General features: G+C 72.9%; 50 protein-coding genes and 1 riboswitch. Of the genes, 28 read left to right on the plus strand and 22 right to left on the minus strand.

Going from position 1 to position 55,450, the window contains the following annotated elements:
- The first annotated feature begins 316 nt into the window (after positions 1–316).
- A complete protein-coding gene (locus ACZ52J_RS17300; RefSeq protein WP_465619681.1) occupies positions 317–1,090 on the plus strand; it encodes an SDR family NAD(P)-dependent oxidoreductase in 774 nt (257 codons plus the stop codon).
- A gap of 188 nt (positions 1,091–1,278) precedes the next feature.
- Positions 1,279–3,114, plus strand: coding sequence for an ABC transporter ATP-binding protein (locus ACZ52J_RS17305; protein WP_465619683.1), 1,836 nt, complete (start codon positions 1,279–1,281; stop codon positions 3,112–3,114).
- A 142-nt stretch (positions 3,115–3,256) separates the two neighbouring features.
- Here the strand turns inward: ACZ52J_RS17305 and ACZ52J_RS17310 are convergent, their stop codons facing one another.
- Entirely contained in the window at positions 3,257–3,925 is a 669-nt protein-coding gene (locus tag ACZ52J_RS17310) for a lysophospholipid acyltransferase family protein (protein ID WP_360490092.1), read from the minus strand.
- Between the two features lie 173 nt (positions 3,926–4,098).
- Between ACZ52J_RS17310 and ACZ52J_RS17315 the strand changes: the two genes are divergently transcribed.
- Positions 4,099–4,311, plus strand: a complete 213-nt coding sequence (locus ACZ52J_RS17315; protein WP_360490091.1) for an EF-hand domain-containing protein — start codon at positions 4,099–4,101, stop codon at positions 4,309–4,311.
- Positions 4,312–4,456: 145 nt separating this feature from the next.
- On the opposite strand, the gene ACZ52J_RS17320 is transcribed toward ACZ52J_RS17315, so the two are convergent.
- Complete coding sequence (locus ACZ52J_RS17320; protein WP_465619686.1) at positions 4,457–6,658, minus strand: bifunctional glycosyltransferase/CDP-glycerol:glycerophosphate glycerophosphotransferase; 2,202 nt, start codon at positions 6,656–6,658, stop codon at positions 4,457–4,459.
- An 874-nt stretch (positions 6,659–7,532) separates the two neighbouring features.
- On the opposite strand from ACZ52J_RS17320, the gene ACZ52J_RS17325 reads away from it, so the two are divergent.
- Positions 7,533–7,799, plus strand: a complete 267-nt coding sequence (locus tag ACZ52J_RS17325) for a hypothetical protein (protein ID WP_360490087.1) — start codon at positions 7,533–7,535, stop codon at positions 7,797–7,799.
- 284 nt (positions 7,800–8,083) lie between these two features.
- A complete protein-coding gene (locus tag ACZ52J_RS17330; RefSeq protein ID WP_465619688.1) occupies positions 8,084–8,530 on the plus strand; it encodes a YjbQ family protein in 447 nt (148 codons plus the stop codon).
- A gap of 51 nt (positions 8,531–8,581) precedes the next feature.
- Here ACZ52J_RS17330 and ACZ52J_RS17335 read toward each other — a convergent pair whose 3' ends face one another.
- The 3 genes from ACZ52J_RS17335 to ACZ52J_RS17345 all read right to left on the minus strand — a co-directional run bounded on the left by ACZ52J_RS17335 (position 8,582) and on the right by ACZ52J_RS17345 (position 10,482).
- A complete protein-coding gene (locus tag ACZ52J_RS17335; protein WP_360490083.1) occupies positions 8,582–9,133 on the minus strand; it encodes a DUF1990 family protein in 552 nt (183 codons plus the stop codon).
- Between the two features lie 234 nt (positions 9,134–9,367).
- Complete coding sequence (locus tag ACZ52J_RS17340; RefSeq protein ID WP_465619690.1) at positions 9,368–10,114, minus strand: FAD-dependent monooxygenase; 747 nt, start codon at positions 10,112–10,114, stop codon at positions 9,368–9,370.
- Positions 10,096–10,482, minus strand: coding sequence for an FAD-dependent monooxygenase (locus tag ACZ52J_RS17345; protein ID WP_465619692.1), 387 nt, complete (start codon positions 10,480–10,482; stop codon positions 10,096–10,098). Before ACZ52J_RS17345 ends, ACZ52J_RS17340 begins: the two co-directional genes overlap by 19 nt.
- 222 nt (positions 10,483–10,704) lie before the next feature.
- Here ACZ52J_RS17345 and ACZ52J_RS17350 point away from each other — a divergent pair, with 222 nt between their 5' ends.
- Both ACZ52J_RS17350 and ACZ52J_RS17355 read left to right on the plus strand, forming a co-directional pair.
- A complete protein-coding gene (locus tag ACZ52J_RS17350) occupies positions 10,705–11,895 on the plus strand; it encodes a TetR/AcrR family transcriptional regulator C-terminal domain-containing protein (RefSeq protein ID WP_465619694.1) in 1,191 nt (396 codons plus the stop codon).
- 9 nt (positions 11,896–11,904) lie between these two features.
- The gene (locus ACZ52J_RS17355) at positions 11,905–12,123 is read left to right on the plus strand and encodes a hypothetical protein (RefSeq protein ID WP_465619696.1); all 219 of its coding nucleotides are present in this window, start codon (positions 11,905–11,907) and stop codon (positions 12,121–12,123) included.
- Between the two features lie 27 nt (positions 12,124–12,150).
- Here the strand turns inward: ACZ52J_RS17355 and ACZ52J_RS17360 are convergent, their stop codons facing one another.
- On the minus strand, positions 12,151–15,201 hold the full coding sequence (locus ACZ52J_RS17360) for an AAA family ATPase (protein ID WP_465619698.1): 3,051 nt from the start codon (positions 15,199–15,201) through the stop codon (positions 12,151–12,153).
- Positions 15,198–16,367, minus strand: coding sequence for an exonuclease SbcCD subunit D (locus ACZ52J_RS17365; RefSeq protein ID WP_465619700.1), 1,170 nt, complete (start codon positions 16,365–16,367; stop codon positions 15,198–15,200). Before ACZ52J_RS17365 ends, ACZ52J_RS17360 begins: the two co-directional genes overlap by 4 nt.
- 298 nt (positions 16,368–16,665) lie before the next feature.
- Here ACZ52J_RS17365 and ACZ52J_RS17370 point away from each other — a divergent pair, with 298 nt between their 5' ends.
- The 3 genes from ACZ52J_RS17370 to ACZ52J_RS17380 all read left to right on the plus strand — a co-directional run bounded on the left by ACZ52J_RS17370 (position 16,666) and on the right by ACZ52J_RS17380 (position 20,195).
- Entirely contained in the window at positions 16,666–17,844 is a 1,179-nt protein-coding gene (locus ACZ52J_RS17370) for a hypothetical protein (RefSeq protein WP_465619702.1), read from the plus strand.
- Between the two features lie 339 nt (positions 17,845–18,183).
- A complete protein-coding gene (locus tag ACZ52J_RS17375; protein WP_465619704.1) occupies positions 18,184–18,825 on the plus strand; it encodes a hypothetical protein in 642 nt (213 codons plus the stop codon).
- A 566-nt stretch (positions 18,826–19,391) separates the two neighbouring features.
- Positions 19,392–20,195: an SGNH/GDSL hydrolase family protein gene (locus tag ACZ52J_RS17380; protein WP_465619706.1), complete on the plus strand. Its 804-nt coding sequence runs from the start codon at positions 19,392–19,394 to the stop codon at positions 20,193–20,195.
- A gap of 177 nt (positions 20,196–20,372) precedes the next feature.
- On the opposite strand, the gene ACZ52J_RS17385 is transcribed toward ACZ52J_RS17380, so the two are convergent.
- From ACZ52J_RS17385 to ACZ52J_RS17395, 3 genes are all read right to left on the minus strand, one after another.
- The gene (locus ACZ52J_RS17385) at positions 20,373–21,275 is read right to left on the minus strand and encodes a nitroreductase/quinone reductase family protein (protein ID WP_465619709.1); all 903 of its coding nucleotides are present in this window, start codon (positions 21,273–21,275) and stop codon (positions 20,373–20,375) included.
- A gap of 415 nt (positions 21,276–21,690) precedes the next feature.
- Positions 21,691–22,845, minus strand: coding sequence for a polysaccharide deacetylase family protein (locus ACZ52J_RS17390; RefSeq protein WP_465620005.1), 1,155 nt, complete (start codon positions 22,843–22,845; stop codon positions 21,691–21,693).
- Positions 22,846–23,052: 207 nt separating this feature from the next.
- The gene (locus ACZ52J_RS17395) at positions 23,053–24,879 is read right to left on the minus strand and encodes an AMP-dependent synthetase/ligase (protein ID WP_465619711.1); all 1,827 of its coding nucleotides are present in this window, start codon (positions 24,877–24,879) and stop codon (positions 23,053–23,055) included.
- Positions 24,880–25,398: 519 nt separating this feature from the next.
- Between ACZ52J_RS17395 and ACZ52J_RS17400 the strand changes: the two genes are divergently transcribed.
- The 6 genes from ACZ52J_RS17400 to ACZ52J_RS17425 all read left to right on the plus strand — a co-directional run bounded on the left by ACZ52J_RS17400 (position 25,399) and on the right by ACZ52J_RS17425 (position 32,077).
- Complete coding sequence (locus tag ACZ52J_RS17400; protein ID WP_465619713.1) at positions 25,399–28,536, plus strand: sensor histidine kinase; 3,138 nt, start codon at positions 25,399–25,401, stop codon at positions 28,534–28,536.
- Positions 28,533–28,952 carry a roadblock/LC7 domain-containing protein gene (locus ACZ52J_RS17405; protein ID WP_360490059.1) on the plus strand — a complete coding sequence of 140 codons (420 nt, stop codon included), beginning with the start codon at positions 28,533–28,535 and terminating at the stop codon, positions 28,950–28,952. Before ACZ52J_RS17400 ends, ACZ52J_RS17405 begins: the two co-directional genes overlap by 4 nt.
- A 203-nt stretch (positions 28,953–29,155) precedes the next feature.
- Positions 29,156–29,587 carry a DUF742 domain-containing protein gene (locus ACZ52J_RS17410; RefSeq protein ID WP_396287675.1) on the plus strand — a complete coding sequence of 144 codons (432 nt, stop codon included), beginning with the start codon at positions 29,156–29,158 and terminating at the stop codon, positions 29,585–29,587.
- Entirely contained in the window at positions 29,568–30,218 is a 651-nt protein-coding gene (locus tag ACZ52J_RS17415; protein WP_396287654.1) for a GTP-binding protein, read from the plus strand. The genes ACZ52J_RS17410 and ACZ52J_RS17415 overlap by 20 nt, the downstream gene beginning before the upstream one ends.
- Positions 30,219–30,503: 285 nt before the next feature.
- Positions 30,504–30,650: a hypothetical protein gene (locus ACZ52J_RS17420; protein WP_465619716.1), complete on the plus strand. Its 147-nt coding sequence runs from the start codon at positions 30,504–30,506 to the stop codon at positions 30,648–30,650.
- A gap of 707 nt (positions 30,651–31,357) precedes the next feature.
- Positions 31,358–32,077, plus strand: coding sequence for a winged helix-turn-helix domain-containing protein (locus ACZ52J_RS17425; protein ID WP_465619718.1), 720 nt, complete (start codon positions 31,358–31,360; stop codon positions 32,075–32,077).
- A gap of 255 nt (positions 32,078–32,332) precedes the next feature.
- On the opposite strand, the gene ACZ52J_RS17430 is transcribed toward ACZ52J_RS17425, so the two are convergent.
- Positions 32,333–33,325 (minus strand): aldo/keto reductase, encoded by a 993-nt coding sequence (locus tag ACZ52J_RS17430; protein ID WP_465619720.1) that lies wholly within the window; start codon positions 33,323–33,325, stop codon positions 32,333–32,335.
- A 345-nt stretch (positions 33,326–33,670) separates the two neighbouring features.
- On the opposite strand from ACZ52J_RS17430, the gene ACZ52J_RS17435 reads away from it, so the two are divergent.
- From ACZ52J_RS17435 to ACZ52J_RS17455, 5 genes are all read left to right on the plus strand, one after another.
- Positions 33,671–34,237 (plus strand): TetR/AcrR family transcriptional regulator, encoded by a 567-nt coding sequence (locus ACZ52J_RS17435; RefSeq protein WP_360490053.1) that lies wholly within the window; start codon positions 33,671–33,673, stop codon positions 34,235–34,237.
- Between the two features lie 140 nt (positions 34,238–34,377).
- Positions 34,378–34,965, plus strand: coding sequence for a DUF4865 family protein (locus tag ACZ52J_RS17440; RefSeq protein WP_465619721.1), 588 nt, complete (start codon positions 34,378–34,380; stop codon positions 34,963–34,965).
- Positions 34,966–34,981: 16 nt separating this feature from the next.
- Positions 34,982–35,509: a carboxymuconolactone decarboxylase family protein gene (locus ACZ52J_RS17445; RefSeq protein WP_465619723.1), complete on the plus strand. Its 528-nt coding sequence runs from the start codon at positions 34,982–34,984 to the stop codon at positions 35,507–35,509.
- Entirely contained in the window at positions 35,506–36,414 is a 909-nt protein-coding gene (locus ACZ52J_RS17450; protein ID WP_465619725.1) for a phosphotriesterase family protein, read from the plus strand. Before ACZ52J_RS17445 ends, ACZ52J_RS17450 begins: the two co-directional genes overlap by 4 nt.
- Positions 36,415–36,577: 163 nt before the next feature.
- Positions 36,578–37,285 carry a Pr6Pr family membrane protein gene (locus tag ACZ52J_RS17455; RefSeq protein ID WP_465619727.1) on the plus strand — a complete coding sequence of 236 codons (708 nt, stop codon included), beginning with the start codon at positions 36,578–36,580 and terminating at the stop codon, positions 37,283–37,285.
- A 168-nt stretch (positions 37,286–37,453) separates the two neighbouring features.
- Here the strand turns inward: ACZ52J_RS17455 and ACZ52J_RS17460 are convergent, their stop codons facing one another.
- Complete coding sequence (locus ACZ52J_RS17460; protein WP_465619729.1) at positions 37,454–38,218, minus strand: SDR family NAD(P)-dependent oxidoreductase; 765 nt, start codon at positions 38,216–38,218, stop codon at positions 37,454–37,456.
- A 137-nt stretch (positions 38,219–38,355) separates the two neighbouring features.
- On the opposite strand from ACZ52J_RS17460, the gene ACZ52J_RS17465 reads away from it, so the two are divergent.
- Both ACZ52J_RS17465 and ACZ52J_RS17470 read left to right on the plus strand, forming a co-directional pair.
- Positions 38,356–38,976 (plus strand): TetR family transcriptional regulator, encoded by a 621-nt coding sequence (locus tag ACZ52J_RS17465; RefSeq protein ID WP_465619731.1) that lies wholly within the window; start codon positions 38,356–38,358, stop codon positions 38,974–38,976.
- Positions 38,977–39,274: 298 nt separating this feature from the next.
- Entirely contained in the window at positions 39,275–40,417 is a 1,143-nt protein-coding gene (locus ACZ52J_RS17470; RefSeq protein WP_465619733.1) for an alpha/beta hydrolase, read from the plus strand.
- Positions 40,418–40,484: 67 nt separating this feature from the next.
- Here ACZ52J_RS17470 and ACZ52J_RS17475 read toward each other — a convergent pair whose 3' ends face one another.
- Positions 40,485–40,814 carry a phenolic acid decarboxylase gene (locus ACZ52J_RS17475; protein ID WP_360490037.1) on the minus strand — a complete coding sequence of 110 codons (330 nt, stop codon included), beginning with the start codon at positions 40,812–40,814 and terminating at the stop codon, positions 40,485–40,487.
- A 606-nt stretch (positions 40,815–41,420) separates the two neighbouring features.
- A riboswitch (cyclic di-AMP (ydaO/yuaA leader) is annotated at positions 41,421–41,586 on the plus strand.
- 1 nt (position 41,587) lies between these two features.
- On the opposite strand from ACZ52J_RS17475, the gene ACZ52J_RS17480 reads away from it, so the two are divergent.
- Positions 41,588–42,862 (plus strand): glycoside hydrolase family 16 protein, encoded by a 1,275-nt coding sequence (locus ACZ52J_RS17480; RefSeq protein ID WP_465619735.1) that lies wholly within the window; start codon positions 41,588–41,590, stop codon positions 42,860–42,862.
- A 76-nt stretch (positions 42,863–42,938) separates the two neighbouring features.
- Here the strand turns inward: ACZ52J_RS17480 and ACZ52J_RS17485 are convergent, their stop codons facing one another.
- The gene (locus ACZ52J_RS17485) at positions 42,939–43,517 is read right to left on the minus strand and encodes a hypothetical protein (protein ID WP_465619737.1); all 579 of its coding nucleotides are present in this window, start codon (positions 43,515–43,517) and stop codon (positions 42,939–42,941) included.
- Positions 43,518–43,834: 317 nt separating this feature from the next.
- Positions 43,835–44,632: an IclR family transcriptional regulator gene (locus ACZ52J_RS17490; RefSeq protein WP_465619739.1), complete on the minus strand. Its 798-nt coding sequence runs from the start codon at positions 44,630–44,632 to the stop codon at positions 43,835–43,837.
- Between the two features lie 201 nt (positions 44,633–44,833).
- On the opposite strand from ACZ52J_RS17490, the gene aceB reads away from it, so the two are divergent.
- Positions 44,834–46,486, plus strand: coding sequence for a malate synthase A (aceB, locus tag ACZ52J_RS17495; protein ID WP_465619741.1), 1,653 nt, complete (start codon positions 44,834–44,836; stop codon positions 46,484–46,486).
- Between the two features lie 145 nt (positions 46,487–46,631).
- Positions 46,632–47,033 carry an allophanate hydrolase-related protein gene (locus ACZ52J_RS17500; RefSeq protein WP_360490025.1) on the plus strand — a complete coding sequence of 134 codons (402 nt, stop codon included), beginning with the start codon at positions 46,632–46,634 and terminating at the stop codon, positions 47,031–47,033.
- A gap of 277 nt (positions 47,034–47,310) precedes the next feature.
- Here ACZ52J_RS17500 and ACZ52J_RS17505 read toward each other — a convergent pair whose 3' ends face one another.
- The 7 genes from ACZ52J_RS17505 to ACZ52J_RS17535 form a co-directional block, all read right to left on the minus strand.
- On the minus strand, positions 47,311–48,696 hold the full coding sequence (locus ACZ52J_RS17505; protein ID WP_360490023.1) for an 8-oxoguanine deaminase: 1,386 nt from the start codon (positions 48,694–48,696) through the stop codon (positions 47,311–47,313).
- Between the two features lie 68 nt (positions 48,697–48,764).
- On the minus strand, positions 48,765–50,222 hold the full coding sequence (locus ACZ52J_RS17510; protein WP_360490021.1) for a nucleobase:cation symporter-2 family protein: 1,458 nt from the start codon (positions 50,220–50,222) through the stop codon (positions 48,765–48,767).
- Positions 50,223–50,530: 308 nt separating this feature from the next.
- Positions 50,531–51,451, minus strand: coding sequence for a factor-independent urate hydroxylase (pucL, locus tag ACZ52J_RS17515; protein ID WP_465619744.1), 921 nt, complete (start codon positions 51,449–51,451; stop codon positions 50,531–50,533).
- A gap of 32 nt (positions 51,452–51,483) precedes the next feature.
- Positions 51,484–51,819, minus strand: coding sequence for a hydroxyisourate hydrolase (uraH, locus tag ACZ52J_RS17520; protein ID WP_360490017.1), 336 nt, complete (start codon positions 51,817–51,819; stop codon positions 51,484–51,486).
- A gap of 109 nt (positions 51,820–51,928) precedes the next feature.
- Positions 51,929–52,432, minus strand: coding sequence for a 2-oxo-4-hydroxy-4-carboxy-5-ureidoimidazoline decarboxylase (gene uraD / locus ACZ52J_RS17525; RefSeq protein ID WP_465619747.1), 504 nt, complete (start codon positions 52,430–52,432; stop codon positions 51,929–51,931).
- Between the two features lie 208 nt (positions 52,433–52,640).
- The gene (locus tag ACZ52J_RS17530; protein WP_465619749.1) at positions 52,641–53,021 is read right to left on the minus strand and encodes a helix-turn-helix domain-containing protein; all 381 of its coding nucleotides are present in this window, start codon (positions 53,019–53,021) and stop codon (positions 52,641–52,643) included.
- Positions 53,018–53,263 (minus strand): thiamine-binding protein, encoded by a 246-nt coding sequence (locus ACZ52J_RS17535; RefSeq protein WP_465620007.1) that lies wholly within the window; start codon positions 53,261–53,263, stop codon positions 53,018–53,020. The genes ACZ52J_RS17530 and ACZ52J_RS17535 overlap by 4 nt, the downstream gene beginning before the upstream one ends.
- A 215-nt stretch (positions 53,264–53,478) precedes the next feature.
- Between ACZ52J_RS17535 and ACZ52J_RS17540 the strand changes: the two genes are divergently transcribed.
- Positions 53,479–54,324, plus strand: a complete 846-nt coding sequence (locus ACZ52J_RS17540; protein WP_465619751.1) for a TIM barrel protein — start codon at positions 53,479–53,481, stop codon at positions 54,322–54,324.
- 63 nt (positions 54,325–54,387) lie between these two features.
- Complete coding sequence (locus ACZ52J_RS17545) at positions 54,388–55,275, plus strand: 2-hydroxy-3-oxopropionate reductase (protein WP_465619753.1); 888 nt, start codon at positions 54,388–54,390, stop codon at positions 55,273–55,275.
- Positions 55,276–55,450: the final 175 nt, after the last annotated feature.

Here is a 55,450-nt window from a genome sequence, read left to right on the forward strand (position 1 = left end):
CAACCGCTCACCCGCACACGACTTGACCTGCCCCACCCTCGCCACACCACAACCAACGACACACAGACCACAAAGTCACCGGCATTGGGCCTAGGACTGGCGGGGCCGTACGGCCAGGCCTTGCGGCCGGGAGTCACGGCCGGGAGTTACGGTCAGGCCTTACGGCAGGGACTGGCGACAGGCGGTCCGCAGCACCTCGAACCCGACCTGGATGAACCGTCCGAGCACGATCGATCGTCTGCATCCGCACCCCCCCTGAGCAGGGGCGTTGCGCTCGGTGTGGGCTCGGTTGCGGCGAGTCGGTACGGTCGGGGGTATGACCACAGCCATGATCACCGGCGCGACCGCCGGCATCGGAGCCGCGTTCGCCCGCCGGCTCGCCCGTAGCGGCTACCAGCTCGTCCTGGTGGCGCGGGACACCGAGCGCCTGGAGCGCGCCGCCGCCGACCTGCACGGCACGTACGGCGTCGAGGCGGAGGTGCTGACCGCCGACCTCGCGACCGACGCGGGCATCGGCGCCGTCGAGGCCCGGCTCGCCGACTCCGCCCGCCCGGTGGACCTTCTGATCAACAACGCCGGCTTCGGCAACAAGGGCGCGTTCGGGGCCGTCCCGCTGCAGGACGAGCTGGACATGCTGAAGGTGCACATCGAGGCGATCCTGCGGCTGACCACGGCGGCGCTGCCCGGCATGCGTGAGCGCCGGCGGGGCGCGATCGTCAACGTCGCCTCGGTGGCGGCCTTCCTGCCGCGCGGCACGTACGGGGCGAGCAAGGCCTGGGTGGTCAGCTTCACCCAGGGCGTGCTGCGTGACCTGGGCGGCACGGGCGTGCGGATGATGGCGCTGTGCCCGGGCTTCACCCGGACGGAGTTCCACGAGCGGGCCGGCATGGGCACCGGCAACATCCCGTCCTGGTCCTGGCTCTCCGCCGAGCGGGTGGTGGACGAGGCGATGCGCGACCTGGCCCGCGGCCGGTCGTTGTCCGTGCCGGGCAAGCGGTACAAGGTCGCGGTGGCGATCGCCCGGGTGCTGCCGTCCGGCGGGCTCGGCGGCCTCTCCTCGAAGGCGGCGCGCACCTACCGCACCGACTGACGGCCGCAGCTGTCCGAGGAGTCGGTCGGTCGGGGCGAGCGGGGCGGTCGGGCGGGGCGGTCGGCTGCCAAGACTGCCAGAGCGGTCGGGCGGGGAATAGAGCGAATCTCACTATTAGCTTGTCTAACTATGAGCTATCCTCCCTATATTGATCCCCGTCCGACCCGCCGACCCAGGGAGGCCCGCCCTTGAGGCCAGCCACCATCCGATGGACCCCGCCCGAGCGCGCCGAGGGCGAGCCCCGCCCGCCGGCCCAGTGGCGGCGCATCCTCGCGCTCTTCCGCCCGTACCGAGGTCGCCTGACCACCGTCGGGCTGCTGGTCGCCGCATCCGCCGTGGTCTCGGTGGTCTCGCCGTTCCTGCTGAAGGCCGTCCTGGACACCGCCATCCCGCAGGGCCGCACCGGGCTGCTCAGCCTGCTCGCGCTCGGGATGATCCTCACCGCCGTGGTGAACAGCATCTTCAACGTCCTGCAGACGCTGATCTCCACCACCGTCGGCCAGCGCGTCATGCACGACCTGCGCACCGCCGTCTACGGGCACCTGCAGCGGCAGTCGCTGGCCTTCTTCACCCGCACCCGCACCGGCGAGGTGCAGTCCCGGATCGCCAACGACATCGGCGGCATGCAGTCAACGGTGACCTCCACCGCGACCAGTCTGGTCTCCAACCTCACCGCGGTGGTCGCCTCCGTCGTGGCCATGGTCGCCCTCGACTGGCGGCTCACCGTCGTCTCCCTGGTCCTGCTCCCGCTGTTCGTCTGGATCAGCCGCCGGGTCGGCCAGGAACGCAAGAAGATCACCACCGAGCGGCAGAAGCAGCTGGCCGCGATGAGCTCGGCGGTCCAGGAGTCGCTCTCGGTCAGCGGCATCCTGCTCGGCCGCACGATGGGCCGCTCCGACTCGCTCGCCCGCGAGTTCACCGGGCAGTCCGACCAGCTCGCCGACCTGGAGGTCCGGGCCAGCATGGCCGGGCGCTGGCGGATGAACACCATCCAGATCGTGATGGCCGCGATGCCCGCGCTGATCTACTGGGCGGCCGGGCTGACCTCCGCCGCCGGCGCGCCGATCGTCTCGGTCGGCACCCTGATCGCCTTCGTCACCCTCCAGCAGGGCCTCTTCCGCCCCACCGTGAGCCTGCTGTCCACCGGCGTGGACGTACAGACCTCGCTCGCGCTCTTCCAGCGCATCTTCGAGTACCTCGACCTGCCGGTGGAGATCGCCGAACCGGCCGACCCGGTCACGCTGCCCGAGCTCCGCGGCGAGGTCCGCTTCGAGCACGTCGACTTCCGCTACGACCCCGCGCAGGAGCGCCCGACCCTCGCCGGCCTCGACCTCAAGGTCCCCGCCGGGAGTTCACTGGCCGTGGTCGGCGAGACCGGCTCCGGCAAGACCACCCTCAGCTACCTCGTCCCGCGGCTGTACGACGTCACCGGCGGCCGGGTCACCCTGGACGGCGTCGACGTGCGCGAACTCTCCTTCGACACCCTGGCCCGCGCGGTCGGCGTCGTCTCCCAGGAGACCTACCTCTTCCACGCCTCCGTCGCCGAGAACCTGCGCTTCGCCAAGCCCGACGCCACCGACGCCGAACTGGTCGAGGCCGCCCGGGCCGCACAGGTCCACGACACCATCGCCGCCCTGCCGGACGGCTACGACACCCTGGTCGGCGAGCGCGGCTACCGCTTCTCCGGCGGCGAGAAGCAGCGCCTCGCGCTCGCCCGGACGATCCTGCGCAACCCGCCGGTGCTCATCCTCGACGAGGCCACCAGCGCGCTCGACAACCGGACCGAGCGCGCCGTCCAGCAGGCCGTCGACACCCTGGCCGCCGGCCGCACCACCATCACCATCGCACACCGGCTCTCCACCGTCCGCGCCGCCGACCAGATCGCCGTCCTGGACCACGGCCAGGTGGTCGAACTCGGCACCCACGACCAGCTGGTGGAGCTGGATGGCCGGTACGCGGCCCTGCTGCGCCGGGAAGCGCCGGAGGCGGCCGCCCTGCCGGAACCCGTTCTCGGTCACGCCTGAACCCGCCGGTCGGACCCGGGGGTTGGGCCTGCCCGTTCGGACCCGCAAGTCGGACCCGAAGTCGGACCCGAAGTCGTAGCCGGGAGTCGGGCCCGGGAGTCGGACCCGCCGCTCGGAGCCTGGGGGGCGAACCCGTCGGCGGTCAGGCGGCCTTCGGTACCTCGTTGTAGCTCTCTGCGACCTCCTGGCCGGAGAGCCGCTGGATCGCCGCCATCACCTCGTCGGTCACCTGCCGACGGGCCTTCAGCGAGCGGGCCTGCCCGTGCAGCTCGTCGAAGTGCAGCGGCTCGCCGAAGCGGACCGTCACCTTCTTGAGCCGCGGCACGCGCTTGCCCACCGGCAGGATCTCCTCCGGCCCCTCCAGCGCCACCGGCACCACCGGCACGCCCGCGGTCAGCGCGAGCCAGGCGACGCCCGTCTTGCCCCGGTAGAGGCGGCCGTCCAGCGAGCGGGTGCCCTCGGGGTAGATGCCGAAGGCCTTGCCGTCCTCCAGGATCTCCAGCGCCGACTCCAGTGAGGCCTGAGCGGAACGGTAGGTGCCGCGCTCGACCGGCACCGCGCCGATCGCCTCGAAGAAGCCCTTGGAGAGCTTGCCCTTGAGTCCGGGCGCGGTCCAGTACTCGGCCTTGGCGAGGAAGTGCACCCGGCGCGGGGCGGTCAGCGGGATCACCACGCTGTCGATGAACGACAGGTGGTTGCTGGCCAGGATCACCCCGCCCTTGCGCGGCACGTTCTCGGCACCCTCGATGACCGGCCGCCAGATACCCCGCGAAACGGGTTTCAGCACCAGCCTGGTGGCGAGATCGAGCATGTTCCCTCCCTGGACGAACGACCGCCCGGGAGGTCCCGGGCCTGCATCAGATCCGCAGACTACGACACCCACCCCCGCGCCCGTCCACTCCCGGCCGCCGTGGCGAACACCACGGCCGGGTAGGGTACGGCCGTCCGTACCGAGCACGACCCCGCAGTACCCAGGAGGGCACGATGGAGACCACCGAGGCGATCAAGGCCTTTTTCGACCGCTTCGACCAGGATGGCGACGGCAAGATCACTCCGGCCGAGTACGCCCTGGCCGCGAACGAGATGGGCGACCACGACGTCACCATCTCGATGGCCGAGGCGCTGATCCACAGCATGGACACCAACCACGACGGCGTCCTGACCTTCGAGGAGTTCCTGGCTGCCCGCCGGCGCTGAGCCCGCGCCGACGGGGCCGGTCGCCGTACCGGCGGCGCCGGCCCCGTCAGGAGGTCCCGTCCGGAGGCTCGTCCGGAGGCTTCGTCCGGAGACTCCACCGCTTGTGCTCCGGGCCCAACCGCCCCCGCGCTCCGGGGTCCTGGTCCTACCGCTTGTCCACCGGGAACACCCGGCGCACCACCCGTTCCGCCGCCCCGCCGTCGTCCCAGACGCAGAACTTCGCGCGGAACCGCGCCCGCGCCCCCGGCGCCGGATCGCCCGCCAGCAGCGCCCACGTCAGCTCGTCCGCGGTCTCCGTGACCGCGCCCGGCGGCTCCGCGAACAGGTCGAAGTAGACGCCGCGCTCCCGCTGGTACTCCTCCCAGTCCGGGGCGAAGATCACCACCGGCCGGTCCAGCACCGCATAGTCGAACATCATCGACGAGTAGTCCGTCACCAGCACGTCCGCCGCGAGGTAGAGGTCCTCGACGACCGGGTGCGCCGAGACGTCCACGATCTCCGCCGCTTTCCCCTCGGCCGTCAGGTCGCCCGGCCCGCCGGTGTGGAAGTAGTGCGTGCGCACCAGCAGCGTGAAGTCCGGGCCCAACCGCCGGGCCAGCTCGGCCACGTCCAGCAGCGGCAGGTAGCCGCCCTTGCCGCCGCGGTGGGTCGGCGCGTACAGCACGGCCCGGGTGCCCGGCCGCAGCCCCAGCCGCTCGCGCACCGCGCGCACCTCGTCCGGGTCGGCGTCGGTCAGCCGGTCGTTGCGCGGGTAGCCGGTGTCCAGCATCTCGTACCGGCCGGGGAAGGCGCGGGCGAAGTGCTCGCTGGTGTGCGGGTTGGGGGAGACCAGGAAGTCCCAGCGGTCGATGGCCTCCTGGAGCAGGTCGAAGTCCATCCCCTCCGCTGCGGAGGGGCGGTCGCGCAGGTCCATGCCCATGGCCTTGAGCGGGGTGCCGTGCTGGGTCTGCACGTGCACCGAGCCCGGCCGCTTGACCATCGTGCGCGGGAAGTTGACGTTGTTGACGAAGTACTTGGCGGTCGCCATCACCTTGAGGTAGGCGGGGGTGTTGACGATCACGTACGGCACCCCGGGCGGCAGCGTGGCGGCCTGCCGGCGGTTCTGCACCACCCACACGCCCCGGATCCGCGGCGCGAGCTCCTTCGCCTTCTCGTAGATCGCCGCCGGACTGCACGCGTAACCCCGGTGCCAGTACGCGGCGTAGACCGCCAGGTTCTCGTCCAGCGGCAGCCGGCGGAAGGCGTTGTACGCGGTGAACCGGGCGCCGCTGCGCACCCCCTTCTTCACCGCGGGCGCCATCGCCCGCGCCCCGCGCTTGAGTTCGCGCGGCAGCCGGCCGGTGCGGCGCAGCTCGGCGTACGCGATCCGGGCGCCGCGCGAGGCCAGCCGGTACTGCACGCCGCGCACCCCGCCGGGGAAGCGGTAGCCCGTCGGGCGGTGGCGGTCGAAGTGCCGGGCGATCCGCTGGAAGAACGTTTTGCGCAGGTCGACGGGGACCAGCCCGGGGGTGTCGTAGACGTTGAGCGCCTGGCGGACGGTCCGGTCGAAGACCAGGGTGCGCAGCGAGTCCGGGACGGTTGGGCCGGGGCGGTCCGCGCGGTCCAGGAAGGCGAAGATCGCGTCGTACTGGGCGAAGACGTCGGCGTGCTTGGGGGAGGCGGTGGCGGTGATCGCGCCGTCCCGGCCGCGCCGGTAGTTGTAGCAGGGGCGGTCGAGGTAGCGCAGCCGCTCGGCGGCCAGCAGCGCGGGGTAGGTGACCGAGATGTCCTCGTAGTAGCCGCGGCCGAAGGAGACGCCGAGGCCGTCCAGGAACTCGCGCCGGAACACCTTGTTCCACACCGACATCACGGTCTGGAACAGCGCCGGGTGCTCGGCCAGGGTGCAGCCCTCGACCAGCGGGGAGCCGGTCAGCACGTGGCGCCAGGGGTTGGACTCCGTCCCGCCGTCCGGGTAGACGTGGGTGAAGTCGGTGATCAGCACGTCGGCCGGGGTCTCGCGGCGGCGCTCCTGCGTCAGCTCGTCGAGGATCACGCTGACGGTCCGCTCGGGCACCCAGTCGTCGCTGTCCAGGAACCAGACGTACTCGCCGCGCGCGTGCGGCAGGGCGGCGGTGCGGGCCCCGCCGAGGCCCTGGTTCTCGGTGAGGTGCAGCACCCGCAGCCGGGGGTCGCGGGCCGCGTAGGCGTCCAGGATCGCGCCGGAGCCGTCGGGGGAGAGGTCGTCGACCGCGATGACCTCGAAGCGGGACTCCAGGGCGGGGGTGTCGCCGAGGATCGAATCGAGGCAGCGCGGCAGGTACCGCTCCACGCCGTGGACCGGGAGCACGATGCTGAGGAGGAGGGACACGGTGGCCGAGTCTACCGATCCACCGGGCGCGACCTGCGTGGACGTCCGGTGCGGAGGTCCTGCCGGGGATCCGCGGGTTTTGCCGGTGGCAGCTGGTGGCAGCCGTGGCGGCCGGTCGGTGGGATCCGCGGGGGGTGACCCGGAACCGCCGGTGCCGGGCCCCTCACGGGGCGGCACCGGCAGTCAGGTGGCGGCCCGGCCGACCCTCTACGGCCGACCGCCGGTCCGGGCACCGCGCGAGCCTGGCCACCGCAGCGTCGAGGCGGCCGGGCAGTGGCTCGCGGGAGCCGGAGTTCTTCATCACTCGAACACGCACCTGGGTGCGGTGCGGGCACCGGCGCGTGCATCAGATATTGCTTGGAGGTTCGGCGGGAGTCAATCCCTCGAATGTGTTCACTTCATGAATTCGGGCGGAGCCGGGAGCGGGTGGGAGCTGGCGGGCGGCGGAGACGGGCGGAGACGGGTAGTGGCGGGCGGTGGCGGACGACGGTGGGCAACGGTGAGTGATGACCCCGAAGATCACTTTGTCGATCTGGCGGCTGTCCCCTATATGCGGTGTCCACATGTGGAGTCCCCGCGGGTGTGCGCGGGCGCCCCACCCGGTGCCGAGTCGCGTCCCGCCACAGCGCCCCCGTGCGCCGGGCGCGTACCGCGCACACGGGCGCCGGGCCCGCACCTCCTGGCCCTGCTGACGGATGGCCGGTCGTGCACCATCATTGATGCCTAGTCGTGATCGGCCGGGTGGCCCCTGGTGCACCGTCAGTTGACGCCACACGATACGGTGGCACAACACCAAGGACGGTTGCGCGAAGGCCGTCTGTCACGGATAGTCTTCGCCTCACGGCCCTGGCGCCTCGTAGGGGTGGGAAAACTGATGGAACACATGCAAGTGCGGACTCGGCCCCGTGTGCCGGCGATCCAGTGCGGTGTCGGCACGACCGGCCGCCGGATCGAACGGCACCTGGCCGTGCTCGGCGCGCCCGCGCTCCCGGCGGTGGACACCGCCGAGGCGCTCGGGTTGATAAGGGAGCTGACGCCGCGCGGCGGCGAAGCCCCGGCGACCCGGCGTCGCCACACCAGGATCTCGCTGCTGACACCGCTGCGTCGGCTGCGGCGGAGCCTCTTCGGCGGGCGCGGCTAGGGGTTCGTCCCCGGTCGGCGTCAGTCGTTGTCCCGTCCTGGTCGGGAGCAGGCCCGGTGGACCATCCGGTCCGCCGGGTCATTGGCGTATCCGGGCAGCTGCCGTCGGGGAGCCGGGCGGGCGGCCGCTGTCCCGAGCCGGGCGGGGGCTGTCCCGAGCCGGGCGGGGCTGGTCGAGGCCCGGGCTGTGGTCTGAACCTTTCACCCTATGCGAGTTTGCCTCCCTGGCAAGCCGAGTCGGCGAGGCAGTACGCCGAGCCCCCTGACCTGGGTCAGGATGGCGCCATGGCGGACAACAAGAACTCCACCCCGGCCGGTCTGTTCCAGACCACCACCTTCGAGATCACCACGGGCAGCCGCGAGGTCGCCCTCGACATCACCGACCGCTGCGCCGCGTTCCTCGACGAGCGGGCCGCCGGGCGCGACGGCCTGCTCAACGTCTTCGTCCCGCATGCCACCGCCGGGATCGCCGTCCTGGAAACCGGCTCCGGCAGCGACTACGACTTCCTCGCCACCCTGCGCGCACTGCTCCCGGCCGACGACCGCTGGAGCCACCGGCACGGCAGCCCCGGCCACGGCCGGGACCACGTGGTGCCCGGACTGGTCGCCCCGCACGCCACCCTGCCCGTGCTCGGCGGCCAACTCGCGCTCGGCGTCTGGCAGTCGGTGGTGCTGGTCGACACCAACGGGGACAATCCGCGCCGTACCGTCCGGCTGTCCTTCCTGGGCTGACTCCCGTCGGGCCGGCCGGCCCCCCATCAGGCCGATTGCCATGTCCGGTGGCTACCGGCCGACGTGCGCGGCCACGGCCGTGAGGTAGCGCTCGATCGCCAGGTGCTGGCAGAGCAGCGCGACCGGGCGGCCGAGGCGCGCGTACCAGGCGGAGAGCCGGGAGAACGCGGTGACCTCGAACCACACCTCGCCGTCGGCGTCCATGGACACCAGGAAGGCCTCCTCGCCGCACTCCGGGTGCCCGGGGAGCGTCCCGTACGCGAACCCGACCCGGTCCGGCTCGTCCACGGTCCACACCACCCGGCAGGGGATCACCAGACGCGGCCACCGACTCCCCGGCAGGCTCAGCCGCAGCAGGACCGTGTCCCCGTCGCGGGCCGGCCCGCCGGGGTGGACCGCGAAGCCGGTGCCCAACTGGGTGCCCCAGCCGAGGACGTACCGCCCGGCCCGCTGCAGTACCTCCGGCCCGTGCCCGAGGTGCACCCGCCGCCGCAGGTGTGCGTAGCCGTCCGGCAGCCGCCCGCCCCGGGTGGCCCCCACCTCGGCGTACGACGGGGCGGTGGCGCGGGCGGCGAGCAGGCGCTGATGGAGATCGGTAGCCATGCCGGTCACGGTAGCCGTCGGCCAGGCCCGCCCGGTCGGCGGGCCGACGGCTGCCGACTGCCGGCGGACGGGCCATGGCGGACGGGCGGGCTGCGAACGGGCTGCGGCGGACGGCGTTCGGCGAACAGCTTTCAGGCAACAGATATCAGCGAACGTTTTCTGAAATCTGTTCGCTGTCATCTGTCTGCTGTCATCTGTTCCCTCAACGCCGTGCCCCTCCGCCGTCCGCTTCGGTCAGTCGTCCAGCGAGATCGCGTTCTTGGCCCGCTCCACCGATTCCTCGGCGGCCGGTCCGCCCGGGTTCTCCGTCGCCAGAGCCTGGTTGAGTTCGACGAACGGGCGCAGCCGCTCCTCGTACGAGGCGAGGGCGGTGCGGTGGTCGCCGGCGGATCGGGCGAGTGCGTCGGCGAGGACGTGGGCGCCGACCAGGGCGAGGCTGGTGCCCTGGCCCGACAGTGGGGAGGCACAGTAGCCCGCGTCCCCGAGCAGGGCGATCCGGCCGTGTGACCAGCGGTCCATCCGGATCTGCGTCATCGTGTCGCAGTAGAGGTCGGGCGCCTCGGCCAGCGCCTTCAGCAGCCTCGGGGTCTCCCAGCGCAGCGCCGACATCCGCTCGGCGACGACCGCCCGCTGCGCCTCCGGACTGCGCCGGCCCTCCGGAAACGGCTCACCGGCGAAGCCGAAGGTGATCCGCAGCTCGGTGTTGTCGCGTACCGGGTAGACGCCGTACCCGGCCTCGCCGTCGCGCAGCCACAGCTGCCAGTCCTCCAGGTCGAGGAAGTTGTCCGCGCTGAAGATCGCCAGGTGCATCCCGAGGTGGCGGGCGAAGCGCTCCTCGGGCCCGAAGGCCAGTCGGCGCACGGCCGAGTGCAGTCCGTCGGCGCCCACGACCAGGTCGTACCGGCGCGGCTCGCCGTGCTCGAAGGAGACCCGGACGCCTTCCTCGTCCTGGTCGAGCGCGGTCACGCTGTCCCCGAACACGAACCGGCTTGCCCCTTCCTCGGTGGCACGCTCGTGCAGGTCCGGACGAGGTCGTCTCGCAGCAGCTCGAGGTCGTCGTTGTCGAGCCGCCCGCTGCTGATCGTGTGCTCGGTGGAGCGGTGGACCTCGCGGCCGTCGCCGTCCAGGACGGACATGCCCCGCATCCGGGTGCGCCGGGCGCGGACCTGTTCCAGCACGCCCAGTCGTTCGACCACCTCCAGCGCGACACCCCGGATGTCCACGGCCTGCCCGCCGCCGCGCGGCCCGGGAGCGCGCTCCACCACCGTGGGGGCGAAGCCCCGGCGGCTCAGCAGTGCGGCGAGCGCGGTACCGGCGATGCCACTGCCGGAGATGAGCACGGTCTTCATTGGTCGCTCCTCGCTGTCCGTCCGCGCGCGGTGTCGCGCGTCGGCTCGTACGCTGTACGCGGGTTGAATGTACGGCGTACGCGTAGGCCTTCCAAGTGCTGTTCCACCGCCTCTGATCTAGTGCAGCGAGCCGATCCGTAGCGGCGCTCCTGGTAGCGTCTGAACTAGTACAGTTCGGGCCGTCGCGGAATGAGATCCGCGTCACACGAGAGAGTGGGCCGCATGACCGCCGGATCCGAGTCCACCCCGCCGTACCGGCGCATCGCCGACGAGATCGCGGGGCGGATCGCCGACGGCACGCTCGCGCCGGGCGAGCAGGTGCCGTCGACGCGGCGGATCGCCCGTGAGTGGCACGTCGCGCTGGCCACGGCCACCAAGGTGCTGACCACACTGCGGCTGGAGGGGCTGGTCGAGACCCGGCCCAGGGTGGGCACCGTGGTGGCCGCCACCGCTGCGCCCGGGCCTGCTGCGCCCGGGCCCGCTGCTCCCGTGCCCGGTGCGCCCGGGCCCGCTGCTCCCGTGCCCGGTGCGCCCGGGCCCGCTGCTCCCGTGCCCGCCGGACCCGTTGCCGCCGCGCCCGCGTCGATGTCCGCCGCACCGTCGGCCTCGGGGCCGTCCGTCGAGCTGACCACGGAGCGGATCGTCCGGGCCGCGATGGAGATCGCCGACCGTGAAGGGCTCGCGGCGCTCTCCATGCGCAGCATCGCGGCCCGGCTCGGCGTCGCCGTGATGTCCCCCTACCGCTACGTCCCGAGCAAGGACGACCTGGTGCTGCTGATGGCGGACGCGGCGTTCGGAGAGGAGTCGTACCCGGCAGAACCACCGGCGGCGTGGCGGGCGCGGCTCGAGATCGGCGCGCACACACTGTGGCGGATCTACCGGCGCCACCCATGGCTCGCCCAGGTCGGCGCGCTCACCCGCCCGCTGATGCTGCCCGCCCTGCTGGACCACGCCGAATGGGCGCTCACCGCGCTCGACGGTCACGGGCTCGACGCCACGACCATGCTCGACCTGCACGTCCTGCTCTACAGCTACGTCCAGGGGATCGCCGTCCACCTGGAACGGGAGGCCCAGGCCGAGGCCACCACCGGCCTCACCGAGGACCAGTGGATGGACCATCAGGGTCCGGCCCTGACCGCGATCGTCACCGGCGAACGCCATCCCGTGTTCGCGCGTACGACCGGCAGCCTCGGCAACGGCTACGACCTCGACCTGGACGCGTTGTTCGCCTTCGGGCTGAAGCCGCTGCTGGACGGCGTCGCCGCCATGATCGAGTCGGCCGGGAGCGGGAGCGGGAGCGGGAGCGGGAGCGGGAGCGGGAGGGGGAGCGGTAAGGGAATCCGGTCGCGGGAGCGGCAGGGAAGCGAGGCCGGGATCGGGGCCGTCTTGCGGCGGGGCGGAGTGGCGGAGTAGGAAGGCGGCATGAGCGACAGCGTGACGGACGAGTCCACGGCGGTCTGCGAGCTCGCCCCCGAGGGCGGTGCCGAGGCGGCGCTGCGGCACGACCCGGCGGCGACCGGGCCGCGCGCCGACTGTGTGCTGTGCGGCGAGCCGACCGAGCTGCCCGCCGATCAGCCGGGCAGCACGCTCTGCCCGGTGTGTGCCTGGCAGCAGGCGCAGCGGATCGCCTGCTCGGGCTGATGCCGGTCCCCGGTTGAGTCGGCGGCGTTACGCGTCCTCCCGCCCGGCCAGGGCCAGGGTCGAGCCGCGCCGCCCCTTGCGGACCATCAGCTGGGCCGAGATGCGGCTGCGCAGGTCGGCGACGTGGCTGACGATTCCGACCGCCCGGTCCCGTTCGCGCAGGCCGTCAAGGACGTCCATCACCTCCTCCAGGGACTGCTCGTCGAGGGTGCCGAAGCCCTCGTCGATGAACAGGGTGTCCAGCGGCATGCCGCCCGCCTCGTCGGTGACCACGTCGGCCAGGCCCAGGGCGAGGGAGAGCGAGGCGAAGAAGCTCTCGCCGCCGGAGAGGGTCGCGGTGTCCCGCTCGGTGCCCGTCCAGGCATCCACCACCCGCAGGGCCAGGCCCGAGCGCCTGGTGCCGTTGCCCCGGTCGTCGCTGTGCACCAGGGTGTAGCGGCCGCCGGACATCCGGACCAACCGGTCGCTGGCGGCCGCCGCGACCTGCTCCAGCCGGGCCGCCAGGACGTACGACTCCAGGCGCATCCGCAGCCGGTTCTCGGCGGAGGTGCCGGCGGCCAGGGTGGCGAGCCGGTTGATCCGCCCGTACCGGTCCAGCGCCGGAGCCAGTTCGGCGGCGAGCCCGGCCAGCTGCCGTCCGATCGTGGCCAGTGCCTCGCGCCGCTCGCGGGCCGCCGCCTGAGCGGCGTGTGCCTCTCCGAGCCGGTCGGTGGCGGTGCGGAGGGCGGCTGCGGCGGCGGGCAGGTCGACCGGGGGACGGGCCGCGGCCTCGGCCAGCTCCGGGAGGTCGAGCTCACGCCGGACGGCGGCGGTCTCCGCGCGGTGCCGCTCCAGCCGGGCTTCCAGCCGCTCGCGCTCCTCGCGCGGCAGCAGCACTGCCAGTGCCGCCTCGGCGTCCGGGAAGCCCGCCACGGCGGCGGCCTTGCCCAGCTCGCCCTCGGCCTCGTCGAGCCGGGCGGCCGCCTCCGCACTGGTCCGGGCCGCCGCCGCCGCGGTGGCGACCTGTTCGGTGAGCCGGGTCAGGGCCGCGGCCCGGTCGGCGACCGAGGCCGCCTCACCCCGGGCAGCTGTCACCCGGGCGGTCAGCGCCTCCCGCTCGGTGTCGAGCTTCAGCAGCCGGTCGGTGAGGACGGCGGCGCGTTCCTTGGCCTCGTGCAGCTCGTCGCCACGGCGGGTGCGGTCCCGGGACAGCCGGGCGATCTCCTGCTCGACGCGGCCGAGCGCCTCCGCCGTGTGCCGGGCCTCGCGGTGTTCGCGCTCCAACGCGGCGAGGGCCCGCACGAGCGCGTCCGCACCGTCCGCACCGTCCGGTCCGGCCGCCCCGGCGGCGGCGGCCTCGCGCACCCGCAGGGCGGTCAGTGTCTGGTCGGCCGCCGTCCACGCCTGTTCGGCGTCGGCCTGGGCGCGGCGGGCCCGCTCCTCGTCCTGGGCGCCGACCCGGCTGCCGGGCGCCGCTTCGGCGGGTGCCGGGTGATCGGGCGAGCCGCAGACCCGGCAGGCCTCGCCCGAGCGCAGCTGTTCGGCCAGTTCGGCGGCCATGCCCGTCAGGCGCCGGTCCCGCAGGTCCAGGCTGTGCTCGCGGGCGTCCAGTGCGGCGGTGCGCAGCTCGGCGACCCGCGGTTCGGCCGCCGCGATCTCGGTGCGCAGGCCGTCGCGCTCCCGGGCCGCGTCCAGGCGGGCGGCCGACTCGGTGCGCTGCCCGTCCAGTTGCTCGACCCTGGCGGTTGCCGCCCGGGCCGCGGAGTGTTCCTCCTCCAGCCGGTTCAGCTCGCCCTCGAACTCGGCCAGCCAGTCCTCGGCCTCCTCCGCCAGTGCCTCGGCGGCACTTCGCTCCGCCGTCAAGGAGCGCTGTTCGCGGGCGAGTTCGGCGCAGTGCCGCTCCTCCGCCCGGGCCGCCTCCAGCCGGACCACCTCGGCCCGCAGCCGCAGCTCGGCCTCGGCCAGCTCGGCGGCGCCGGCCCCGTCGAGCGGCCGGCCGCCCTCGCCGGTGGCGGCGGCCAGCGTCTCGCGGTGCCGGCGCTCCGCCGCCTGGGCGCGCCGGAGCGCCTCGGCCGCGCTCTCCCGCAGCCGCAGCGCGGACTCCACCCCGACGGCCTCCTGAGCGGCGGCCAGCCGCTGCCGGTCCCGCGCCGCGTCCGGCTCGAACCCGGCCAGCCGCTCGGCCCGGTCCAGCGCCTCCCGGTGTCGGCGCTGCCGCCCGGCCAGCTCCTCGGCGGCCTCTCGGTGCCGCTGGGCCGCGCGCTGCGCCTCCCCGGCGCCCGCGAGCGCCGACTCCGCGACGGCGAGTTGCTCGGCCGCGCCGCCGCGCAGGATCGCCGCCCAGCCGAGCACCCCGGAGGTCGGCCCGGCGTCACCGTCCTCGGCCGGGGCCCAGCCCTCGACGGGCTCGGCGCCGGGACCGGCCGCCTGCTCGGCCTTGCTGGCGAGGTCGCGCAGCCGGCGCCGGCCGGCCTGGACCTCGGCCTCCTGGGCGCGCCGCTGCTCGGCCAGCCAGTCCTCGACGAACCGGTACCGCTCGGTGTCGAACAGCCGCCGCAGCAGCTTGCCCCGCTCCTCCGAATCGGCCTTGAGGAAGCGGGCGAAGTCGCCCTGCGGCAGCAGCACCACCTGGCAGAACTGCTCCCGGTTCATGCCGATCAGCCGGAGGATCTCCTCCCCGACCTCCTGGTGCGACTTGCTGAGCCCCCGCCAGCCCGCCGTGCCGTCGCCCGTGTCGGCGACCCACTCGCGCAGCAGGGTCTGCGCCCGCTCGACGGTGGTGCCGGTGCCGACCTTCTTCGGCCGGCGCTGCTCCGGCAGGCGGGTGATCTGCAGCCGCCGCCCGCCGAGGGTCAGCTCCAGCCGGACCTCGGTCAGCCGCTTGGGGTCGGCGTGGTCGCTGCGCAGCCGGTTGGCTCGGCGGGCGCCCGGCGTCTCGCCGTACAGGGCGAAGCAGACCGCGTCCAGCACGCTGCTCTTGCCCGCGCCCGTCGCGCCGCGCAGCAGGAACAGCCCGCCGGCGGCGAGTGCGTCGAAGTCCACCGTCTCGGAGCCCGCGAACGGGCCGAAGGCGGTGACGGTGAGCCGGTGCAGCCTCATCGGGGCAGGTCCGCCTTCCGGTCGGTGGTCTCCCGGACGCGCTCGAAGCCCTCGCGCAGCCAGCCGAGCTCGTCCGGCGCCGGCTCGGCTCCGGGACGGACGTGCCGCAGGAAGCCCTCGGCGATCTCCAGGTCGCCCCGGCCGCTCACCCGTGCCGCGTAGGAGGACGAGGACTCGGCCTCGGTCTCCTCGGGGTCGAAGAGCAGTTGCAGGGTGTGCGGGAAGCGGCGGCGCAGCTTCTCCATCGGCTCGCTCGGCCGGGCCGCGTCGGTGAGCGTGGCCTGCACCCAGGACTGCTCGTGCTCGGCGTACTCCTCGTCGGTGAGCAGCGCCTCCAGGCTGTCGCGAAGGGTGGCGAGGCGGCGCGGCTCGGGGCAGGGGACGCGCTCGGCGGTCACCGAGCCGTCGGCCGCGAGGTCGACCAGCCACATGCTCTTGCGCTGCTTCGCCTCGGAGAAGGAGTAGGCGAGCGGGGAGCCGCTGTAGCGCAGGTGCGGGGCGAGCGTCTGGCAGCCGTGCAGGTGGCCGAGCGCGACGTAGTGCACCCCGTCGAACACCGAGGCGGGCACCGCGGCGACGCCGCCGACCGCGATGTCCCGCTCGCTGTCGCTCGGTGCGCCGCCGGTGACGAAGGCGTGCGCCAGCACCACCGCCCGGGTCCCGGCCGGGCGCGCTGCCAGATCGGCCCGCACCTCGTCCATCGCGGCCCCGAGCACCGCCGCGTGCCCGCCCCTCGCCAGGCCGAACCGCTCGCGCACCAGCGTCGGCTCCAGGTACGGCAGCCCGTACACGGCCACCGGCCCGTGCTCGTCCGCCAGCAGCACGGGAGTGGCGCACTGGCCGGGATCCGTCCGCAGGTGGATCCCGGCCCTCCCGATCAGTCCCGCGCCGACCCCCAGCCGGCGGGCCGAGTCGTGGTTGCCGCTGATGAACACCGTCGGCACGCCCAGATCCGCCAGCCGGTGCAGCACGTCGTCGAACATCGAGACCGCTTCCAGCCCCGGCAGTGCCCGGTCGTACACGTCCCCCGCGACCAGCACGGCGTCCACACCCTCGGCCCGGACCACATCCACCAGGTGGTCCAGGAAGGCCCGCTGGGCGTCATGCAGGCTCTCCCGGTGGAACGAACGCCCGAGATGCCAGTCAGAGGTATGCAGCAGTCGCATGGTCCCCGACCCTAACCCGCACCACTGACAATCCCACCCGGATCCGTGGAGGCATGCGTCTCACGGGTACCGGGGGTCGGTCGGGGTGCTTTCGCCCCATCGGATCGTCGGTCAAGTCGACACGATCTCTCTCGCCTCTCCCGCGCCCCTTCCTTTCGAGGCGCGCTGTTCGATTACTCGGAGTGGATTGTCAGTGGCTCTGTGTATGTTCCTCGACGTCGGCAGCTCCGCCGTTCGGGGTGGCCGGCGCTGTCGGGTGTCGGGTGATCGAGGAACGGATCGAGGAACAGGAGGAGCCATGGCTGCTGTGCGGGAGCTGGTGCGCGAGGTGGCGGGTGTCGCGGGGCGGCGCCGGCGGGTGCTGGTGCTGGCCGGGTCGAAGCAGGGGGGTGCCGGTGGGGCGCCGGGCGGTGGGTCCGGTGGGGCGGTGCCGCCCGGGGGCGGACGGCCGCCGGGCGGGCGTGCGGGAGGAGGTGGTGCGCGGGCGCGGCGGAGCGAACGGGCCCGGGGTGCGCCGCCGCAGCCGGTCGCGGTGGCCCTGGCCGTCGAGGCCGGGGACTTCGCCGGGCTCGCGCGGTACGGGCTGTTCGGCGGACTCGGCCACCAGGACTACCTGCGGCGGGCCGAGGAGCAGCTGACGGCCCTGTACCGGCAGGGCCTGGAGGTGCACCTGCGGGTCCTGGACGCGAACGACTTCGAGGACTACTGCGAGGTGCTCGGCCTCGATCCGCGGATGCCCGCGGCCCGGGTCGCCTACGCGGGCGATCCCGAGCTGGCCGGGGAGCCGTTCGTCTACGCCGGGGAGCGGCTGGCCGAGCTGCTGCCGGTGCTGATGGACGACCACCGGGCGCGGGTGCGGATGTCCGTGGCCTGCGCGGCCCTGTTGGACGCCGTCGGCGACGACCAGGCCGGGCAGCGCCGGATGGCTGCGGTGATGCAGTACGTGACGTCGGTGTACCTGGCGCTGGCCGAGGGCGCCGGGGAGGGCTGTCACCTGCTGACGCTGCGCTGCCACGGACCCGAGGACGGTGAGGAGCTCACCTCGGCGGTGGACGTCTGCGTGGAGCAGGGGCGGCTGTACCCCGCCGGGCGGGACACCGAGGCTTTCTGCGTCACGCTCGCGGCGGGTGTGGCCTCCGGAGGTGAGGGGGCGCTGCTGCTGCACGGCGATCCGTCGCTGAGCGGCCGGGCAGACCCGCCGCCCGGTGGCTCGGGGGGTCCCCCCGGCGGCGACGGCCCGGCCCGGCCGCCGGTGCGCGGTTGGGCGCTGGCCGGCGGGCGGCTGCGACCGATGACCGCGCATGAGGTGTTCGACGAGCTCGCCGACGACGCCGCCCGCGGGCTGCCGTTCCCGCCGGGCGTGGACCCGCGGCCCGGGTTCCCGTTGCCCGGGTTCCCGTCGCTCGGCGTCCCGGCGCCGGGCTTCCCGCCGCCCGGGTTCCCCGGCCCCCGGGGCGGGGGTGGGCCGCTGGGGTGATCAGGGCGGTCACCGCCTCCGCATCCACCATGCGGCGCTGGGGACTGTTCATCGACCGCCTGTTCGGGGAAGATTCGGAGAAGATCAACAGCAGGAGCGCGCGGTACCCCACGCCGCCGCTCCGGCCGCTCCGCTCCGTACCGCGCCCTGCAGGTCCCTTCCGCGCACCGCCGGTCCGGCGAGCCCGACAGCGAGAGGGGGACGCATGAGCGCGCGGAGCGAGCTCGGTGCCGGGGGGTGCGCGCAGGCGGACACCACGGCCGAGGTCTCCACCGGTTCGTTCGCCGATGTCTCCGCTGGGCCGTGCGGTGCCCCGGCCGAGCGCCGCGAGGCGAGAGCATGAGCCCGATCGAGTACAGCGCGGAGATCGCCGAGCTGCTCGGCAAGGTGCGGCGTCGCCCCACGGCGGGCTGGCCGTGGCGGCCGGGCGAGCAGGTGCCGGACGGGCTGCCTGTCAAGCAGTCCTGGGGGTGGCTGTTCGCCCCGGACGGGCGGGTGCTGACCCTGGTGAACCCCAGGGACGGGATCTGCTCGCTGCCCGGCGGCTCGCTGGAGCCGGAGGACGCCGGGGACCCGGCGGCCGCCCTGGCCCGGGAGGCCGCCGAGGAGGCGCAGGCGGTGATCGGTCGGCCGTACTACCTCGGCTACCTCTACGACCGGGTCGGCTCGGCGAACGGCGGGCACGAGTGCGCGCGGGTCCGGATGGCGGCGGCGCTGCGGGCGGTCGGGCCGAGCGCGGCCGACCCGGCCTCGGGCCGGCACTACCGGCGGCTGCTGGTCGCGCCCGGGCTCGCCGTCGAGCTGCTGGGCTGGGGCGAGCCCGGGCTGCGCCAGGCGCGGGCGGCGGTTGCCACCGCCGTCCGCCGGCTCGGCGTGCCCGCAGCCGCGAACGAGACGATCGATGAGCTGCCCGTCGGAGGCTGCACGGTCTCCCCGGGTGCCGCGTACCCGGGCGGCGGCCACCCGGGTGGGCGGGGCTGACCCGGTTCGGGAGTCGACCCGCCCGTCCCGGGCCTGAGCGACGCTCATTGTCTTGACGTTCAGTGTCTCGGGGCTTGGTGTCTCGAGGCTCGGTGTCTCGACGTTCAGCGCGTCGACGTTCAGCGCGTCGACATCGAGCGCGTCGACATCGAGCGCGTCGACGCTCGGCGCTTCGGCGTCCGGTCCTGAAGGTGGTTCACACCGGCACCCGCCCGCGCCGGGTCGCACCCGCCCCGGTCCCCTCGCGCCCGCTGCCGCGCCCTTGCCCCCCGGCCGCTGACCCGCGTCGAAATTGACTCAACGATGGTCGGACGTCGACTCCAGGCTTACCCCGCGCTGAACATCCACAAGTTGCCGGTCTACGCGCGCAGTGCTACGCGCGTCAAAAAGCACCCGGGCTGACCAGCGTGAACTCACGTGCTGTGGGCGGCAGTTCACCTCTCTGCTATCAGACGGTCCGTCAATATCTTTGGCATGAGCGCTTCCGGGTTCGGCTACCGCCTGGTATCACTTCTGTGACCCACGCCACGCCCCCACGCCCCCACCCCCCCCACCCTGGAGGTGTCATGATCCACCCCCGCCCCGCCCGTGCCCTGTCCATCGCCGCGATAGCGGCAGGCCTCGCCATGACGACGCTCTTCGCTGCCTCGTCCGCCAACGCGGCCGGTGCCAACTACGTGGCCCTCGGCGACTCGTACTCCGCCGGTGTCGGCGCCGGCAGCTACCTGAGCGACAGTGGCAGCTGCAAGCGCAGCACCAACGCGTACGCGTACCTGTGGAAGAACGCGCACTCGCCGTCCTCCTTCAAGTTCGTCGCCTGTTCGGGCGCGAGGACCGGGGACATCCTGAACAACCAGATCTCCGCCCTGGACTCCGGCACCACGCTGGTCAGCATCTCGGTCGGCGGCAATGACGCCGGCTTCGCCGACACCATGCAGACTTGTGTCCTGGGCTCCGACAGCGCCTGCCTCAGCGCCGTCAGCACGGCGAAGAACTACGCCCTCAACACCCTGCCCGCCCAGCTGGACCAGGTGTACTCCGCCATCAAGTCCAAGTCGCCGAACGCCCACGTCGTGGTGATGGGCTACCCGCACATGTACAAGGTGGGCGGTGACTGCGTCTTCGGCATCGGCGACACCAAGCGTGCCGCCATCAACAGTGCCGCCGACACCCTGGACGGCGTCCTCGCCAAGCGCGCCGCCAACGCCGGCTTCAACTTCGGCGACGTCCGCAGCATCTTCACCGAGCACGAGATCTGCGGCAGCCTGACCACCTGGCTGAACAGCACCACCCTGCCGATCGACGAGAGCTACCACCCGAAGGCCTCCGGCCAGGCCGGTGGCTACCTGCCGGTCTTCTCGCAGTCCTGACGGACCCGGTCGGATTCCGACACCGCCGCGGCCGTCGCACCACGGCTGCCGCCGCCCCCTCCCGAGGCACGGGGAGGGGACGGCGGCAACGCCGTTTCAGCTACCGGTAGGGGCAGCCCCGGTCGAGACGGTTCCGGTCGGGACGGCTCCGGTCGGGGCGGTCCCGACCGGAGCGGGTCAGGCCCCCGGCCCGGTCGGCGCAGGCCCGGTCGGCGGGAAGGGGATGCCGGACAGGACCGGCAACAACTCCGCCTCCTCGTGCTCGAGGTGCGCCTCCAGCTGGGCCGACATCCGGTCCAGTTCGGTGCGGAGCCGCTCCGGCTCGGTGACCTCGATCCCGGCCAGCAGCGCCACCAGTTCGTCCTTGATCCGCCCGATCGCCCGGTGCTGCTCGTCGAGCCGTGCGAGCACGTCGGCCAGCTCCGGGTGGCTGCGCGCGAGCGCGGGGAAGATCGCGGCGTCCTCGCCGGTGTGGTGATGGGTCAGCCCGTCGCAGAACGCCAGGCAGTGCTGCCGTAGCTGCAGCCCGAGCCCGGCCGGGCGGCCGGGGACGTGCGTGTGCGCCTCCTCCCGGACGTGGCGCAGCTGTGCGCGCAGCCAGGTGTGCGCCTCCAGCAGCTTGTCGGCGAGGGTGCGTACCACCGGCTCCTCGCCGCCGGGTCCGGCCCCGGGCCGCTCCCGTTCCAGTACGACGACCGGCAACTCGCGTTCGGTGTGCGCCTGGTAGTCGCCGTACCCCGGCGCCTTCCGGACGACGGCCGCGAACAGCCGTTCCCGGCGGGCGCCTTCGGCGGGTACGGCGATCACGTCGAAGGTGTCGGTGCCGAGCTCGACCCGGGCCACCGGGTGGACCAGCAGGTTGCGGTACCACTGTGGGTGTTCCGGCGCCCCGGCGGCCGAGGCGACGACCAGCAGCAGCCCCTCCGCCCGGACGTACCCGAGCGGCACGGTGTGCGGCCGCCCGGACCGGGCGCCGGTGGTGGTCAGCAACAGCAGGTCGCCGCCCTCGAACGGGCCGCCGACCCGCCCGCCGTTGGCGCGGAACTCCTTGATGACATTCAGTTGGAAAGACATAGGCATGTGTGTGTGGTGGGGTCTCCGGAGAAAGGGGAGTCGCGGCCACACGCGGTGACAGTCAGGGGTGGCGCATCGCGCACGCGGACACCGCGGGTGACCGCGTGGCGTCAGATCAGGGAAGCGGAGAGAGTGCTCATCGCGCGTCGTCCCTTCGGAAGGGTGCTCGCTCGGCCACCGGCCGGCCCACTGCTCTGTGGCCGGCGCCGCGCTGCACGCCCCCATTAGATCCGCGCCGCGGTCGCACTGTCAACGAGCGGGATCACCCACCACCGGGGGCGGCGAAGCACCGCGCGGTACGGCGACGCGCCGCCGCTCCCCCTGGAGGCGGCGGCGCGTCGGGTCTGCGACGGCCGGTATGGCGGTGCTTCTGCGACGGTCGATATGACGGCACGTCAGCGGCGGTCGGTGTCGCGGTGCGTCAGCGCAGGTAGTCGACCAGGCCGGTCGGCTTGAGGCCGGCGGCGTCGGCGGCGGCCAGGGCCCGCTGCAGGTCGGTGGCCAGGGTGTCGGTCCAGTGCATGAGGACGACGTCGCCCGGCTGCAGCAGGCCCGGGTGCCAGATGTCGGCGGCACCCCAGCTGAAGTCGGCGTCGGCGGTGAGCACGGTGCGGATGCCGCAGTTGGCGGCGGCCTGCAGGGTGTCGGCGTTCCAGGCGAAGTACGGCGGACGGAAGACCACGGGCGCGGTGCCGAAGTGGCGGGTCAGGGCGTCGCGGGCGTCGCAGATCTCGACCTGCTGCTGGTCCGCCGGGAGTTTGCTGAGGTCGGAGTGGGAGACCGTGTGGTCCTGGATCGAGGAGCCGGGCACGGCGGTGACCCGCTGGAAGAAGGCCGGGTCGGTGCCGGCCGGCATCGGCAGCGGGAAGGCGGTGATCGGCAGGCGGTGGTCGGCGATGAACTGTTCCGCCTCGGGGGTGCGCTGCCAGCCGTCGTCCACGGTGAAGAAGACGACCCTGTCGGTGGTCGGGATCGAGCTCGCCGCCACCGCCGGGGCGGGTGCGGGCCCGTCCACCCGGACGTCGTCCACCGAGAACGGGCCCTGCTGGTACCAGCCGTGCACGTACAGTCGGACGCTGTGCGCGTCGGGGCCGGTGGTGAACCGGGTGGTCAGTCGCTGCCAGCCGCCGCCGGTGCTTTCCGTCCAGGCGGGCGGGACGTCCTTGCCGGTGCCGGTGGCGCCCAGGTAGACGAAGCTGCCGCGCACCCAGGCGGAGGCGGTGTAGGTGGTGCCGGGGCGGACGGCGACGGTCTGGGCGCACTCGCCGGTGGAGTCGGCGTTCGCCGGGGTGACGGTCAGCGCGGAGGCGCCGGCGTGCGGGGCGGTGGGGGTGACGGCCGCCTCGGCCGGGCCGCCGGTGCAGTTCCAACCGGGGATACTGCCCCAGTCGGCGAGGCTCGGGGCGGGCAGCTCGAACCCGGGGTTGGTCGCCAGGTTGACGGTCGGGGCGGCCTCGGCGGCCGGGGTGGCAGGGGCGGCCTGGGCGGCCTGGGCGCCGTCGGCGGAGGCCGCCGGTACGGCGAAGGCGGTGAGCAGCGCGACGGAGGCGGCCAGCGCGGACAGCCGCGTGGACATCGACACGTGAGGACTCCAGCGTGTGGGGGAGACGCCCGTGGGGAGGGCGCGAACGAAAGGGGTGGTGGTGCGCCGCACTCGGACCGAAGAGAAACAATGGACTGGACCAATCGGCCCGTCAAGGGAACGGCAGATGAACCGGGCGGCCACCGGACCTGTGCCACAAGGGACAAGACGGCCAGTCAAAACACCTACCGGACATCCCGATCAGGGGAGGTACAGCTCCTCGATGTCCTCCGCGTAGTACTCCGCGATGGCCCCTCGCCGCAGCTTGAGTGAGGGCGTCAGCAGACCTTGCTCCTCGCTGAACTCCCGTGGGAGCAGCCGGAACGCGCGGATCGACTCGGCTCGCGACACCGCCGTGTTCGCCGCCGCCACCGCGCGCTGGATCTCGACGTGCAGGTCCTCGTCCGCGAGCACCGCCCATGCGTCGAGCTGTTCCCGCCCGCGGGTCTTCAGCCAGTGCGCCAGCGCCGCCGGGTCGAGCGTGATCAGTGCGGCCACGTACGGGCGGTCGTCGCCGACCACCAGGCACTGGGAGACCAGGGGGTGCGCCTCGACCCGCTCCTCCAGGCCGGCCGGGGCGAGGTTCTTGCCGCTGCTGGTGACGATCAGGTCCTTCTTGCGGCCGGTGATGGTGAGGTAGCCGTCCTCGTCCAGTCGGCCCAGGTCGCCCGTCGCGAACCAGCCGTCGACCAGCGACTCGGCGGTGCACCGCGGGTGGTTGAGGTAGCCGCCGAAGACCGAGTCGCCGCGCACCCACACCTCGCCGTCGTCGGCGATCGCCACCGAGGCGCCCGGCACCGGCTGCCCGACGGTGCCGAGCTTCTGCCGCCCGGTCGGATTGGCGGTGATCGCGGCGGAGGTCTCGGTCAGCCCGTACCCCTCGTACAGCTGCAGCCCGGCGCCGGTGAAGAACAGGCCCAGGTCGCGCCGCAGCGAGGAGCCGCCGCACATCACGCTGCGCACCCGGCCGCCGAGCGCCGCGCGCAGTCTCGGGTAGACGGTCCGCTCGTAGGCGAGGTGGCGCAGCCGCAGTGCGGCGCCCGGTCCGGGGCCGCGTCCGAAGGCCTTCTGCTCCCGGGCGGCGGCCCAGTCGACGGCCACCTGTCGGGCCTGCTCGAAGAGTTCGCCGCGGCCGGAGCTCTCGGCGGCGCGCCGGGCCTGCTGGAAGATCTTCTCGAACACGTACGGGACGGCGTGCAGGAAGGTCGGCCGGAAGGTCTCCAGCGCGGGCAGCAGCGCGTCGGTGGAGACCTCGGGGACGTGGCCGACCCGGAAGCCGCCGCGGATCGCCGCGATCTGCACGGCCCGCCCGTAGACGTGGGCGAGTGGCAGGAACAGCAGGGTGCCGGGCTGGCCGCCGCCGGTGTCACGCAGGACGTCGCCCCAGCCGGCGAGCAGCGCGTCGGCCTCGGCGGCCAGGTTGGCGTGGGTGAGCAGGCAGCCCTTGGGCCGGCCGGTGGTGCCGGAGGTGTAGACGACGGTGGCGACGTTCTCGGCGGCGACGCCGAGGCGCTGGCGGTGCACCAGGGAGTCGGGCACGCCGTGGCCGTCCTCGGTGATCGCGGCGACGCAGTCGCGGTCCAGTTGCCAGATGCCGGTGAGGTCGGGCAGTGCGTCGCAGACCGCGCCGACGGTCATGGCGGCGTCCTCGTCCTCGACCAGGCAGGCCACGGCCTGGGTCTCGGCGAGGATCCAGCGGACCTGCTCGGGGGCGGCGGTGGGGTAGACCGGGACGGTGATCGCGCCGATCGACCAGAGCGCGTAGTCGAAGAGGGTCCACTCGTAGCGGGTGCGGGACATCAGGGCGACCCGGTCGCCGTAGTGCACGCCGTGTGTCAGCAGTCCTTTGGCCAGGGCGAGCACCTGGTCCCGGAACTGCCGGGCGGTGACGTCCTGCCAGCGTCCGCCGCCGGTCCGCCGGGACAACTGGACCAGGTCGGGGGTGCGCTCGGCGGTGTCGTACAGGGAGTCGGCGAGTCCTCCGGCGGCCCCGGGAGCGTCCGGGGCGGGGGTGGTGAACTCGCGCACAGTCCTCCCCAGTTCGCGTCTCCCGGCGCCTGTTGCCGGGCCGGCCCGGCGCGCCCTCCGGCCGCCGGGGCGCCGGCGCCGGTTGCGCGGGTGGAGCGAAACTATCGGATCGTCCCGTCACTTCCCAGGGTTGTGACGGTGACGCGACGAGATCGGCACCGGTCCGCCCGCATGGTGCCGCACCCGTGAAGGCGTGGGAGAGGATGCGGGAGAGGGGTGAGGGTGGCGTGCAGGTCGGGCATTCCGGGCATCAGTGGACGATTCCGTCGTGAAACGAGGGCCTGGGCGACCGGTTTCTGACGTGTGCGGGGCAAGGTGGGGAGGTGGATTGGTTCGGCCCTCGAACGAGTGGTCAGGGCGTAGTAGAGTCGCGCAGACCCGTGGCCGGGAGCCCCCTCCGTATCCCTCCTCACCGTTCCTGCCCCTGCCCCACCCCGCCCCACCCCTCCCGCCGCGCCCACCGCTTCCACGGCCCCCACCCTCCCCGTCCGCGCCTGGCACTTCCCGACCGAGGACTCCATGCGTCTGCGCCGCAGCTCGATCCGCGCGAAGATCATCGCGCTGCTCCTGGTGCCCATCGTGGCGCTCACCGCCCTGTGGGTGTTCGCGACCTTCGCCACCACCGGCGACGTCTGGAGCCAGCTGAGGATCAGCCGTACGTACAAGGAGTTCGCTGGCCCGGTCGACCAGTACGCCACCGACCTGCAGAACGAGCGCCGCGCCGCCGTCCAGAGCCTGGCCGACCCCCGCTCGCCCGTCGCCCGGGACGCCTACGAGCACGCCAAGGCCAACACCGACCGCAGCCTCGCCGTGCTGCGGCAGAAGAAGGACAGCGCGGGCAGCAAGCTCTCCACCCCCCAGCGCGGCCGCTTCGTGCAGATCATCGCCTCCGCCGACCAGATCGGCCCGCTGCGCTCCCAGGTCGGCCGGGCCGCGCTGAACTGGGAATTCGCGCTGGACCAGTACAGCGACCTGGTCAAGCCCGTGTTCGGCTTCCGCTCCGCCTACGTCGCCCGGCAGACCGGCCAACTCCCGCGCCAGGGAACCATTCTGATCGAGCTGGTGCGCGCCCGTGAGTACCTGTCTCAGGAGGACGCGGCGATGGAGGGCCTGCGCGCCGGCGCCGCCAAGCCCACCGCCGAGCAGCACCAGGTCGCGCTGGACGCCCTGCACAACCAGCAGGCGCTGTTCACCGTCTACGTCGCCGAGCTCGAACCCGCCGACCAGTCCGACTACATCGCCCTGCGCGGCGGCGAGGCCTGGGGCGCGCTGGCCCGCGCCGAGGCGGACTTCGTCGGCGCCGGCGGCCCCGACCGGGTGGTCCAGGCACTCAACAGCGACTCCTGGCGGGAGACCGCCGACCGGGCACTCGGCGACCTCAACTCGATCAACAGCCGGATCGCCGCCGGGCTCGACGAGCGCGCGCGGTCCGCGGCGATCGGCATGCTCTGGCGCGGCGGCATCGCCGGTGCGATCGGCCTGGTCGCGGTCGTGCTGTCGATCATGATCTCGTTCCGGATCGGTCGCGGCCTGGCCCGCGAGCTGATCGGCCTGCGCAACGCGGCCAACGAACTCGCCGGCACCCGACTGCCCTCCGTCATGCTGCGGCTGCGCCGCGGCGAGCCGGTCGACGTGGCCACCGAGGCGCCCGGACTGAACTTCGGCGACGCCGAGATCGGGCAGGTCGGCCAGGCGTTCAACGCGGTGCAGCGGGCCGCCGTCGAGGCCGCCGTCGAACAGGCCGAGCTGCGGCGCGGCGTCTCGGCCGTGTTCGTCAACCTGGCCCGGCGCAGCCAGGTGCTGCTGCACCGTCAGCTCACCCTGCTCGACACCATGGAACGCCGCACCGAGGACCCGACGGAGCTCGCGGACCTCTTCAAGGTCGACCACCTCACCACCCGCATGCGCCGGCACGCCGAGGGCCTGATCATCCTGGCCGGCGGCTCGCCCGGGCGTGCCTGGCGCAAGCCGGTCCGGATGGTCGACGTGGTCCGGGCGGCGGTCGGCGAGGTCGAGGACTACGCCCGGGTGACCGTCCGGCCGTTCCCCGGCACCGGCCTGCTCGGCAGCGCCGTCGCGGACATCACCCACCTGGTCGCCGAACTCGTCGAGAACGCCGCGGTGTTCTCCCCGCCGAGCACCCAGGTCACCGTCCAGGGCGAGGTGGTGGCGCACGGCTTCGCGCTGGAGATCGACGACCGCGGGCTCGGGCTGAGCGAGCAGCTGCTCGCCGAGATCAACGAACGCCTCGCCGTGGAGCAGGAGTTCGACCTGGCCGACACCGACCGGCTCGGCCTCTTCGTGGTCAGCCGGCTGGCCCGGCGGCACGGCATCCGGGTGCACCTTCGGCCGTCCCCGTACGGCGGGACGACGGCGGTGGTGCTGATCCCGCGCGAGCTGCTCGCCGAGGCGCCGGACGGGCTGGCGGAGCCGGCCGCGACCGGTCGGCGGTCCGTGGGCGCCGGTCGGCGCGGGCAGCGGGACCTGGTCGCGGTCCCGGGGCCGGTTCCCGGGCCGGGGGCTGCGGGCGGAACCGACCCCGGGGCGGGCTCCTCGTCCGGTTCCCTGTCCGGCGTGTCGTCGGGCTCCTCGTCCGGCGCCGGTGAGGGCGGTCGGCACCGGGGGACGGGCGGGCCGCGGCCCTCCGTGCCCGAGGCGGGGCGTACGGCGGGCGGTCTGCCGCGTAGGGCCTCGCGGCCCAAGGGCGGACCGGTCCTGGTCCCCGCGCCCGGAGCGGACACCGGGGACACCGGGGACGGGCCGGGCACGGGCCGGCACCGGCGGGAGGACATGGTGGTGGCCGCGGCTGCGGAGGCCTTCGCGGCTGCTGCGACCGCCGAGGCTGCCGCTGTCGCCGAGGCTGCCGTGATCGCTGGGGCTGCAGGGGTTGCTGGGGCTGCCGAGGTTCCGCCGGTGGACGCCGCGCCCCGGACGGTGGGCGGTCTGCCGCGTCGGGTCCGGCAGGCGAACCTGGCGCCGCAGCTCAGGGAACAGCTCACGGAGCAAGTGAAGGAACGATTCCGCAGCGCGGGCGGGTCGGGGGACACGACCGGGGACGCGGGGTCCGCTCCCGACGCTCGGGAGGCACGGGAGCGCTCGCCCGAGGAGGCCCGGGCGACCTTCGCCTCGTTCCAGCGCGGCTTCACCCGGGGACGCGGTGCCTCCGCCCCGGTGGACCGTGCCGATGCCACCAAGGATCGCGACGGCTCGCCGACAGGCCGTGACGGATCGTCAAGAAACGGCGACGGATCGTCAAAGGACCGCGACGGCACGCCAGAGGGCGCAGAGAGCGCCCCGGCGGCCCACGAGGGATCGCCGCGCGATCGCTTCGCAGCCGTACCCGCCTGGCAGCCGCCGGGCGCGTCCCGCCGGGCGATCGGCCCGGCGCCCGCCCCGGCGGCGCTGCCCGCCCCCTCGGACACCGGGCGGGCCCCGCTCGCCCGTCGGCTGCCGCCCGGACCGCCGGTCCGTCGCAGCCCGGGCCCGGGATCGCCCGTACCACCGGTATCACCCGTTGTACCCGATTCATCAGCACGACCGGCACCACTCGCACGACCCGCACCACCCGTGCGGCCCACATCGCCTGTGCGGCCCACATCACCCGCATCATCGGCATCACCTGCACCACCCGCTCCAGCGGAAGGAACTGATTCATGACCACTTCGACGCAGCCGTCCGGGGACCTCAACTGGCTCCTGGACGACCTGGTGGGGCGCGTAGCGGCCCTCCGGCACGCGGTGATCCTGTCCAGCGACGGCCTGGCCACCGGCGCCTCCCGCGACCTCGACCGCGAGGACGCCGAGCACCTGGCCGCCGTCGCGGCCGGGTTCCACAGCCTGGCCAAGGGGGCCGGCGGGCACTTCAAGGTCGGCGGCGTCCGGCAGACCATGGTCGAGCTGGACGAGGCGTTCCTGTTCATCACGGCCGCCGGCGACGGCAGCTGCCTGGCCGTGCTGAGTGACGCCGAGGCCGACATCGGCCAGATCGCCTACGAGATGGCCCTGCTGGTCAAGCGGGTCGGCGAGCACATGGCCGCCGAGCCGCGCACCGAAACCGCCCCGCCGGGGAGATGAGCGGGCCGATGGCGGATCCGAAGGCGGACGTGCCGGACGTGCCGGACGGCCCGGAGGTGCCGGTGGGCACGGACGGGCCGACCGGTGCGGGGGCGTCGCCTGGTGCGGACGCATCGGCGGAGGTGGACGCCCCGGCCGGCGTGAACGCGCCGGACGGTGTGGCCGCATCCCAGGGTGTGGACACTCCGGCGGACGCGGAGCAGATCGACCCGGACGGACCCGAGGTCGACCTGTTCCGTCCGCGCACCCCGGTCGACGACCGCTGGTTCGACGACGAGGCCGGCCCGGTCGTGCGGCTCTACTCGATGACCCGCGGCCGCACCCGGCCGGTCGAGGAGGGCCTGTTCGACCTGATCTCGCTGGTCACCGCCGTCGAGCCCGGGCCGGACGCGGGGGCCGTGCCCGCGCACGTCCTCGACCCGGAACACCAGACGCTGCTGGCGCTGTGCCGCCGCGAGCCGCTCTCCGTCGCCGAACTCGGCTCCTTCACCGACCTGCCGGTCAGCGTGGTGCGGGTGCTGCTCGGCGACCTCTACGACGCCGACCTGATCAGCGTCACCCGACCCGTTCCGCTCGCCGAGCTGCCGGACGAGCGCCTGCTGCGAGACGTGATCAATGGACTCCGTGCGCTCTGACCACCACCTCCGCCCGGACGGTGCCGCGTCCGACCCGGCGAACGCCAACGACCCGCGGTGGCGCGGAGGTCCGGCCGCCGCGGTGAAGATCCTGGTCGCGGGCGGCTTCGGCGCGGGGAAGACCACCCTGGTCGGCTCGGTCAGCGAGATCCGGCCGCTGCGCACCGAGGAGGAACTCAGCGAGCTGGGGCGTCCACTGGACGACACCTCGGGCGTCGAGGCGAAGCGCACCACCACGGTGGCGATGGACTTCGGCCGGATCGACCTGCGGCCCGGCCTCGCCCTCTACCTGTTCGGCACGCCCGGGCAGGACCGGTTCTGGTTCGTCTGGGACGAGTTGGCGCGCGGCGCGCTCGGCGCCGTGGTGCTCGCCGACACCCGGCGGCTGGCCGACTGCTTCCCCTCGGTCGACTTCTTCGAGCAGCGCGGCATCCCGTTCGTGGTCGCGGTGAACTGCTTCGAGGGCACCGAGCGGTTCACGCCGGACGAGGTGCGGGACGCGCTCGACCTCGACCCGGACATCCCGGTGTTGCTCTGCGATGCCCGGCTGCGGGAGGACGGGAAGGACCTGCTCGTCGCGCTGGTCGAGCACGCCGCCGCGCGCCGCCACCGCGCTGCCGCCCGGGCCTGAGGGAGCCTCGGGTGACGGCGGCGCGGGCGTCCCCTACCGGCCGACGTCTCATTCCGATGTCCGCATCCCGGACGGTCGGCGCGCGGAAGGTTGCCTAGACCGGCCCGGCCGTGGAAGGCTCAGTGGACGAAGGCCGCCCGGCCATGCCGTCGGGAGCCCCGGAAACGCCCCGTTCACACGGGCGTTGCCGACCGGCGGACGGCCTTCGACGATCCGGCGAGGCACCGCCGGCGCGCACCGGCAGCGGTGCACCGCCGCGCACAGAACGAGGGGGAGGGCAGCAGAATGACGACCGTCGGCCGACGACGCATCGCCACCGCCCTGTCCGGGCCCCTCATGCCCGGCTCCGCCCGCTCGGGTGCCGCCGCTCCGGTGCTCACCGTCCGCCGCTACATCGACCACGCGCTGATCTGCAGCGCGTGTTGTCGCTGACCGGCCTGTCCCATCCCGGTACGTCCCCGGCGCTCCCGGCCCACCAGCCACCGCCCGACGCACCGCTGATCCCGTCGACCAGGCCGTAGCGGACCGCCGTCCGGCGCGCCCGCGGCCGACCAACCGGACCGCCCAGCGGAGAGACCACCAGTGAACATCGTCTGCCCCAGACCTGACCCCGCCGCCGTCGGCCGTACCCGAACGGCCGGGACGGCCCCCGCGACGTGCGCGGGCGGTGGACGGACCGGACGGTGGAACGGGCGCGTGAGCCGCGCCGCGGACAGCCGACGGGGTCACCACGACCTCGAGCCGTTCTGGCCGTCCCGGCAGCCGCACCTGTTCGATCAGACGTGTCCGGGCTCGCCCAGCGCGTCCCGGCTCTCCGCCCGCTGACCCGGTTCAGTCCGGTCCAGCCCCGGCAGTACGCCCGGTCGACGCGCAGACGACTCCACCCCGTCCGTCACGCGCGAAATGAGCGGCACACCATGTCTTCTTCCTCCACGGCCACCCTGCCCCTGCCCACCGCGACCCCGCACCTGCGCGCGGTCCGCTCGGTTCCGACGGTCCCCTCTGTTCCGTCCGTTCCGCCTGTTCCGTCCTCCGTTCCGTCACCTGTTCCATCCGCCGTTCCCGGTGCCGCCGGCTCGGCCTGGGTCGCGGGGTCGTCCGTCGGTCCGTCCGCCGGTCCGTCCGTCGCCCCGGCTTCGGTGGCCGACCGATGGCCCGGGGCGGCGCTCCGCCCGCCGCACACCGGCCCGGCCCGCCCGGCCGGTGGTCCGACGACCGCCGTAGCGCCGCAGCCGGGCACGGTTGTCCCGCCGGCCCCGCACGCGCTGATCGCCGCGCTGCCGGAGGGGGCGACCGTCGTCGCCGCCCTGCCGCAGGGCGTGCTGCCGCAGGGTCTGCTCGCCCAGTACGGCGCGCAGTTCGGTGGCGCGAACGGGAGCCCGATGGTCGGGTACCTGGTGCTGGTGCCGACCGATAGTCCGGCGGCGGGTGGCCCGGGCCTGCCCGGTGCGCCCGATGCGCCCGTCGTGCCCGCGACTGCCGGACTGCCCGGAGCTGTCGGGTGGTCCGGAGCCGCCGGACTGCCTGGGGCGTCGGCTCCGGCGGGTGTCCGCCCGGTGCGTGCGGCCGGGCGCGGCATCACCGTCGACGCGGAGCGGCGCAACGCGTACGTCGACGGGCGGCTGCTCGACCTCACCTACCTGGAGTTCGAGCTGCTGGCCCACCTCACCGAGCACCCGCAGCGGGTGCACAGTCGGGACCACCTGGTCTCCGCGGTCTGGGGCTACGGCCACGTCGGGGACGGCCGGACGGTCGACGTGCACGTCGCCCGTCTGCGCCGCAAGCTCGGACCCGCCTACCGCGAAACGATCGTGACGGTCCGTCGGGTCGGCTACAAGTACAACCCGGCCGCCGTCTGATCACCGACTGCCGACTGTGGCGGCGGGCCGCCCGTACGTTCCGAACGGACGAGCAGCCCGCCGCCGCAGGGCTATTGATGGCCTTCCGGGCGCTGTGGAGTGCAGCGGACGGTGCAGGCCCAGCCCGGTATCCGGGTGCGTCGACCGTCGCTGACAACTGACAGCTGACAGATTTCGAAATCTGTCAGCTGTCAGTTGTCAATCGTCACCTTCCGCCGCAGAGACCGAGCAGCTCGGCGCCTCAGTAACGCGGGCTCAGCGGCTCAGCCGGTCGATCTCCGCCAGCTCCTCCGCCGTCAGCGGCCCGCCGGCCAGCGCGTCGAGGTTCTGGTCCAGCTGGGCCACGCTGCTCGCGCCGATGATCACCGACACCACCCGGGGGTCCCGCAGCACCCAGCACAGCGCCAGCTGCGCCAGCGTCTGCCCGCGCCCCTCGGCGATCTTGTCGAGTGCCCGCAGCTGCTCCAGCTTCGGCCCGGTCAGCGCCTCCTGGGTCAGGAACTTCCCGACCGACATCCGCGAGCCGGCCGGTACGTCCCCGGAGAGGTAGCGGTCCGTCAGCAGTCCCTGGGCCAGTGGCGAGTAGGCGATCAGGCTGGTCTGGGTGTCGCCCACCGCGTCCAGCACCCCGGCCTCCTCCACGTGCCGGTTGAGGATCGAGTACGCCGACTGGTTCAGCAGCACCGGCGTCCCCAGCTCCCGCAGGATCGCCACCGCCTCCCGGTGCTGCTCCGCCGGGTAGTTGGAGATCGCGGCGTACAGCGCCTTGCCCGAGCGCACCGCGCTGTCCAGCGCCCCCATCGTCTCCTCGATCGGGGTGTCCGGGTCGTAGCGGTGCGAGTAGAAGACGTCGACGTAGTCCAGTCCCATCCGGTCCAGCGACTGGTCGAGGCTGGCCAGCAGGTACTTGCGGCTGCCGCCGTTGCCGTACGGGCCGGGCCACATGTCCCAGCCGGCCTTGGTCGCGATGAACAGCTCGTCGCGGTACGGCCGGAAGTCCTGGGCGAACAGGTAGCCGAAGTTGCGCTCGGCACTGCCGTACGGCGGCCCGTAGTTGTTCGCCAGGTCGAAGTGCGTGACGCCCCGGTCGAAGGCCCGGCGCAGCACCGCCCGCTGCACCTCCAGCGGCTGGGTGTCACCGAAGTTGTGCCAGAGCCCGAGCGAGACGGCGGGCAGCTGGACGCCACTGCGGCCGGCCTTCCGGTAGGTCATCGAGGCGTAGCGGTCATCCGCGGCGAGGTAGCTCATGTCGGACATCCTGCCAGCCGGCCCCGGCCGATCAAGCCCTTGCCGTTCCCGTAACCACTGATCCGCCGCCCGCCCGCCCGCGCAGCGCGCCGTGCGCGCCCTGTCCGGCGTGACGCCGGCAACCGTGCGTGACGTGACGCGCGCCACCGATCGCGGCGGAATGCCGCCCGGCGGCAAGGGGGATGACGAACCGTCGAGGGGTCGTGGCCGCCGGGGGGCGGCGCACGGCCCTCAACCATCGGGCGGCCGTCGAAGGCTCCTGGAAGTCGATCCGGAAGCCCGATCCTGAACCCGATCCGGCATACCACTGGCATTCTGTACCTACTGGTATGTACAGTGATCCACATGAGCACCCAGGAACGCCTCATCGAGAGCACCCAGGCACTCCTCTGGGAGCGCGGCTACGTCGGCACCAGCCCCAAGGCCATCCAGCAGCGCTCCGGCGTCGGCCAGGGCAGCATGTACCACCACTTCACCGGCAAGCCCGACCTCGCCGCCGCCGCCCTGCGCCGCAGCGCCGAGCAGATGCGGGGCATCGCCGAGGCCGACCTCGCCGCCCCCGGCAGCGCGTACGACCGCATCGCCGCGTACCTGCGCCGGGACCGTGACGTCCTGCGCGGCTGCCGGATGGGCCGGATGGCCCAGGATCCGGACGTGGTCGCCGACCCGCAGCTGCGCGCCCCCGTCGAGGAGACCTTCGACTGGCTGCGCGGCCGGATCGCCGACCTGGTCGCCGAGGGCCAGGCCGGCGGCGAGTTCGCCCCCGCCCTCGACCCGGCCGACACCGCCGCCGCCGTGGTCGCCGTCGTCCAGGGCGGCTACGTCCTGGCCCGCGCCGCGGACAGCGCGGAGCCGTTCGACCAGGCCGTCCGCGGCGCCCTCGGCCTGCTCGCGGCACACCGAACGGCCTGACGAACAGAGCGAACCGGGCCCGAAGAGCCAACCGGGCCGGCTCGGCCAAGAGGCCGACCACACGACCAGGGCCGGCAGCCCGAACGGAACGAACAGGACCGACAGCCCGACGCCGCGCACCGACCCCGAGGAGCCCCGCCGTGCACGCCATGCAGTACGAGATCACCCTCCCCGCCGACTACGACATGGGCATCATCCGCAAACGCGTCGCCGACAAGGGCCACCTGCTCGACGCCTACCCGGGCCTCGGCCTCAAGGCGTACCTGGTCCGGGAGCGCGGTCTCCAGGGGGCGCCGGTCAACCAGTACGCGCCGTTCTACCTCTGGCGCACCGCCGAGGGCATGAACAGCTTCCTCTGGGGCCCGGCCTTCCGCGGTCTGAGCGCCGACTTCGGCCGCCCGGCCGTCCACCACTGGCTCGGAGCGGGACTGGGCCACGGCGGTGCGACCGACGCGCGGGAGACCGCCCCGACCACCGCCACCCGCGACACCGTACGGCTGCCGGAAACCGCCGACCCGGCCGAAGCCGTCGAGCGGGCGCTCGCCGAACTCCCCACGCACCCGGCCCTGCACACCGCCGCCGTCGCCGTGGACCCGAGCCGCTGGGAACTGCTCCGATTCGCCCTCTGGCACGGCCCGGCCCCGGAGGACGCGCCCGGCGCCCGCTACCAGGTGCTGCACCTCTCCCGACCCGAACTCGACCGGCTGCCGGCCGGACGCCACTTCTGAAAGGCCCCACGCCCCGATGACTTCCGTGCCGCTGCCGCCGAACGACCTCGCCCCCGCCCCGCTCGACCGCGAAGCCGGCTACGCCCTGCTCGCCGACCTCGCCGGGCCGGCCGCCGCCGGCACCCTCGGCGGGCTGGACGCCCTCGCCCCCGGCTTCCCCGACTGGATCGTCACCAGCCTCTTCGGCGGCACCTACCAGCGCCCCGGCCTCGCCCTGCGCGACCGCCAGATCGCCAACCTGGCCGCCCTCACCGCCCTCGGCGGGGTGGAACCCCAGCTCGCCGACCACGTGCGCTACAGCCGGCGGATCGGCCTGACGAAGGAGGAGATCACCGAGGTCATCGTCCACCTCGCCCCCTACGTCGGCGTCCCCAAGGCCCTCGCCGGCCTGCGCGTCGCGACCGCGACCTTCGCCGAAGCCACCGAAGCCACCGAGGCAACCGAGGCAACCGAGGCCGCCGTCAACGCAGCCACCGACACCACCGACACCACCGCAGCCACCGGCGCCACCGCAGTCAGCGACCTCACCGAGGAGCAGGCATGAGCCGCACCGTCCGCACCGTCCTGGGCGACCTCGACCCCGCCGAACTCGGCGTCACGGACTCCCACGACCACCTCTTCATCCGCAGCCCGCTGCTCCCCGGGCAGGAGCTGGACGATCCGGCTGCCGCCGAGGAGGTCCTGCGCGCCTACGCCGCCGCCGGCGGCCGCACCCTCGTCCAGTGGACCCCGTTCGGCATGGGCCGGGGCGCGGACTCGCTCGCCACCCTCTCCCGCACGACCGGCGTCCACATCGTCGCCGCCACCGGCGCACACCAGGCGGCCCACTACGCGGCCGGCCCCGTCCCGTACGCGGACCTCGCCGAACGCTTCGTCGCCGAGCTCACCACCGGACTGCCGGGTGCATCCGAGAGCGCCCGCGCCGGTCTGATCAAGGTCGCCGACGACGCGGGCCGCACCACCGCGCACACCCGTCGGACGATGGCCGCGGCCGCCGAAGCGCACCACGCCACGGGCGCCCCGATCGCCGTCCACCTCGAACCCGACGGTGATCCGCACGAGGTCCTGTCCCGGCTCAGCAGCCGCGACGGGGTCCGGCCCGACCGGATCATCTTCGGCCACCTCACCCGGTTCCCCGACCGCGCCACGTACCGCAGCCTCGCCGCCGAGGGCGTCCACCTCGCCTTGGACAGCCCCTCCCGGATCGGCCACCCGACCGACCTCCAGGCCTTCGACGTCATCGCCGACCTGGTCGACGCGGGCCACGCCGACCAGCTGCTCCTGGGCGCCGACACCACGACCCGTACCGCCCGGCAGGCCGGCGGTCCGACCCGCCTGCTCACCGATCTCGCCCCACGGCTCGCCCGCGCCTACGGCTCGGAACTGCCCGAGCTGCTCCTCACCACCAACCCGGCCGCCGCCTTCGCCGCCGACTGGCGCACCCCGTGAGCCCGGCAGGCCCTGAGCCCGGCAGGCCCTGAGCTGGGCGGACCCTCGAGCCCTGGCAGGCTTCCGAGCCCGTTCCCGCTCCTGTGGCCGACTGCTCCCGCCCGGGTTTGAATCCGAGTAGCCCTCCTGCCGGAGGGGCGCCCCCAGAGAGGCGGACTCGACGATGCCCGCACCATCGACGGCGGCCGCACCATCGACCGCCGCACCGTCGACCTACCCGTGGCTCGCACCCGCCCGGCTCGCCGTCGCGGCCCTCGTCGCCGTCGCCCTCTGCTTCTCCGGCTACCGCGCGGCGACGGACCCCACCGGGGTGGTGAACTTCTTCAGCTACTTCACCAACCTGGGCAACCTCGCCGTGGTCGCCGTCCTGGGCTACGGCGGCTGGGCGGGCCTGACCGGCCGCCGCCCGGTGCCGGACGAGGTGCGCGGGGCGGTCGTGCTCTACCTGGTGATCACCGGACTGGTCTACGGCACGCTGCTGGCGAAGTACCCGGAGCAGCTGGTGATCCCGTGGGCGGACGACGTGTTGCACCGCGCGATCCCGCTCGTCGTGCTTGCCGACTGGCTGATCGACCCGCCCGCCCGGCGCGTCCGCCCGGTCGTGGTGCTCGGCTGGATGGCGTTCCCGCTGCTGTACCTGGTGTACGCGCTGCTGCGCGGCCACGCCGTCGACTGGTACCCGTACCCGTTCCTCGACCCCACCCTGCACGGTGGCTACCGCCGGGTGGCCGGGGCCTGCTTCCTGACGGCGGTGGCCTTCGTCCTCGTCGGCGCCGCGGTCGCCGCCGTGGGCAACGCGCTCGCCGCGCACCGCGACGCCCGCGACGGCGCGGTCCCGAGGGGCCGTCACGCCCGTGCCGGAACGGGCTGACGAGGGCCGAACACGCTCCCGTGGTGACGGCCGTGGTGACGCTCCGGACCCTCACGGCCGCCGACGCAGCATCGAGGCCTTCCGGCAGCGGGCGAAACGCCGAAGCGGGGCCTGTGCCGTACAGGGGACGGCACAGGCCCCGCCGTTCGGGGCGGCGGGGGCGGGCGGTCACATGTGGGTGCCGCCGTCGATGCGGAGCTCGGTGCCGGTGACGAAGGCGCCGTCGTCGGAGGCGAGCATGGCGATCACGCCGGCCACCGTCCCCGGGCCCGCGAAGCCCTGGCCGAGGGCGGGGGAGAGCTTGGCGAGCAGGCTGAAGTCGGCGTCGGCGGGCAGGCCGGGGTTGTTGGTCATGCCGCTGTCGATGCTGCCCGGGGCGACGCAGACCGCGCGCAGGCCCTGCTTCGAGTACTCCGAGGCGATGGCGTGGGTGAACGACTGGATGCCGCCCTTGGTCGCGGCGTACGCGGCCATGTAGGGGTGGGCGAAGCTCGCGGAGGTGGAGCTGAAGTTGACCACCACGCCCTTGCCGCCGGCGAGCAGTGCGGGGAGCGCCTCGCGGGTCATCAGGAAGGTGCCGGTCAGGTTCACCGCGAGGAGCGTGTTCCAGAACTCCAGGGTGGTCTCGTGGGTGTGCGAGGCACGGAGGATGCCGGCCGCGTTGACCAGGACGTCCAGGCCGCCCAGGTCGGCGATCGCCTCGGCGACGCCCGCGACGACGGCGGCCTCGTCGGAGATGTCCAGGACCCGGATGGTCAGGCGGTCCGCGGTGCCGTCGGCGGTCGCGCGGTCCAGGGTCTTCTTCAGGCCGTCCTCGTTGACGTCGACGGCGACGACCTTGCCGCCCTCGGCGAGGATCCGGTGCACGGTCGCCCGGCCGATGCCCGAGCCGCCGCCGGTGATCAGGACGTTCCGTCCGCTGAAGCGCTCCATGGTGGTACTCCGTTCGTTCGTGGTCTCTCGACCTCAAGAGGCACGGTACGCCCAAGTGGCACGTTGTGCCAATGAGGCTTGATGAGTCATCTCGGCATGACGCGCCAGAATGGCACCCATCCGCGTAGGCTGACCCCGTGACCGGACGCCCGACCCTGAACCAGCGCCGCCGTGACGCCACCCGGCTGGAGATCGCCCGCGCTGCCGCCGCGCTCTTCGCCGAAAAGGGGGCGGAGGCCACCACCGCCGAGGAGATCGCCCTCGCCACAGGCATCTCGCTGCGCACCTTCTACCGGTACTTCTCCGTCAAGGAGGATGCCGTCGCCCCGCTGCTCGCGGCGGGCGGACGGCAGTGGGTCGACCGGTTCGCCGAGAGCTCGGCCGACCTGCCGCTGCGCGAGGCGCTGGAGAGCGCGGCGGTCGCGTCGCTGACGCCGGCCGACGAGGCGGGTGCCGAGATGATGCAGTGGACCCGCAGCCTGCTGCGCGACCCGAGCCTGGAAGGTGCCTGGCAGCGCGTCCACGCCGACTCGGAGGTGCGGCTGCGCGCGGTCCTCGCCGACCGCTGCCCGGAGGGCACCGATCCGCTGGAGATCCGGCTGGCCGCCGCCGCCGCGACAGCGGCGATCCGGGTGGCCCTGGAGCAGTGGGCCTCCTCCGACGCCCCCGCCGTCGGCCCGGGCTCCCCGCGCGACCTGGGCGCCCGCTGCATGCGCGAGCTCACGGCGGGGCTGCGGCTCTGGGAGCGGGTGTCCTGAGCCGGGGGTGCGTCGGGCGTGGGGCGTGGTGGCTGCCGCGCCCGGCGGTTGGCGGGTGACGGCGAGCAGCTGACAGGGTTCAGGGTTCAGATGTCAGATGACAGATTTCGAAATCTGTCATCTGAACTCTGTCGGTTGAAAGCCGTCGGCCGTTCCCCGCGACCTCCCAGCCCGCCATCAGCGTTCTCCCAGCTGGCGCTAGGGTTGATCATTGCGCCCTGGCAGGGGAACCGGGGTGACCTCCTCGGATGTCCCCAGCGGAGGGGTCCGGAGTTCGAGGCGTGGGAGCAAGTAGGACATGGGTCTGACGAGCCACAAGGTGCTGGCGCTGACCGTATTGATCGCCGTCGTGGTGATGGGGGGCACGGTCTGGCTGTGGCCCAGGATGGCCAGGACGACCTGGCAGGCGGTGCTCGGCCGGATCGGCACGCTGCTCGCCACCCAGTTCGCGGTGCTCGCGGCGCTCGGCCTGGTGGCGAACAACTACTTCGCCTTCTACAGCAGTTGGGACGACCTGCTGGGCACCGGTGACACCGGCCCGGTGGTGATCCACAACAAGGCGGACGCCTCCGGTCGCCTCCTGGTGGAGACGATCGGCCACGCCTCGGTCAAGGGCGGCGGTGCGGTGGGCCGCGAGCCCAGCCAGTCGGGCGAGATCCGCAAGGTCCGGATCGACGGTGCGGTCAGCTGGCTGTCCACCGAGAGCTACGTCTACCTGCCCCCGCAGTACTTCCAGCCGGAGTACGCGCAGAGGAAGTTCCCGGCCGTGATCGTCAGCACCGGGTTCCCAGGAATCGCCGAGAACCTGATCACCCGCTTCAACTACCCGGGCGCGGCGCTCAAGCTGCTGCAGGAAGGCCGGATGCAGCCGACCGTCCTGATCCTGATGCGCCCCTCGCCCGCGCTGCCGCAGGACACCGAGTGCGAGGACATCCCGAACGGCCCGCAGTCCGACACGTACTTCACCAAGGACGTGCCCTCGGCGATCCAGGCCAGCTTCCGGGTCTCGTCCGACCCGCAGGCCTGGGCCTTCATGGGCAACTCGACCGGCGGCTACTGCGCGCTCAAGCTGGCCATGCGCCACCCCGACGTGTTCCCGACCGCCGTCGCGCTCTCGGCCTACTACGACGCCGCCGACGACCCGACCACCGGTGACCTGTTCGGCGGCAGCAAGCAGCGCCGCGACGAGGCCAACCTGATGTGGCGGCTGAAGAACCTGCCGCAGCCCAACGTGTCCGTGCTGCTGGCGGGCACCAAGAAGGGCGACGGCGACTACCGGCGGGAGACCGAGGCCTTCGTCGAGGCGGCGCGGAGCCCGATGAAGGTCTCGTACAGCATGCTCGAGAACGGCGGCCACAACTTCGAGACCTGGAGCGCGCTGCTGCCGTCCTCGCTGGAGTGGCTGTCCCAGCACCTTGCGGTGCCGAACCCGACCGCCTGACGACCGGCCGCTTATCGGCCGGACCCCGGGGCCCAGCCGCGGGTCGGGGGTCCGGCCGTCACAGGTCTCAGGCCACCCGCTCCAGCGAACCGGTGTGCAGCTGGCCGACCCGGCCGCCCTCGCCCTCGAAGGTCCAGAAGGCCCGCACCGTCAGCTTGTTCAGGTCCATCACATGGCTGACGGTGATCCCGCTCTGCTCCGTCCAGCTGACGAAGTAGATCTCCGGTGCGACCTCGGCGACGTGCAGCCGCACGTCCTCCCACTGGCCCGCGGACTCGCCGAGGCCCTCCCAGCGCAGCCGCGTGCCGTCGGCCGAGTAGGTGTTGCGGAAGGCCGCGCCGTTGTCGGCCCGGAAGACGTAGGTGCGGCCGGCGAAGGCGGGCAGGGACGCGATCATGGTGGGGCGGCTCCTCGTTTCGGGCTTTGGTGCTCTTGTGCACTGCGGAAATGTCAGGCCTCCAATTTATCCGACCGGGTGCAGTCGGTCAGATCTTTGCCACGGTACGGATCGCCACCGCGCCGCCCGCCGGGGGGTGCGACCGGCACATGGACACCCGCCGCGCTCCGGTCCTACCGTCCACCCATAAGACGCACCCCTGCGAGACTCACCCCAGCGAGACGCACCCCCACCACGCCCGTCCACACCACCGGCATCGCGACGGTCGGCGGCACCCGGCTGCTGAGCGGCCTCGACCGCCTGGAGCTGGCCTGGGCGCCGGAGGCCGAGAGCCAGGTCGACGCCTGGCTCGGCTGACCGTCCCGCCAGGCCTTCGGCCGAGCACCCGGACGGGCACCCGGCCAGGAACCAGGACAGGCATCCGGCCGGGCCGGGGGATTGATCAACTCGGCCGCCACACAGCGTCGTTGATTGACACCGCTGTGAGCTGCACGACAACCGGACCGACGGAGTTGTCCGTTCACGCACAGCCTGCCTAGCCTGCAACGGTCGTCCGCCCTCGCGGACCCCGCCGCCGGGACGCCGAGTCCCGTCCACCCGTCGGCGGGTCACCGAGCACCACGCGGACGGGAGTGGGGGAACCAAGGTCGGCGCCCGGCCCGCGCGCTCACGCGTACGGGTCGTGGCTAGGGGTGAAGCCGTTCCACAGGCGGCCGGGCCAACTGCAGCCCGAACCCGACAGCTAACCTCGCAGGCGTCGCAGAGGTCCGCTCATGCCCCAGCCTGCTGTCCGGCGCGCCACGCCGCGCCACGCCCGCCCCTCCCGCCGCGGCCGCAACGCCGCCTTCGCCGCCACGGGGGCGCTCGCCATCAGCGGCGCCGGCCTGTTCGGACTGCCGTCCGTGAGCAGTGCCCAGGCCGCCACCGCGCCGACCGTCACCCAGGACCGGCTCGCCCCCGCCACCATGGTCGCGGGCAAGGCCGGCACCGCCTCGCTCGGCCTGCACTCCTCGGCCTGCTTCACCGCGAAGACCGTCGGCGTGGGCGTGCGGGACGCGCGCGGCACCAACCTCGACTTCCCCGGCAACGCCTCCAACGTGCAGATCTGCCCGAGCGGCGTGAACTTCACCAGCGGCGCGCGCACCCTGCCCGCCGGGACGTACACCCAGTTCGGCTTCTGGCAGGACCTCGGCGGCGTCTGGCACAACCTGCCCTCGCAGCAGCTGGTGGTCTCGGCCACCGCCACCCCGGCCCCGACGGCCACCGCCACCCCGGCGCCGACCTCCATGCCGACCCCGACCCCCACGCCGACCCCGAGCGCCACGGCCAGCCCGACCGCCCCCGCGCCGTCCTCCCTGGTCGCCGGCAAGTCGCTGACCTGGTCGGACGAGTTCAACGGCTCGATCTCCTGGGGCCAGCGCTGGGTCGGCGACAAGAGCACCTCGTACAAGTACGGGAACCACAACCCGGACGACAACAAGCTGGACTGGCTGAACAAGAACAACGTCAGCGTCGCCAACGGGGTCGCCACCTTCACCGCCGCCCCGGGCGGCCCGGCCCTGGAGAACGGCAAGCAGTCCTGGAACACCGGCTTCCTGACCACCGAGGGCTCCAGCGAGGGCTTCCAGGTCAAGACCGGCGACTACGCCGAGACCCGGGTCAAGCTGCCCGCGGGCACCGGCGCCTGGCCGGCCCTGTGGACCTGGAAGAACGGCAGCGGGGAGATCGACTCCTTCGAGTACCACCCCGACAACCCGAACCTGCTGGAGCTGACCAACCACGTCAACCCCGGCAACCCGAAGTACTACACCGACGCGAGCGCCATCGCGAAGGACCAGTGGGTGACCATCGGCACCTACTACGGCGCGAACTCGGTGGACTGGTACGTCAACGGCGTCAAGGTCTTCTCGGACGGCAAGGGCGTCGGCGCCAACTGGTCGGCGTACCTGATCCTCAACCTCTCGGTGTGCGCGGGGCAGTACCACCCCGCGCCGCAGGGGACCGCTCCGATCACCATGGCCGCCGACTACGTCCGCGTCTACCGCTAACCGGTAGGACGTCTCACCGGTCGCCGCAAGCCGGCAGCCGCTCGCCGGCGCCCGGCGCCCGGTGGGACGACGTGGCTCAGGAACCGGCAGCCGTCTCGACCACCGTGATGTCGAACGGCTGCCGGTTGTTGCTCTCGTCCCGGTCGTCCGCGCTGCGCACCGCGACCCAGCCGCCGCTCAGTTTTCCCAGGGGCAGGTCGGGGTCCAGACGGACCGGGACGAGGGCGGTCGCGGTGCGCAGCGGCGGCAGCCCGGGCCCGAAGACGCAGCGCACCCGGTGGCCGTTCTGCAGCACCTCGCAGTTGTCGGGGTAGTAGGGCCCCTCGGGGGTGACGCCCTTCGGCAGGGTGACCACGACCGTGAACGGGGAGGCGGTGGTGTCCGGGCCCCTGTTCGCGACGAAGCCGTGGACGGTCGTGGTGCCGCCGGGCGGCGCCGCCGGGTCCGGGTCGATCCGGACCACCTCCAGGTCGGAGTCGGACGGCGCGGCGACCACGGCGGGCAGGGTGGACACCTCGGGGACGGCGGACGCGGTCGGCGCGCCCGGCGCGACGACCTCCACCGCCGGACGGGGCTCCGGCCGACGCAGCGCCCAGGACGGGCTGGTGGCCAGCACCGCCACCGTGCAGCCCGCCACGACGGCCGCGACCAGCACGGCCCCGCCGTACCTCCTGCCCCTCGAGCTGCCGTGCGATCCCGTGTCACCGCAAGACCCAGTGCTGCCGTGCGATCCCGAGCCACCTCCTACGACGCCCCGTACGTCCTGCTGCTCCATGCCGCTCACCGTGCCCTCGTGCTTCGGCCGCCCGCACCGTCGCGGGCCGCGTCCGCACCAGGGTGGCCGAGCTGTCGCCGCGACCGGGGCGCATCCCGACCCGCCCCGCCGCCGTCCGCTCGAACGGAGGACGTGCGGTGTCGGCCCGGCGGCCCGTGTCGGAAAGGGGGGTTGACGAGGCGTCAGGCTGGTGGCCCTCAGGGGGCGAGGACCTGCCCCAGCCGGCCGGCGATCTGGCGCATCACCGGTACCAGCGAGGCGGCCCCGGCCTGCTCCTCCAGGGCCCGGATGCGGGCCTCCGGCCCGGAGACCGAGAGCGCGGTGGGCGTCGGCGCGCCGGGGACGGCGAGCGCGATGCAGCGGACGCCGATCTCCTGCTCCTGGTCGTCGACCACGTAGCCGCGCTCGCGCGCCTCGGCGAGCTGGTGCAGCAGCTCCTGCGGGTCGGTGACCGTGTACTCGGTGTGGGCCGGCAGCGGGTTGGGGCCGAGGACGGCGCGCGCCTCGTCCTCGGGCAGCTGGGCGAGCAGTGCCTTGCCGACGCCGGTGCAGTGCGGCTGCACCCGCCGCCCGACCTCGGTGAACATCCGCATCGAGCGCCGCGACTGCACCTGCCCGACGTACACCACCTCGCCGCCCTCCAGTACCGCCAGGTTCGCGGTCTCGCCGGTGGCCTCCATGAGCTCGGCCAGGTAGGGGCGGGCCCAGCTGCCGAGCAGCCGCCCGGCCGTCTCGCCGAGGCGGATCAGCCGGGGGCCGAGGGTGTAGCGGCGCGCGGTGTCCTGGCGGACATAGCCCTGCTGGACGAGGGTACGAACCAGTCGGTGGATGGTCGGCATCGGGAGGCCGGAACTGGTGGAGAGCTCGCTGAGCGTGGCCACGCCGCCGGCGTCGGCCAGCGCCTCCAGGAGTTGGAAGGCGCGCTCGACGGACTGCACGCCGCCGCTCGCGCGGTCGGAGCCTGTCGTCGATGCTGTGTCGGGGGTCGCAACCACCGGCGTTCCCTTCGCTGTCGGGGAGGAGTAGAGTCCCGGCGACCTCTTCAACAAACCGTTGAAATTCTGTATCGCGGAAACTAGTCTCCACCTTACAGAATCGAACTCGCCGACAGGCGGGTAACGATCGAGGAAGTTCCCGAGGAAGTTCCCACCGGAGCTCCCTTCGCCAGGCTCAACCGTCTTAGGAGTGTCCTGCTCATGGCTGCAGATCAGGGGCCCGTCGGCACCTCCCCCGCCGCTCCGGTCGTCACTGTCGCCGGTCCGCGCGTCCACCGGGCGGAGGAGGTGCTCACTCCGGAGGCCGTCGCCTTCGTCGTCGGCCTCCATCGCGCCTTCGAGGACCGCCGGCAAGAGCTCCTGGCCAGGCGGAAGACCCGCCGCGCCGAGATCGCGGCAGCCGGCACGCTGGACTTCCTCCCCGACACCGCCGACATCCGCGCCGGGGACTGGAAGGTCGCCGAGGCGCCCCGCGCCCTCCAGGACCGCCGGGTCGAGATCACCGGGCCGACCGACCGCAAGATGGTCATCAACGCCCTCAACTCCGGCGCCAGGATCTGGCTCGCCGACTTTGAGGACGCCACCTCCCCGACCTGGGAGAACGTGGTCAGCGGCCAGGTCAACCTGATCGACGCCTACGAGGGCCGGATCGACTTCACCACCCCGGCCGGCAAGGCCTACGCCCTCAAGCCCGCCGCCGAACTCGCCACCGTCGTGGTCCGCCCGCGCGGCTGGCACCTGGACGAGAGCCACCTGCTGGTCGACGGCACCCCGGTCGCCGGCGCCTTCCTCGACTTCGGCCTGTACTTCTTCCACAACGCCGCCCGGCTGCTCGCCAAGGGCGCCGAGGACCCCAACTCCGGGCCGTACTTCTACCTGCCGAAGACCGAGAGCCACCTCGAGGCCCGGCTCTGGAACGACGTGTTCACCCACGCCCAGGCCGCACTCGGCATCCCGCACGGCACCATCCGCGCCACCGTCCTGATCGAGACCATCACCGCCGCCTTCGAGATGGACGAGATCCTCTACGAGCTGCGCGACCACGCGGCCGGCCTCAACGCCGGGCGCTGGGACTACCTGTTCTCGATCGTCAAGAACTTCCGCGACGCCGGCGAGCACTACATCCTGCCGGACCGCAACAGCGTCACCATGGCCTCGCCGTTCATGGCCGCCTACACCCGCCTGTTGGTGCAGACTTGCCACAAGCGCGGCGCCCACGCGATCGGCGGCATGGCCGCGTTCATCCCCAGCCGCAAGGACCCCGAGGTCAACGCGGCCGCGCTCGAGAAGGTCAAGGCCGACAAGGACCGCGAGGCCGGCAATGGCTTCGACGGCTCCTGGGTCGCCCACCCGGACCTGGTGCCGGTCGCCCGGGCCTCCTTCGACGCGGTGCTCGGCGAGCGGCCCCACCAGAAGGACAACCCCGGCCCGTCCGAGCCCGTCACCGCCGCCCAGCTGCTCGACATCGCCGGCGCCGGCGGCACCTGCACCCACGCGGGACTGCACAACGCCGTCCAGGTCGGCGTCCGCTACATCGAGGCCTGGCTGCGCGGGATGGGCGCGGTCGGCATCTTCAACATGATGGAGGACGCTGCCACCGCCGAGATCTCCCGCTCGCAGATCTGGCAGTGGATCCACAACGGGGTCGTGCTCTCCGACACCGGCGAGAAGGCCACCGCCGAACTGGTCCGCAGCCTGGTCGCCACGGAACTGGCCGAACTCCTCGCCGAGCTGGGCGAGGATGCCTACCGTGCCGGCCGCTGGCGCGAGGCCGCCCAGCTCTTCGAACAGGTCGCCCTGGCCGAGGAGTTCGCGGACTTCCTGACCCTCCCCGCGCTTCCCCTGCTGGGCTGAGCCCAATCTAATCCGCCGGCTCCGCCGCTGACGCCTGCCAGGCTGTAGCACTCCGGCGGCCCGTTACTCCGTTCCGTACGGCGACGAATCCACCTGTCCTCTCATCGCCGTACGGAACGGCCTTTTCCTCGCAAGGAGTTCACCCATGCCGCGCATCTTCTTCAACGGCCAGGCGATGGTCGGCGGCCCGTTCCACGCCAAGGTCGCCGACGCGCTGATCGGGCCCGCCCGGACCGCTCCCGGCTACCGCTTCTTCTCCATCGACCACAGTGGCGGCACGGACGTCTGCCCGGGGCTGCTGCCCGACCCGGACGTCGACACCGCCATCGAGGGCGAGCTGTACGACATCAGCCTGGAGCGGCTGCGGGACGTCGTGCTGCCCGGCGAACCGCGCGAGCTGGAGCTGGGCGTGATCACGCTGGAGGACGGCTCCGCGTGCTTCTCCATGCTGCTCGCCCGGGGCGAAGTCGAGCGCGGCGTCCACCGCGAGATCACCCACCACGGTGGCTGGCGCACCTACCTGTCGACGATCGGGCGCGCGGCCTGACGGCGGACGGATGACAGCGAACAGATGACGGCGACCAGATGACAGATGACAACTTTCGTCATCTGTCATCTGGTCGCTGTCGTCTGTCATCTGTTCGCTGAGGCTCCCCGCCCGGAGTTCGCCCCCGATCTCGCCGGGGTGGGGGCGGGTCGGCGCCGGGCACGCCGCGGCCCCGGACCCTCGCCGTGGGTCCGGGGCCGCGGTCCGCGCACCCGCTGTGGGGTGCGCGGAGTCCGGGGGCACACCGTCCCTGGGTGCCCTCGGAGTCCGAGGGGTGTCAGACCGGTCGGGCCGCCAGCTCCCGGGCGGCGCGGGCGCAGTCGCGCGCGATCCGGTCCTCGTTGACGGTGGTCAGCTGCCCCTTCTCGACCACCGCGTTGCCGTTGACGAACAGCGCTGACAGCGGCGGCAGGGCGCCGAAGGTGAGCGCGGCGATCGGGTCGGCGATGGAGGAGTGCATGACCCCGTCGATCTTCCACAGCGCCAGGTCGGCGAGCTTGCCGACCTCGATCGAGCCGATCTCGTTCTGCCGGCCGAGCACCCGGGCGCCGCCCATGGTGCCGAGGCGCAGCGCCTGGCGTCCGGTGAGGGCGGTGGGGGAGCCGTGCAGCCGGTTGATCAGCAGGGCGTTGCGCAGCTCGGTGCCGAGTTCGCCGGACTCGTTGGAGGCGGTGCCGTCCACGCCGAGGCCGACCGGGACGCCGGCCCGGAGCATGTCGGGTACCCGGGCGATGCCGGCGGCGAGGCGGGCGTTGGAGGAGGGGCAGTGGGCGACGCCGGTGCCGGTCTCGGCGAACTTGGCGATGTCGGAGTCGTTCATGTGGACGCAGTGCGCCATCCAGACGTCCTCGCCGAGCCAGCCGACCGACTCGAAGTAGTCGGTCGGGCCCATGCCGAACAGCTCCTTGCAGAACTGCTCCTCCTCGGCGGTCTCCGAGCCGTGGGTGTGCAGCCGGACGCCCTTGCGGCGGGCGAGTTCGGCGGACTGGCGGAGCAGGTCGGTGGAGACCGAGAAGGGCGAGCAGGGCGCGATGGCGACGTGCAGCATCGAGCCGAAGGAGGAGTCGTGGTACCGGTCGACGGCGGCCTCGGAGGCGGCCAGGATGTCGTCCAGCTCCTCGACGGCGTGGTCCGGCGGCAGGCCGCCGTCCTTCTTGCTGCGGTCCATCGAGCCGCGCAGCGCGGTGAACCGCAGGCCGAGCTCCTGGACGGCCTCGATGGAGGCGCCGAGGACGTCGCCGCCGTCCTGGGGGAAGACGTAGTGGTGGTCGGAGGCGGTGGTGCAGCCGGACTTGAGCAGCGCGGCGGCGGAGCCCTGGCTGGCGGCGTGGACGAGCTTCTCGTCGATCCGGGCCCAGGTCGGGTAGAGGGCGACCAGCCAGTCGAACAGGATGTTGTCCTGGGCGAGGCCGCGGGTGATCCACTGGTAGAAGTGGTGGTGGGTGTTGACCAGGCCGGGGGTGATCAGGTGGCCTTCGCCGTTGATGCGGCGCACCACGTTGTCCAGCCACGCCGGGGCGGCGCCGTCGCCGACCGACTCGATCGTGTTGCCGAGGATGACCACGTGGCCGCGGGCGTACTCGGTGTCGTTGGCGTCGACGGTGGCGATCGCGACGTTCTCGATCACGATCCGCTGGTCGGCGGGCGGGGGCTGGACTGCCATGGTGTCTCCTAGTGGGGGAGGGCCGGGAGGAGGGCGCGTCGGGGCGAGGCGCGCTCCTCCCGGACCGGTCAGGACGGTGTCGCCGTCGGCACCGTCGCGCCGGAGCCCTCGCCGGATCTGGACCGGCGGGCGGCTCCGACGTGGTGGAAGAGCAGGTTGAGCAGGACGGCCATCACGCAGCCGGCCGAGATCCCCGAGTGCATCAGGGTCCTTACGGCCTCCGGGAAGGAGTCGTAGAACGTCGGCGCGGCGATCGGGACGATGCCGACACCGAGCGAGACCGACACCAGGATGGTGTGGGAGCTGGACTCCATGCCGGCCTCCGCGAGGGTGCGGATGCCGCTGGCCGCGACCGTGCCGAAGAGCACGATCCCGGCGCCGCCGAGGACGGGCTGCGGTACCAGGGAGACGACCGAGCCCAGCACGGGGAAGAGCCCCAGCAGGACCAGGATGCCGCCGCCGGCCGCGACCACGAAGCGGCTGCGGATCTTCGTCAGCGCGACCAGCCCGATGTTCTGGGCGAAGGCGCTGGCGGCGAAGCCGTTGAAGACGGGGCTGAGCGCGGTGGCCAGGCCGTCGGCCCGCAGGCCGGCGGCGAGGGTGGTTTCGTCGGCCTCGCGGTCGACGATCTTGCCGAGCGCGAGCATGTCGGCGGTGGACTCGGTCATCGAGACCACCATGACGATGCAGAGCGAGACGATCGCGGCCGCGTCGAACATGGGCGCGCCGAAGTGGAACGGGGAGGGGAGCGCGAAGACCTTCGCGTCCCGGACCGCGCCGAAGTCGGCCAGCCCCAGCGGGAAGGCGATCAGGGTGCCGAACGCCAGGCCGACGAGCAGGGACAGCTGCTGCCAGAAGCCGCGCAGCAGCCGGTTGCAGAGCACCACCGCGGCGAGGGTGATCGCGGCGAGGCCGATGGCCCGCATGGAGCCGTACCCGGGGGCGCTCGGCGAGCCGCCGCGAGCCCAGTTGACCGCCACCGGAAGCAGGGACACCCCGATGAGGGTGATCACGGTGCCCTGGACGACCGGGGGGAAGAACCGGATGAGCTTGCAGAAGTACGGCGCCGCGAGGAAGCACAGGGCCCCCGCGACGATCACCGCTCCGAAGATCACCGGGAGGGCGTTCTTCGGTCCGTGTTCGTTGGCGATGGCGATCATGGGCGCGACCCCCGCGAAGGAGACGCCGTTCACGAACGGCAGTCGCGCGCCGATCTTCCAGACCCCGAGGGTCTGGAGGAGGGTGGCCAGTCCGGCGGTGAACAGGCTGGCCGATATGAGCAGGGCGAGTTCGGCGGGCGAGAGCCCGACGCCGGCGCCGACGATGAGCGGGGGTGCGACGACCCCCGCGTACATCGCGGCGACGTGCTGGAGTCCGGTGGAGAACAGTTTCACCGGGGGCAGCAACTCGTCCACGGGGTGGGTCCCGGGCCCGGACTCCTCGCCGGGGAGGCTGGTGGAGGTGTCCGGGCCAGGGGGTCCTGCCGGGGTGGAACCGCCGTCTGTACTGGTGTTGCTGGGTGCCATGTCGAGCCCCTCTTGTGCCCGTGGCTCCCGGCGCGCCCGTGGCGCTGGAGTGCGGCTGGTGGTGATGTGGCCGAGGACGGGACGGCGGTGCAAGGATTCCTCGGCCGGCCTCTCCAGTGCCCCGGGCCGGCCGCCGCGAGGCAGACACGAACTCCGGTGGGTGGGGGTGGAGAAACTGGTGGTGCGGGTGATACGGATGGCGCAGGTGCTGCCGGTGGTGCGGATGGACCGGCCCGCCCGGACTCGACCGGCCTGAGGGGGCCGGCGGGTGCGGCGATTCCGGGCGGTGTCCACGGTGGTGGGGGAGGTCAGGCGACCGGGATGACCGGGACGACGCCCTCGCGGTGCACGGTGCCCTCGATCAGGCCGTACATGCGGTCCGCGGCGTAGTAGACCTCGTTGTCGTTCTTGAGGCCGAAGGGCTCCAGGTCGACGAGGAAGTGGTGCTTGTTGGGCAGCTCGAGGCGTACCTCGTCCACCTCGGCGCGGTTGTTGAGGACCCGGGTGCCCATCGCGTGCAGGGTCTGCTGCAGCGAGTAGGAGTAGGTCTCGGCGAACGCCTCCAGCATGTGGCGCTTCACGTGGGCGTAGGAGCGGTTCCAGTTGGGCTGGGCCTCGCCGTCCTTGCCGCTGTAGCCGTACTTCCAGCGGGCGGTCACCTGGGTGGCGAGGATGCGGTCGTACGCCTCCTGCAGGGTGGTGTACTTGTCCTTGATGTAGCCCCAGAACTCCGAGTTGGTGGAGTTCATCACCACGAGGTCCTTCAGGCCGGAGATGACCTGGACGGACTCACCGTCGTAGAAGATCTCGGTGGTGCGGACCTCCTGGCCGCTGCGGACGAAGGAGTGGCCGACCTCCTCCGAGCCGATGAAGCGGGCCGAGCTGTCCGGCGTCTTGATCCGGTCCCAGGTGTACTCCTCGATCCGGATCCGGGCGCCGTGCACGACGCCGCGCTCGGTGTTGTCGACGAAGTGGCGCGCCAGGATGATGCCGAAGGCCTCGGCCGACTCGATGCCGTACTCCTTGGCGAAGGCGTAGACGGTGTTCTTGGTGGTGTCGGTGGGGAGGCAGTTGGCGTTGGACCCGGTGAGGTGGACGTCCTCGAACTCGCCCTGGAGGGAGACCGAGACGTTCAGGTCCTTGATCTCGTGCCGGGTGGAGTCGCGGGAGATCCGGACGATGCGGTTCTCCGCCTTGCCGTACTGGTTCTGACCGAGCACGTGGGCCATGACGTGGCTCCTAAAGCTTCCAGGTCGGTCTACTAGCTTCCGCGGTAGACCGAGTATCCGAACGGGTTGAGCAGCAGAGGCACGTGGTAGTGGTGCTGTTCGGGCGCGACCGTGAAGACGATCGAGACCTCGGGGAAGAACGGCGGCTCCGACGACTTGAGCGCGTAGTGGGCGCCGGTGTCGAAGAGCAGCCGGACGACCGAGCCCGCCTCCACGGCCGGCAGGTCCTTGACCCGGCCGTCGGAGTCCGTGGCGGAGGTGCCGAGCACCTGCCAGCCACCCTCGGTGTGCAGTGCGAGCTCGACCGGGACACCCTCGGCCGGGCGGCCGAGGCTGGTGTCGAGCACGTGGGTGGAGATGCCAGTCATGGGTGAAGTGACCTTACTGATGGCAGATGTGATGGTGCGCCAGTTCCCGAGCGACCTGGCCGGGCGCGTGAGCGACGACTTTGTTCATGACGGTACGTCAGAAGTGCGGTCAGGAGCCGTCGATCAGGCGGTTGAGGCGGATGTCGTTGATCTTGCGCAGCTCCCCGCGGACGATCTCCGCCTCGGTGGCGGCGGCGTTGGGGTGGCGCTCGCGCAGGGCGGCGAGCATGCCGACCGCGGTGCGGCCGGTCGCGCAGATCAGGAACACGTGGCCGAACTTCGCCTCGTAGGCGGTGTTGGCCTCGCGCAGTTCGTCGAGGACCGCTTGGTCCACGCCCTGGATTCCGGCCTGCTCGCGCTCGGAGGTGGCGTCGCCCGTCTTGGGCTTGCCGATCCGGGCGTGGCCGGCCATCGCGTCGCGCAGGTCCTCGGCCGTCAGCGACGCCATGGCCGCCGCGTTGGCGGCGAGCAGGGCCTCGCGGTCGGACCAGGGCTTGGCCTCCGCGACCGCGGCGGCCCAACGGGGGCTGGAGCATACCTCCAGCAGGATCGCCTCCAGCTCCGCGGCATCGGCCGCGGCCAGGGCGTCAAGGGCGTGGGGGTGGTTGGTCACGAGTGGACCTCCTGAAGAGTGGTGCCACCCGCAAAAGCTAGATCGACCCCACCCGGGCGTCAACACTTTGTTGAACGGTTGGTGGTTACGTTTTGAACCGGCCCGGGATGCCGGGCCCTTTCGTGTGCGATTCGCCAAGTGTGCCCCGCCGCGGGCCGATCCAGACTGGCCGTACCGGCGGGGTCACCCGTTCGGAAAGTCCCGTCGGTCAGGAGGGCTTCGAGCCGTCCTGGCGGTTCAGGTAGTTGTACACCGTGAAGCGGCTGACGCCCAGGGCCGAGGCGACCGTCTCGACGCCGTGGCGGACGGTGAAGGCGCCGCGCTCCTCCAGGAGGGCGACGACCCGCTGCTTCTCCAGCCGGTCCAGCTCGGCCAGCGGGCGGCCGTCGAACTGGCGGGTCATCTCGGCCAGCAGTCGGTCCAGCGCGCTGCTCAGGTGCGGCAGTCGGACGGCCAGCGCCGGCGTGCCCTCCCACTCCAGGACGACGTCCTCGGTCTTGGCCTCGTCCAGCGGGACGGGCGTCGCGCCGACCGCGTCCAGCAGCGGCTTCATCGCCGCGGCGAGCGGGTGTTCCACGTGCTCGGTCACGGCGTACCGCCCTCCTCGTCCAGGACGCTGACCTGGACGGAGATCCGGGTCGCCCCGGCGTCCAAGGTCTCCCGGAGCAGCTTGGTCACCGCGGCGAGGACCTGTTCGGCCTCGCCCTCGGCGCCGGTCCCGAAGGGGCCGACCGACACGGCCAGGCCGGCGTCGTCGACGGCCCTGCGGGCCGCCGCGGCGTGCTCCGGGAACGTGTCCAGTTCGAACGGTTCTGTCGTGAACTCCACCATCAATCGCACGGGATCACTGTATCCAGCGAGGGTGCGGGCGGGCAGGGGCTGGGCGATCGAACAGTCGCGGTACCAGCGGCGGAGCACCCTCCGAGCGTCTTCAACAAAATGTTGCGACGCCCTTGACACTCGCTTCATCGGCCGGAGATGCTTCCACCACACAGAATCCCTCTTCCGGATCGTGGAAGTTGCGGATGACGGAAGAGAGATGAGAGGTGATTGACGTGACGGCCGCTGCCAAGCACCACTACACGGTCAACCTGTCGATCCTGTTCGGCGAGCTGCCGCTCCTGGAGCGCCCCGCCGCGGCAGCCGCGGCCGGCTTCACCGCCGCCGAGCTCTGGTGGCCCTTCGGGGAGGAGCACAACCCCTCCGAGGCCGAGCTCGACGCACTCCGCAAGGCGTTCACCGACGCCGGGGTACGGCTCACCGGCCTCAACTTCCTGGACGACCTGAGCAAGGGCGCCCGCGGTACCGTCTCGGTTCCCTCCGAGCGGGACCGCTTCCGGGCCAACGTCCCGGTCGCCGCGGAGCTCGCCGGCTCGCTCGGCACCAAGGCGCTCAACGCGCTGTACGGCAACCGGGTCGAGGGCGTCGAGGCGGCCGAGCAGGACGCGCTCGCACTGGACAACCTGGTGCTCGCCGCGAAGGCCGCGCACGAGGTCGGCGCGATCCTGCTGATCGAGGCCCTGAACCAGGCCGAGTCCCCGGACTACCCGTTGGTCTCGGCCGCCGCCGCCGTCGAGGTGGTCGACAGGGTCAACGCCGCCACCGGCCTGGGCAACGCCCGGTTCCTGTGCGACCTGTACCACCTGGCCAAGAACGGCGAGGACCTGGCGCAGGTCATCGAGACCTACGCCGACCGCATCGGCCACGTGCAGATCGCCGACAACCCGGGCCGCAACGAGCCCGGCACCGGCGGACTGGACTTCGAGGACCTGTTCGCCCGGCTCACCGCCGCCGGCTACACGGGCCCGATCGGCCTGGAGTACCGCCCCTCCACCGGCGTCAGCGCCGACAGCTTCGGGTGGCTGCCGCGCGAGCTGCGCGCCGCCGAGTAGCGCCACTCGGCTCTCGGCCGACCCACCCGACCTCCCACCCGCACACGTAAGGAACTCGACGCGATGAGCCGCAAGATCGCCTTCATCGGCCTCGGCATCATGGGCAGCCCGATGGCCGCCAACCTGGTCAAGGCCGGCCACCACGTCACCGGCTTCAACCTCACCCAGCCGCAGATCGACGCCCTGGTCGCGGCCGGCGGCCACGGCGCCACCTCCATCGCGGACGCGGTGAAGGACGCCGAGGTCGTCATCACCATGGTCCCGGCCGACCCGCACGTCGAGCAGGCCATCCTGGGCGAGGGCGGCGTGCTGGAGAACGTCCAGCCCGGCATCCTGGTGATCGACATGTCCTCGATCACCCCGCAGACCTCGATCAAGGTCGAGGCGGCCGCCAAGGCCAAGGGCGTCCGGACGCTGGACGCCCCGGTCTCCGGCGGCGAGGCCGGCGCCGTCGAGGCCGTTCTGTCGATCATGGTCGGCGGCGCCGCCGAGGACTTCGCCGAGGCCAAGCCGCTGTTCGACGTGCTGGGCACCACGGTCATCCACGTCGGCCCGGCCGGCGCCGGCCAGACCGTCAAGGCCGCCAACCAGCTGATCGTCGCCGTCAACATCCAGGTGCTCGCCGAGGCCGTGGTGTTCCTCGAGAACGCCGGCGTCGACCTGCAGGCGGCCCTGGACGTCCTCGGCGGCGGCCTGGCCGGCTCGACCGTGCTCAACCGCAAGAAGGCGAACATGCTGAACCGCGAGTTCGCCCCGGGCTTCCGGATCGACCTGCACCACAAGGACATGGGCATCGTCACCGACGCCGCCCGCGCCGTGGGCGCCGCGCTGCCGGTCGGCGCCGTGGTGGCCCAGCTGGTCGCCTCCGCCCGCGCCAACGGCGACGGCTCGCTCGACCACTCGGCGCTGCTGCGCGGCGTCGAGCGGCTCTCCGGCCGCGAGGTCAAGTAACACCCCCGGGGGCTCCCGTGCGGAGCCCCCGGCCCGAAGCTCCTCCTGGCGGCGTGTACCCATCCGGTCGTGCCCGCGTCGCCAGGAGGTTTGACCCGACCGGCGTGCGGGCTGGGGCTCATCCGCCCGCCCGCCGGTCGATCCAGCCGGTGATGCGTACTCCCTTCCAGGGGGC

It is taken from the genome of Kitasatospora sp. NPDC034035 (assembly GCF_055575755.1).

What these genes read in the sequence shown, in the direction of transcription:
- ACZ52J_RS17300 (WP_465619681.1), top strand. Translation starts at nt 317, where the DNA reads ATGACCACAGCCATGATCACCGGCGCGACCGCCGGCATCGGAGCCGCG.
- ACZ52J_RS17310 (WP_360490092.1), bottom strand. Translation starts at nt 3,925, where the DNA reads ATGCTCGATCTCGCCACCAGGCTGGTGCTGAAACCCGTTTCGCGGGGT.
- ACZ52J_RS17315 (WP_360490091.1), top strand. Translation starts at nt 4,099, where the DNA reads ATGGAGACCACCGAGGCGATCAAGGCCTTTTTCGACCGCTTCGACCAG.
- ACZ52J_RS17325 (WP_360490087.1), top strand. Translation starts at nt 7,533, where the DNA reads ATGGAACACATGCAAGTGCGGACTCGGCCCCGTGTGCCGGCGATCCAG.
- ACZ52J_RS17330 (WP_465619688.1), top strand. Translation starts at nt 8,084, where the DNA reads ATGGCGGACAACAAGAACTCCACCCCGGCCGGTCTGTTCCAGACCACC.
- ACZ52J_RS17335 (WP_360490083.1), bottom strand. Translation starts at nt 9,133, where the DNA reads ATGGCTACCGATCTCCATCAGCGCCTGCTCGCCGCCCGCGCCACCGCC.
- ACZ52J_RS17345 (WP_465619692.1), bottom strand. Translation starts at nt 10,482, where the DNA reads ATGAAGACCGTGCTCATCTCCGGCAGTGGCATCGCCGGTACCGCGCTC.
- ACZ52J_RS17350 (WP_465619694.1), top strand. Translation starts at nt 10,705, where the DNA reads ATGACCGCCGGATCCGAGTCCACCCCGCCGTACCGGCGCATCGCCGAC.
- ACZ52J_RS17355 (WP_465619696.1), top strand. Translation starts at nt 11,905, where the DNA reads ATGAGCGACAGCGTGACGGACGAGTCCACGGCGGTCTGCGAGCTCGCC.
- ACZ52J_RS17360 (WP_465619698.1), bottom strand. Translation starts at nt 15,201, where the DNA reads ATGAGGCTGCACCGGCTCACCGTCACCGCCTTCGGCCCGTTCGCGGGC.
- ACZ52J_RS17365 (WP_465619700.1), bottom strand. Translation starts at nt 16,367, where the DNA reads ATGCGACTGCTGCATACCTCTGACTGGCATCTCGGGCGTTCGTTCCAC.
- ACZ52J_RS17370 (WP_465619702.1), top strand. Translation starts at nt 16,666, where the DNA reads ATGGCTGCTGTGCGGGAGCTGGTGCGCGAGGTGGCGGGTGTCGCGGGG.
- ACZ52J_RS17375 (WP_465619704.1), top strand. Translation starts at nt 18,184, where the DNA reads ATGAGCCCGATCGAGTACAGCGCGGAGATCGCCGAGCTGCTCGGCAAG.
- ACZ52J_RS17380 (WP_465619706.1), top strand. Translation starts at nt 19,392, where the DNA reads ATGATCCACCCCCGCCCCGCCCGTGCCCTGTCCATCGCCGCGATAGCG.
- ACZ52J_RS17385 (WP_465619709.1), bottom strand. Translation starts at nt 21,275, where the DNA reads ATGCCTATGTCTTTCCAACTGAATGTCATCAAGGAGTTCCGCGCCAAC.
- ACZ52J_RS17390 (WP_465620005.1), bottom strand. Translation starts at nt 22,845, where the DNA reads ATGTCCACGCGGCTGTCCGCGCTGGCCGCCTCCGTCGCGCTGCTCACC.
- ACZ52J_RS17400 (WP_465619713.1), top strand. Translation starts at nt 25,399, where the DNA reads ATGCGTCTGCGCCGCAGCTCGATCCGCGCGAAGATCATCGCGCTGCTC.
- ACZ52J_RS17405 (WP_360490059.1), top strand. Translation starts at nt 28,533, where the DNA reads ATGACCACTTCGACGCAGCCGTCCGGGGACCTCAACTGGCTCCTGGAC.
- ACZ52J_RS17415 (WP_396287654.1), top strand. Translation starts at nt 29,568, where the DNA reads ATGGACTCCGTGCGCTCTGACCACCACCTCCGCCCGGACGGTGCCGCG.
- ACZ52J_RS17420 (WP_465619716.1), top strand. Translation starts at nt 30,504, where the DNA reads ATGACGACCGTCGGCCGACGACGCATCGCCACCGCCCTGTCCGGGCCC.
- ACZ52J_RS17430 (WP_465619720.1), bottom strand. Translation starts at nt 33,325, where the DNA reads ATGAGCTACCTCGCCGCGGATGACCGCTACGCCTCGATGACCTACCGG.
- ACZ52J_RS17435 (WP_360490053.1), top strand. Translation starts at nt 33,671, where the DNA reads ATGAGCACCCAGGAACGCCTCATCGAGAGCACCCAGGCACTCCTCTGG.
- ACZ52J_RS17445 (WP_465619723.1), top strand. Translation starts at nt 34,982, where the DNA reads ATGACTTCCGTGCCGCTGCCGCCGAACGACCTCGCCCCCGCCCCGCTC.
- ACZ52J_RS17450 (WP_465619725.1), top strand. Translation starts at nt 35,506, where the DNA reads ATGAGCCGCACCGTCCGCACCGTCCTGGGCGACCTCGACCCCGCCGAA.
- ACZ52J_RS17455 (WP_465619727.1), top strand. Translation starts at nt 36,578, where the DNA reads ATGCCCGCACCATCGACGGCGGCCGCACCATCGACCGCCGCACCGTCG.
- ACZ52J_RS17460 (WP_465619729.1), bottom strand. Translation starts at nt 38,218, where the DNA reads ATGGAGCGCTTCAGCGGACGGAACGTCCTGATCACCGGCGGCGGCTCG.
- ACZ52J_RS17470 (WP_465619733.1), top strand. Translation starts at nt 39,275, where the DNA reads ATGGGTCTGACGAGCCACAAGGTGCTGGCGCTGACCGTATTGATCGCC.
- ACZ52J_RS17475 (WP_360490037.1), bottom strand. Translation starts at nt 40,814, where the DNA reads ATGATCGCGTCCCTGCCCGCCTTCGCCGGCCGCACCTACGTCTTCCGG.
- ACZ52J_RS17480 (WP_465619735.1), top strand. Translation starts at nt 41,588, where the DNA reads ATGCCCCAGCCTGCTGTCCGGCGCGCCACGCCGCGCCACGCCCGCCCC.
- aceB (WP_465619741.1), top strand. Translation starts at nt 44,834, where the DNA reads ATGGCTGCAGATCAGGGGCCCGTCGGCACCTCCCCCGCCGCTCCGGTC.
- ACZ52J_RS17500 (WP_360490025.1), top strand. Translation starts at nt 46,632, where the DNA reads ATGCCGCGCATCTTCTTCAACGGCCAGGCGATGGTCGGCGGCCCGTTC.
- ACZ52J_RS17505 (WP_360490023.1), bottom strand. Translation starts at nt 48,696, where the DNA reads ATGGCAGTCCAGCCCCCGCCCGCCGACCAGCGGATCGTGATCGAGAAC.
- ACZ52J_RS17510 (WP_360490021.1), bottom strand. Translation starts at nt 50,222, where the DNA reads ATGGCACCCAGCAACACCAGTACAGACGGCGGTTCCACCCCGGCAGGA.
- pucL (WP_465619744.1), bottom strand. Translation starts at nt 51,451, where the DNA reads ATGGCCCACGTGCTCGGTCAGAACCAGTACGGCAAGGCGGAGAACCGC.
- uraH (WP_360490017.1), bottom strand. Translation starts at nt 51,819, where the DNA reads ATGACTGGCATCTCCACCCACGTGCTCGACACCAGCCTCGGCCGCCCG.
- ACZ52J_RS17535 (WP_465620007.1), bottom strand. Translation starts at nt 53,263, where the DNA reads ATGGTGGAGTTCACGACAGAACCGTTCGAACTGGACACGTTCCCGGAG.
- ACZ52J_RS17545 (WP_465619753.1), top strand. Translation starts at nt 54,388, where the DNA reads ATGAGCCGCAAGATCGCCTTCATCGGCCTCGGCATCATGGGCAGCCCG.